Source organism: Streptomyces sp. NBC_00683 (assembly GCF_036226745.1).
Classification (GTDB): Bacteria; Actinomycetota; Actinomycetes; order Streptomycetales; family Streptomycetaceae; genus Streptomyces.
This window is the reverse complement of record NZ_CP109013.1, coordinates 5,268,552-5,326,222: the sequence shown is the minus strand read 5'-3', so window position 1 is coordinate 5,326,222 and position 57,671 is coordinate 5,268,552. Positions and strand designations below refer to the sequence as shown.

The 57,671-nt window shown below is 71.0% G+C and carries 43 protein-coding genes and 1 other RNA gene (2 of these 44 cut by a window edge); 9 read left to right on the top strand and 35 right to left on the bottom strand.

Annotated features, from left to right (window positions below; genetic code table 11):
- The 7 genes from OG257_RS23750 to OG257_RS23720 all read right to left on the bottom strand — a co-directional run.
- A protein-coding gene (locus OG257_RS23750; RefSeq protein WP_329210503.1) for an FAD binding domain-containing protein crosses the window boundary here: on the bottom strand, positions 1-523 show its 5' portion. It extends 374 nt beyond the left edge of the window; 523 of the gene's 897 nt are visible here — the first part of the coding sequence; it begins with the start codon at positions 521-523; its stop codon lies beyond the left edge, outside the window.
- 248 nt (positions 524-771) lie between these two features.
- Positions 772-2,403 carry a beta-N-acetylhexosaminidase gene (locus tag OG257_RS23745; RefSeq protein WP_329210501.1) on the bottom strand — a complete coding sequence of 544 codons (1,632 nt, stop codon included), beginning with the start codon at positions 2,401-2,403 and terminating at the stop codon, positions 772-774.
- 1 nt (position 2,404) lies between these two features.
- On the bottom strand, positions 2,405-3,247 hold the full coding sequence (locus tag OG257_RS23740) for a carbohydrate ABC transporter permease (RefSeq protein ID WP_329210499.1): 843 nt from the start codon (positions 3,245-3,247) through the stop codon (positions 2,405-2,407).
- Positions 3,248-3,255: 8 nt separating this feature from the next.
- On the bottom strand, positions 3,256-4,227 hold the full coding sequence (locus OG257_RS23735) for a carbohydrate ABC transporter permease (RefSeq protein WP_329210497.1): 972 nt from the start codon (positions 4,225-4,227) through the stop codon (positions 3,256-3,258).
- A 2-nt stretch (positions 4,228-4,229) separates the two neighbouring features.
- Entirely contained in the window at positions 4,230-5,534 is a 1,305-nt protein-coding gene (locus OG257_RS23730) for an extracellular solute-binding protein (RefSeq protein WP_329210495.1), read from the bottom strand.
- Between the two features lie 265 nt (positions 5,535-5,799).
- Complete coding sequence (locus OG257_RS23725) at positions 5,800-6,099, bottom strand: DUF3039 domain-containing protein (RefSeq protein WP_329210492.1); 300 nt, start codon at positions 6,097-6,099, stop codon at positions 5,800-5,802.
- Between the two features lie 30 nt (positions 6,100-6,129).
- Entirely contained in the window at positions 6,130-6,690 is a 561-nt protein-coding gene (locus OG257_RS23720) for a YqgE/AlgH family protein (protein ID WP_329210490.1), read from the bottom strand.
- A 297-nt stretch (positions 6,691-6,987) separates the two neighbouring features.
- Here OG257_RS23720 and murA point away from each other — a divergent pair, with 297 nt between their 5' ends.
- Positions 6,988-8,328: a UDP-N-acetylglucosamine 1-carboxyvinyltransferase gene (gene murA, locus OG257_RS23715; RefSeq protein WP_015608864.1), complete on the top strand. Its 1,341-nt coding sequence runs from the start codon at positions 6,988-6,990 to the stop codon at positions 8,326-8,328.
- Positions 8,329-8,690: 362 nt separating this feature from the next.
- Here the strand turns inward: murA and OG257_RS23710 are convergent, their stop codons facing one another.
- From OG257_RS23710 to OG257_RS23685, 6 genes are all read right to left on the bottom strand, one after another.
- Complete coding sequence (locus tag OG257_RS23710; protein WP_003968811.1) at positions 8,691-8,972, bottom strand: HU family DNA-binding protein; 282 nt, start codon at positions 8,970-8,972, stop codon at positions 8,691-8,693.
- Between the two features lie 440 nt (positions 8,973-9,412).
- Positions 9,413-10,846: an NAD-dependent malic enzyme gene (locus OG257_RS23705; RefSeq protein WP_329210488.1), complete on the bottom strand. Its 1,434-nt coding sequence runs from the start codon at positions 10,844-10,846 to the stop codon at positions 9,413-9,415.
- Positions 10,847-11,298: 452 nt separating this feature from the next.
- On the bottom strand, positions 11,299-13,674 hold the full coding sequence (locus OG257_RS23700; RefSeq protein WP_329210486.1) for a HelD family protein: 2,376 nt from the start codon (positions 13,672-13,674) through the stop codon (positions 11,299-11,301).
- 84 nt (positions 13,675-13,758) lie between these two features.
- Complete coding sequence (locus tag OG257_RS23695) at positions 13,759-14,634, bottom strand: anti-sigma factor family protein (protein WP_329210484.1); 876 nt, start codon at positions 14,632-14,634, stop codon at positions 13,759-13,761.
- Positions 14,631-15,218, bottom strand: a complete 588-nt coding sequence (locus OG257_RS23690) for a sigma-70 family RNA polymerase sigma factor (protein ID WP_329210482.1) — start codon at positions 15,216-15,218, stop codon at positions 14,631-14,633. The genes OG257_RS23695 and OG257_RS23690 overlap by 4 nt, the downstream gene beginning before the upstream one ends.
- A 103-nt stretch (positions 15,219-15,321) precedes the next feature.
- On the bottom strand, positions 15,322-15,912 hold the full coding sequence (locus OG257_RS23685) for a CGNR zinc finger domain-containing protein (RefSeq protein WP_329210480.1): 591 nt from the start codon (positions 15,910-15,912) through the stop codon (positions 15,322-15,324).
- Positions 15,913-16,021: 109 nt separating this feature from the next.
- Here OG257_RS23685 and OG257_RS23680 point away from each other — a divergent pair, with 109 nt between their 5' ends.
- The gene (locus OG257_RS23680) at positions 16,022-16,645 is read left to right on the top strand and encodes a GNAT family N-acetyltransferase (RefSeq protein WP_329210479.1); all 624 of its coding nucleotides are present in this window, start codon (positions 16,022-16,024) and stop codon (positions 16,643-16,645) included.
- On the opposite strand, the gene OG257_RS23675 is transcribed toward OG257_RS23680, so the two are convergent.
- From OG257_RS23675 to OG257_RS23645, 7 genes are all read right to left on the bottom strand, one after another.
- Entirely contained in the window at positions 16,578-17,141 is a 564-nt protein-coding gene (locus OG257_RS23675; protein ID WP_329210477.1) for a GNAT family N-acetyltransferase, read from the bottom strand. The genes OG257_RS23680 and OG257_RS23675 overlap by 68 nt on opposite strands.
- Positions 17,142-17,161: 20 nt before the next feature.
- A complete protein-coding gene (locus OG257_RS23670) occupies positions 17,162-18,304 on the bottom strand; it encodes a uroporphyrinogen-III synthase (protein ID WP_329210475.1) in 1,143 nt (380 codons plus the stop codon).
- A gap of 130 nt (positions 18,305-18,434) precedes the next feature.
- Positions 18,435-19,766 carry a nitrate/nitrite transporter gene (locus OG257_RS23665; protein WP_329210473.1) on the bottom strand — a complete coding sequence of 444 codons (1,332 nt, stop codon included), beginning with the start codon at positions 19,764-19,766 and terminating at the stop codon, positions 18,435-18,437.
- 153 nt (positions 19,767-19,919) lie between these two features.
- Positions 19,920-21,323 (bottom strand): acyltransferase family protein, encoded by a 1,404-nt coding sequence (locus OG257_RS23660; protein WP_329210471.1) that lies wholly within the window; start codon positions 21,321-21,323, stop codon positions 19,920-19,922.
- Positions 21,320-23,449, bottom strand: a complete 2,130-nt coding sequence (locus tag OG257_RS23655; RefSeq protein WP_443054571.1) for a bifunctional polysaccharide deacetylase/glycosyltransferase family 2 protein — start codon at positions 23,447-23,449, stop codon at positions 21,320-21,322. Before OG257_RS23655 ends, OG257_RS23660 begins: the two co-directional genes overlap by 4 nt.
- Positions 23,450-23,522: 73 nt before the next feature.
- Positions 23,523-24,182 carry a hypothetical protein gene (locus tag OG257_RS23650; protein WP_329210467.1) on the bottom strand — a complete coding sequence of 220 codons (660 nt, stop codon included), beginning with the start codon at positions 24,180-24,182 and terminating at the stop codon, positions 23,523-23,525.
- A gap of 165 nt (positions 24,183-24,347) precedes the next feature.
- A complete protein-coding gene (locus OG257_RS23645) occupies positions 24,348-25,328 on the bottom strand; it encodes a LysR family transcriptional regulator (protein ID WP_329210465.1) in 981 nt (326 codons plus the stop codon).
- Between the two features lie 84 nt (positions 25,329-25,412).
- Between OG257_RS23645 and OG257_RS23640 the strand changes: the two genes are divergently transcribed.
- A complete protein-coding gene (locus tag OG257_RS23640) occupies positions 25,413-26,594 on the top strand; it encodes an MFS transporter (RefSeq protein ID WP_329210463.1) in 1,182 nt (393 codons plus the stop codon).
- A gap of 65 nt (positions 26,595-26,659) precedes the next feature.
- Here the strand turns inward: OG257_RS23640 and ssrA are convergent.
- The 5 genes from ssrA to ftsE form a co-directional block, all read right to left on the bottom strand.
- Positions 26,660-27,048, bottom strand: a transfer-messenger RNA (tmRNA) gene (ssrA, locus tag OG257_RS23635).
- Positions 27,049-27,157: 109 nt separating this feature from the next.
- The gene (smpB, locus tag OG257_RS23630) at positions 27,158-27,646 is read right to left on the bottom strand and encodes an SsrA-binding protein SmpB (RefSeq protein ID WP_329210461.1); all 489 of its coding nucleotides are present in this window, start codon (positions 27,644-27,646) and stop codon (positions 27,158-27,160) included.
- 18 nt (positions 27,647-27,664) lie between these two features.
- Positions 27,665-28,852, bottom strand: coding sequence for a S41 family peptidase (locus OG257_RS23625; protein WP_329210459.1), 1,188 nt, complete (start codon positions 28,850-28,852; stop codon positions 27,665-27,667).
- A 68-nt stretch (positions 28,853-28,920) separates the two neighbouring features.
- Positions 28,921-29,838 (bottom strand): permease-like cell division protein FtsX, encoded by a 918-nt coding sequence (gene ftsX, locus OG257_RS23620; RefSeq protein WP_329210457.1) that lies wholly within the window; start codon positions 29,836-29,838, stop codon positions 28,921-28,923.
- Positions 29,839-29,873: 35 nt separating this feature from the next.
- Positions 29,874-30,563: a cell division ATP-binding protein FtsE gene (gene ftsE, locus OG257_RS23615; protein ID WP_014046319.1), complete on the bottom strand. Its 690-nt coding sequence runs from the start codon at positions 30,561-30,563 to the stop codon at positions 29,874-29,876.
- 258 nt (positions 30,564-30,821) lie between these two features.
- Between ftsE and OG257_RS23610 the strand changes: the two genes are divergently transcribed.
- Positions 30,822-31,013 (top strand): hypothetical protein, encoded by a 192-nt coding sequence (locus OG257_RS23610; protein ID WP_329210455.1) that lies wholly within the window; start codon positions 30,822-30,824, stop codon positions 31,011-31,013.
- Positions 31,014-31,261: 248 nt separating this feature from the next.
- On the opposite strand, the gene OG257_RS23605 is transcribed toward OG257_RS23610, so the two are convergent.
- The 4 genes from OG257_RS23605 to OG257_RS23590 form a co-directional block, all read right to left on the bottom strand.
- Positions 31,262-32,086 (bottom strand): hypothetical protein, encoded by an 825-nt coding sequence (locus OG257_RS23605; protein ID WP_329210453.1) that lies wholly within the window; start codon positions 32,084-32,086, stop codon positions 31,262-31,264.
- Positions 32,087-32,440: 354 nt separating this feature from the next.
- Positions 32,441-33,547, bottom strand: coding sequence for a peptide chain release factor 2 (gene prfB / locus OG257_RS23600; protein ID WP_329210451.1), 1,107 nt, complete (start codon positions 33,545-33,547; stop codon positions 32,441-32,443).
- Positions 33,548-33,617: 70 nt separating this feature from the next.
- Positions 33,618-34,856: a serine/threonine-protein kinase gene (locus OG257_RS23595; RefSeq protein WP_329210449.1), complete on the bottom strand. Its 1,239-nt coding sequence runs from the start codon at positions 34,854-34,856 to the stop codon at positions 33,618-33,620.
- Positions 34,857-35,003: 147 nt separating this feature from the next.
- Entirely contained in the window at positions 35,004-36,671 is a 1,668-nt protein-coding gene (locus tag OG257_RS23590) for a serine/threonine-protein kinase (protein ID WP_329210447.1), read from the bottom strand.
- Between the two features lie 419 nt (positions 36,672-37,090).
- Between OG257_RS23590 and OG257_RS23585 the strand changes: the two genes are divergently transcribed.
- The 5 genes from OG257_RS23585 to OG257_RS23565 all read left to right on the top strand — a co-directional run bounded on the left by OG257_RS23585 (position 37,091) and on the right by OG257_RS23565 (position 46,754).
- A complete protein-coding gene (locus OG257_RS23585) occupies positions 37,091-40,438 on the top strand; it encodes an FHA domain-containing protein (protein ID WP_329210445.1) in 3,348 nt (1,115 codons plus the stop codon).
- Positions 40,439-40,678: 240 nt separating this feature from the next.
- The gene (locus OG257_RS23580; RefSeq protein WP_329210443.1) at positions 40,679-42,037 is read left to right on the top strand and encodes an ABC transporter substrate-binding protein; all 1,359 of its coding nucleotides are present in this window, start codon (positions 40,679-40,681) and stop codon (positions 42,035-42,037) included.
- Positions 42,038-42,041: 4 nt separating this feature from the next.
- The gene (locus tag OG257_RS23575; RefSeq protein WP_329210441.1) at positions 42,042-43,418 is read left to right on the top strand and encodes a carbohydrate ABC transporter permease; all 1,377 of its coding nucleotides are present in this window, start codon (positions 42,042-42,044) and stop codon (positions 43,416-43,418) included.
- Positions 43,415-44,332 (top strand): carbohydrate ABC transporter permease, encoded by a 918-nt coding sequence (locus OG257_RS23570; protein WP_329210439.1) that lies wholly within the window; start codon positions 43,415-43,417, stop codon positions 44,330-44,332. The genes OG257_RS23575 and OG257_RS23570 overlap by 4 nt, the downstream gene beginning before the upstream one ends.
- A gap of 181 nt (positions 44,333-44,513) precedes the next feature.
- Positions 44,514-46,754: a bifunctional glycosyltransferase/CDP-glycerol:glycerophosphate glycerophosphotransferase gene (locus OG257_RS23565; RefSeq protein ID WP_329210437.1), complete on the top strand. Its 2,241-nt coding sequence runs from the start codon at positions 44,514-44,516 to the stop codon at positions 46,752-46,754.
- Positions 46,755-46,805: 51 nt separating this feature from the next.
- Here the strand turns inward: OG257_RS23565 and OG257_RS23560 are convergent, their stop codons facing one another.
- From OG257_RS23560 to OG257_RS23535, 6 genes are all read right to left on the bottom strand, one after another.
- Positions 46,806-47,954, bottom strand: coding sequence for a glycosyltransferase (locus OG257_RS23560; protein WP_329210435.1), 1,149 nt, complete (start codon positions 47,952-47,954; stop codon positions 46,806-46,808).
- A complete protein-coding gene (locus OG257_RS23555) occupies positions 47,951-50,797 on the bottom strand; it encodes a CDP-glycerol:glycerophosphate glycerophosphotransferase (RefSeq protein WP_329210433.1) in 2,847 nt (948 codons plus the stop codon). The genes OG257_RS23560 and OG257_RS23555 overlap by 4 nt, the downstream gene beginning before the upstream one ends.
- Positions 50,794-54,258 (bottom strand): bifunctional glycosyltransferase/CDP-glycerol:glycerophosphate glycerophosphotransferase, encoded by a 3,465-nt coding sequence (locus OG257_RS23550; RefSeq protein ID WP_329210431.1) that lies wholly within the window; start codon positions 54,256-54,258, stop codon positions 50,794-50,796. The genes OG257_RS23555 and OG257_RS23550 overlap by 4 nt, the downstream gene beginning before the upstream one ends.
- A gap of 147 nt (positions 54,259-54,405) precedes the next feature.
- Complete coding sequence (locus tag OG257_RS23545) at positions 54,406-55,317, bottom strand: TylF/MycF/NovP-related O-methyltransferase (protein WP_329210429.1); 912 nt, start codon at positions 55,315-55,317, stop codon at positions 54,406-54,408.
- Positions 55,318-55,328: 11 nt separating this feature from the next.
- Entirely contained in the window at positions 55,329-56,063 is a 735-nt protein-coding gene (locus tag OG257_RS23540; protein ID WP_329210427.1) for a methyltransferase domain-containing protein, read from the bottom strand.
- Between the two features lie 91 nt (positions 56,064-56,154).
- Positions 56,155-57,671, bottom strand: partial view of a bifunctional glycosyltransferase/CDP-glycerol:glycerophosphate glycerophosphotransferase gene (locus tag OG257_RS23535; RefSeq protein ID WP_329210425.1) — the 3' portion only. Its footprint extends 514 nt past the window's final position; only the last 1,517 of its 2,031 coding nucleotides appear in the window; the start codon falls outside the window, past its right edge — the gene reads right to left on this strand; its stop codon occupies positions 56,155-56,157.

The window sequence follows — 57,671 nt, the reverse complement described above, 5'->3', positions numbered from 1 at the left end:
GCGGTACGCGGACGAAGCCGATCAGCTCGGCGGGCCCGAGCATCTCGCGGCCGGCCAGCAGGTGCGACACGGGGATCTCGCGGCGCGAGCCGTCCGGCCCCGCGATGACCAGTTCGGCCTCCAGGGCCGCCAGCACCGGCAGGGCGTCGCCGGTCGGGGCCGCGGTGGCGATGTTGCCGCCGAGCGTGCCGGCGTTGCGGATCTGGGGCGGGCCCGCGGCACGGGCGGAGGCGGCCAGTGCGGGGATGAGGGCGGCGAAGTCGGGCCGCCCCATGCGTGCGTGGGTGAGACCGGCTCCGAGCAGGGCGTGGCCGTCCTGGTAGTGCCAGCCGCGCAGCTCGCTGATCCGGCCCAGGCCGACCAGTCCCGAGGGGCGCAGGAGCCCCTTGTTGACGGCCGACATCAGGTCCGTGCCACCGGCCACGGGAACGGCTGCAGGCATGGCGCCGAGAGCCGCCACGGCCTCGTCGAGCGAGGCCGGCAGCGTTACCGACTGCATCGCCTGCGGTGCGTGCGTGGTCAACCCAGCTGCCCCTTCCCGGTGTCCCGGCAGTCCCGCCTGTCCGCCGTACGGTACGTGCTCACGGCCGGGACGTGGCAACTCTGGCACATCTTCCGGGCGGACCGGCGCGAGGGTCCACGAAGGGTGTATCTGTCCCTGACCAGCGGAAAAATAACCTTTCGCACAACTTCTGCTCTGCGCGCGAATTGATACTCTTCAGCGAGTTCGTACGACTTGTTCGTTTCGCGCCGGACCGGCCTGGACAGGACTCACACGTTCGGGGGCGCTCCCTCGATCGGGCGACCCAGGACTCCGGGGCGCCGTTGCCACGGCAGCGGGCCGCTCGGCGGGCGGTAGTCGACGCCCAGGGCGTCGAGCCGCGCGTAGTGCGTGCCCATCCGGCGTTCGAAGTCGGCGAAGTCCCGCTCGCCTGGGGCCGGGAGCCGTGACCAGGCGACCTCGGCGAAGGCGGCGAGCCGCGGGAAGACCTGGTAGTCGACGCGGGCCCGGTTCTGCATGACCTCGGTCCAGACGTTGGCCTGGGTGCCGATGATGTGGCCGGCCGCTTCCTCGGAGAGCCCCGGGGGCACGGGTTCGAAGCGGTAGACGTCCTGCAGGGTGCGGATGAATCCGATGGGCATCGGTTCGTCGGGGCCGCCGTCCTGACGGTGGTCCAGGTACACCTGCTGCTCGGGGCACATGACGACGTCGTGCCCCGCCTCGGCGGCGGCGATGCCGCCCGCGTAACCCCGCCACGAGGACACCGCGGCACCCTCGGCGAGTCCGCCCTCCAGGATCTCGTCCCAGCCGATGAGGCGGCGTCCCCGGGCGGTGAGCCAGCTGTCGAAGTGCCGGATGAACCAGGACTGGAGCTCGTCCTCGTCCGTCAGGCCGAGTTCGGCCATCCGGGCCTGGGCGGCCGGTGACTCCTTCCACTGGTCCTTGAGGCATTCGTCGCCACCGATATGGATGAACGGCGATGTGGCGGCGGGAAAGAGGTCGAGCACCTCCTCGAAGACCCCTTCGAAGAAGCGCAGGGTGCTGTCGGTGGGAGCGAGTACGTTCGGGTTGATGCCCCAGGTGTCCCACACGGAAAGGGCGGACGTGTCGACGACGTCGGTGTTGCCCAGTTCCGGATACGCGCTGATGGCTGCCTGCGAGTGCCCCGGGATGTCGATCTCGGGGACGACCCGGATATGCCGCTCGGCGGCGTACGCGACGATTTCGCGGATGTCGTCCTGGGTGTAGAAACCGCCGTGCGGGGTCTCGTCCCACAACTCGGAGGCCCGGTGACCGTATTTCGTGCGTGTGCGCCAGGAAGCGGTCTCCGTGAGCCCGGGATAACGCTTGATCTCGATGCGCCAGCCCTGGTCGTCGGTGAGGTGGAAGTGGAAGACGTTGAGCTTGTGTGCGGCCAGGAGGTCCAGGTAGCGCAGGACGTCGTCCTTCGGCATGAAGTGCCGTGCCACGTCGAGCATCAGGCCCCGCCAGGGGAAACGGGGGCTGTCCTCGATCTGGGTGTACGGGATGCCCCGCTGCGTGCCGGGGCTGACGGGCGCGCGGCGGAAGGCCTCGGGACCCAGGAGCTGACGCAGGGTCTGCGCACCCCAGAACACTCCGGCGGCGCTGCCTCCGGTGATCCTTACGCCCCAGGTGGGCGTCACCTCCAGCCGGTAGCCCTCGCTCTCCAGGGAGGCGTCGACGCGCAGCTCGACCGTGTTCCCGCCGTCGCCCGCCCCCGGGGCGAGCGGCAGGCCGAACGCGGCGCCGAGAGTGGCCCGGAGCCAGCGCTCCGCCGTCCCGGTACCCGCCTGCGCGGTGATGGTGGTGGACGGGTCCAGGAGGAATCCGGACCCGCCCGGGTCGCCGATGTGTACGGGCGCCGGAATCAGGTTGTGCACGTCAGTCCTTAACCGCTCCGCCCAGTCCCGAGACCAGACGGCGCTGTACGAGTACGAAGAAGACCAGCACGGGAACGGTCATCACCGTCGAGGCGGCCATGATCCCTCCCCAGTCGTTCTCATCGGGTTTGAAGAAGACCAGCAGCGCCATGGGGAGCGTCGACTGGGAGGTGTCGCTGATGAGGAACGATTTCGCGAACAGGAAGTCGTTCCAGGTCGAGATGAACGAGAAGACGCTCGTCGCCACAAGTCCCGGGAAGACCAGCGGGAAGAGGATCTGCCACAGGAAGCGGGTGCGGCTCGCCCCGTCGATGTAGGCGGCCTCCTCCAGCGCGTCGGGAACGGCCTTGACGAAACCGCGCAGCATCCAGATCGCGAAAGGCAGCGAGAAGGCCAGATGCGGGAGGATCAGCGAGCCCAGGGTGTTCAGCTGTCCGAAGTCCCGCATGAGGAAGAACAGCGGAATGGTCAGCGCCTCGACGGGCACCATCTGCGCGACCAGGAACATGATCAGCAGGGTCGTGCGGAACTTGAAGCGGAATCTCGTCACCGCCGTCGCGGCGAGGAAGGCGATCAGCGCGGACGCGATGACGACCGTGCCGGCGACGAGCAGGCTGTTGAGGAAGTAGCGGCCGAAATCCTGCTGTTCGAAGACCCGGCGGAACGAGTCGAGGGACGGGGACAGCGTCCAGGGCCGCGCTTCGGTGGACTGGACCTCGCCCGCCGGCTTGAACGCGGAGAGCACCATCCAGTACAGGGGGAAGGCGACCACGACGGCGATGACGAGGGCGGCCGCCTCCGCCGCCAGCCTGCCGGGCCGCCGGATGCGCGGACGCGTGGTCATCGGCGTGCTCACAGTTCCTCCCCCTGGCGTCGCACCAGGCGCAGATAGACCAGGGTCACGGCCAGCAGGATCACCAGCATCACGACGCCGATCGCCGATCCGAGGCTGTACTGCGAGGACGCGAACGCCTTCTGGTACGCGTACACGTTGAGCACCAGGTTCTGCCCGGCGATGCCGCCGCCGTTGGTCATGACGTAGATCTGGGTGAAGACCTTGAAGTCCCAGATGATCGACTGGATGGTGACGACGATCAGGATCGGCCGCAGCATCGGCGCCATGACCGACCGCCAGATCCGCCACTGCGAGGCGCCGTCCAGCGAGGCCGCCTCCAGCACCTCCGTGGGGATCGCCCGGATGCCCGCGTACACGGTCACCATCACGAACGGGAACGAGCACCAGAGCACTTCGAGGAGCACCAGGGCGAAGGCGCTGTAGCGCCCGTACGTCCAGGAGAAGTCGCCCAGCCCCAGCACCTTGTTGACCGGGCCGAAGTCCGGGTCGAAGAGGAAGACCCAGACGGTCGAGCCCGTGATCGCCGGGGTCGCCCAGGCACCCAGTGCGGCCATCATGAGCGCGAGCCGGGGCAGGGCCCGGATCCGGGTCAGCAGGACGGCCAGGGCGCAGCCGACGAACAGCGTGGCGAGCACGCAGGCCGTGGCGAAGAGCACGGTCGCGAGGAGCACCTGCCAGAACTGGCTGTCGCGGAAGAGGGTCGCGTAGTTGCCGAAGCCTTGGAAGGTGGTCGGCTCGCCGCCGCTGACCTGGGCCTGGGTGTACTCCAGGAAGGAGATCAGGCCCAGTTGGTAGATCGGGTAGACCAGGAGCCCGCCGAGCAGGACCAGCGCGGGCAGCAGGTACAGCCAGGGGGTCCAGCCGGAGCGCCGCGCGGGAGATGCCGGGCGGCGCCGGGGCGGGCGGGCCGGCGTGCCGCCCGTCCCGGCCTTCTCGGGAGCTTTGTACGCCGTCGTGTTCGCGGTCATCGTCAGCCCGCGTCGGCGAACGCCGCGTCCATCTTCTTCGCCGCGTCGTCGGAGGCGGCCGCCACGTCCTTACGGCCGCTGACGATCTCCTGGAACATCGTCGGCAGGACCAGCGAGGCGTCGATCTGGCCCCAGGCCGGGGAGGCGGGGACGAACTTGGCTCCGGAGCCGAGCGTGGTGACGAACGGCGCGACGAAGGGCTCCTTCTCCGCGACCGAGGCGCGTACGTCCGTGTACGTCGGCAGCCAACCCATCGCGTCGAACATCTTCGCCTGGGTCTTCTTGCCGGTCAGCGACTTCATCAGGTCGACGGCGAGGGTTCGGTGCGAACTGCTCTTCAGCACACCGATGTTGTTGCCGCCGGCGAACGCCGGGGCGATCGAGCCCTCCGCCACGCCGGGCAGCGGCACGACGGCGTACTTGCCCTTCACGCTGCCCGCCTCGACGGCCGCGTGGCTGAAGTCGCCGCCGATCGCCATGGCCGCCTTGCCGGACGCGAAGGCGGTGACGGTCGCGTTGCCGCCCATGGAGGCGCACTTGGCGGCGGGGCAGTTGTCGTCACCGAACAGCGAGGTGTAGGCCTCGATGCCCTTGCGCGCCTTCTCGCTGTTGATGGCCGACGCGTAGGTCACCCCGGTCTCGTCGGCCAGTTCGCCGCCGTGCGCCCAGATGAAGGGCATCGCGCCGTAGGTGTACGCGCCGCCGACCGCGAGGCCGTACAGGTCCGGCTTCTCCTTGTGGACCTTCTTGGCCGTGGAGATCAGCTCGTCCTGGGACTTGGGGGGCTCGATGCCGAGGTCCTCGAAGATGTCGGTGCGGTAGTACAGCGCGCGTACGCCGACGAAGAGCGGCGCCCCGTACACCTGGCCGCCGACCGTGACGGACTGCTTGGCGGTCGGGTCGGTGTCCTTGGCGTCGCCCCAGGCCGCGAACTCCTTGCTCACATCGGCCAGCCCGCCGTCCTTCACGTAGCCGGCCGTGTCCGTGTTGCCGTACTCGATGAGGTCGGGGGCGCTCTTCGGGTCGTTGAAGGCGGCCTTGATGCGCTGGGCCCGGGTGTCGACGGGTATGTACTCGACTTCGACCTTCGCCCCCTCGTGGGACTTCTCGAAGTCGGCGACGGCCGCGTCGACGACCTTCTCCTTGGGCTTGTTGCCGACTTCCTGGAAGAGCCAGACGCGAAGCGTGCCGCTCTTCTTGTCCCCGTCGGCGCCGGTGTCGGAGGTCTGGGGCGCGCAGGCGGTGGCGGTGAGTCCCGCCAGCACAAGCGCGGCGGCCGGGGCGGCAATTCGGGCAGAAAGCTTCATCCGGAACCCTTACCGGTCAGTCGTTGCACCCTGTGCAACGCACGTTTCGTTCTGCACAACTTGCAGGAGAGTAAGGGCGCACCCGCACGCCGACAAGTGGTCTCAACCACTCTGTGACCACCCGGCGCAGCCCGTGCAACGCGCACCGCACTCGCATACCCGTCCCCCGCGCACACGAAAGGCACCGGGCATGGAGAAGACCCCCGGGGCGCGCATCGCTGCGCGCCCCGGGGGTCAGGGTCCCGGAGGGTGAAGAGGCCGCGGACTACTTCTTGCTGCTGTCCTTGCCGCCCTTGCCCTTGTCCTTGTCGCCGCCGGCGCCCATGGACTCGTAGATCTCCTTGCACATGGGACAGACCGGATACTTCTTGGGGTCGCGCCCCGGTACCCAGACCTTGCCGCACAGTGCCACCACGGGAGTGCCCTCGAGGGCACTCGCCATGATCTTGTCCTTCTGGACGTAATGGGCGTAGCGCTCGTGGTCGCCGTCGCCGTTCGACACCTGCGGCGTCGGCTCTACGAGGGTCCCCGTACCTGCCCCGCGCTCGGGCTCAAGAGTGCTCATAACTGCCAAGCGTACTGAAAGCCCGGGGCATCAGTTCAGCGAAGGGTCGTCCGCATACGTCGCGATCATGGCGAGCTCACTGCGCTGGCGCCGCAGAACGGCCCGCCAGAGGCTCTCCGGGCGCGGGGACGACACATCGCCCGGCTCCGACTCGACCACGTACCAGGCGCCGTCCGTCAGCTCCGTCTCGAGCTGCCCGGGCCCCCAGCCCGCGTACCCGGCGAAGATCCGCAGCGAACCGAGCGCCGCGGCCAGCAGCTCCGGCGGCGCCTCCAGGTCCACCAGGCCGATCGCCCCGTGCACCCGTCGCCAGCCCAGCGGGCCCTCGTCCCCGGGGATCACCGCCACACCCAGCGCCGAGTCGAGCGAGACCGGGCCGCCCTGGAAGACCACGTCCGGCTCACCGGTCAGGCCGGCCCAGGACGCGAGGATGTCACCGACGCCGACCGGGGTCGGGCGGTTCAGGACCACGCCGAGCGAACCCTCCTCGTCGTGGTCGAGGAGAAGTACCACCGCGCGGTCGAAATTCGGGTCCGCCAGGGCGGGTGCGGCCACGAGCAGCCGCCCTGTGAGCGAGGACACCTCGGTCATGGCAGAAATGATCCCGCATCTTCGCCCTCCGTGGGGACCAACCGGTCCGCCCGGCCGCCGCGGGCGGTCCCGTGCAGCTCAGGGCGCACAGCCACGGCACAGGCGCACGGGGAGCGCACGAATCCGACCGGATCGGACCGCTTCGCGGACGGTAACCCTCCGCAAGGCTTGTGGGGCAGAACGTGTTGTGGCGGATTCATGACGTTCGTACACCCCCCTGTGACTTACGGAAGGGGGGTGGGGGGCCATTACCCTTTTCGATGGCCCCCTGCCCGACCACTCCGGAACGCGAGATACATGACCGGCACAGACGATGTCCTGCTTGTCCACGGCGGCACCCCGCTGGAGGGCGAGATCCGCGTCCGAGGCGCCAAGAACCTGGTGCCGAAGGCAATGGTCGCCGCGCTGCTCGGCAGCGGGCCCAGCCGGCTCCGCAACGTTCCCGACATCCGCGATGTGCGGGTGGTCCGGGGACTGCTGCAGCTGCACGGTGTGACCGTCCGCCCCGGTGACGAGCCGGGCGAACTCATCCTCGACCCCTCGCACGTCGAGAGCGCGAACGTCGCCGACATCGACGCCCACGCCGGCTCGTCGCGCATCCCGATCCTCTTCTGCGGCCCGCTGCTGCACCGCCTGGGCCACGCGTTCATCCCGGGGCTCGGCGGCTGCGACATCGGCGGACGGCCGATCGACTTCCACTTCGAGGTGCTGCGCCAGTTCGGCGCGACCATCGAGAAGCGGGCGGACGGCCAGTACCTGGAGGCCCCGCAGCGACTGCGCGGCACGAAGATCCGGCTGCCGTACCCGTCGGTGGGCTCCACCGAGCAGGTCCTGCTGACCGCCGTCCTCGCCGAGGGCGTCACCGAGCTGTCCAACGCGGCCGTCGAGCCGGAGATCGAGGACCTCATCTGCGTACTGCAGAAGATGGGCGCGATCATCTCCATGGACACCGACCGGACCATCCGGATCACCGGTGTCGACAAGCTCGACGGATACACCCACCGGGCGATCCCGGACCGCCTGGAGGCGGCCTCCTGGGCGTCGGCGGCGCTGGCGACCGAGGGCAACATCTACGTGCGCGGCGCCCAGCAGCGCTCGATGATGACGTTCCTCAACACCTTCCGCCGGGTCGGCGGCGCCTTCGAGATCGACGACGAGGGCATCCGCTTCTGGCACCCCGGCGGCGCTCTCAACGCCATCGCGCTGGAGACGGACGTCCACCCCGGTTTCCAGACCGACTGGCAGCAGCCGCTCGTGGTCGCCCTGACGCAGGCCGCCGGCCTGTCGATCGTCCACGAGACGGTGTACGAGTCCCGGCTCGGCTTCACCTCGGCGCTCAATCAGATGGGTGCGCACATCCAGCTCTACCGCGAGTGCCTCGGGGGCTCCGACTGCCGGTTCGGCCAGCGGAACTTCCTGCACTCGGCGGTCGTGTCCGGGCCCACGAAGCTCCAGGGCGCGGATCTGGTCATCCCGGACCTGCGGGGCGGCTTCTCGTACCTGATCGCCGCTCTGGCGGCCCAGGGAACGTCCCGGGTGCACGGCATCGACCTGATCAACCGCGGCTACGAGAACTTCATGGACAAGCTCGAGAAGCTCGGCGCGAAGGTCGAACTGCCGGGCGGTTCACTCGTCTGACACCGCGCCGGACGCGCTCCGGCGTACGCACAGTGCTGCCGCACACAACACTGCGCACCCCGCGCACCACAGTCCGCCGCCCCGGCCCCGCACAAGGGTCCGGGGCGGCGGTCCGTTCGCCGCCGCGCACGGCCGGACCCCGGACGCACTGCCCCACAGACGCCCCAGGACGCCCGTACAGGCCCGTACGGGCCACAACCGCCCAACTCCGTACACCTGAGGCTCACAGCGGCCGTACGGGCCCTGTGCGGGCGCCGCAGATGTCATCGCTCTCCCGCCGCGGGTGCCGCCGCTCTCCCGCGGACATGCCGAAGGGCGGCCGTCCCGGTCGGGACGGCCGCCCTTCTTGATGCCTACGGGGCTTACTTGCCCTTGGCGGCTTCCTTGAGCTTCGAGCCCGCGGAGACCTTCACGCTGTAGCCGGCCGGGATGTTGATCGGGTCGCCGGTCTGCGGGTTACGAGCGGTGCGAGCGGCACGGTGGGTGCGCTCGAAGGTCAGGAAGCCGGGGATGGTGACCTTCTCGTCGCCCTTGGCGACGATCTCGCCGACGGTCTCGGCGAGGGCGGCCAGAACGGCGTCGGCGTCCTTGCGGGTCACCTCGGCACGGTCGGCCAGGGCGGCCACCAGCTCACTGCGGTTCATGTTGTTACTCCCGTGTTCTTCTTGCCTGTGAGGCGTGAGATCGAAGCCGATGCTGCCAGGGCCCTCTGACAGTCCCCGGACCCGGGTCTGATGTCAGACCCTCGCGCCCGAATACGCATCCTGCCCCCACCTGCGGCGGTAACGCCAATCCGGAACCCCTCGACGTCACACGAAAAGCGCCACTGATTGCCCGTGGTGACGTTCCGTCGACTTCTTGAAGCGGTCCGCAGCGGATGCCGGGCCTGTGGGGCTCGCTGCCCGCCCACCCTAAAGGGGCGTTTGGGACGTCGCGACCCGCGACGCGCCGTACGGGGCGCGCGGACGTGAGGTACGGCACCGTCCACAGGAGCCGTGGCCGACCCCCGCGGACGGCGTGTGTCAGGGTCTTCCGTTCGGATCAGGCCGACCCCGCGAGCCCGGCCTGATCCGAACGAGAGGCCCTAGGCGGGATCCGGCGTCGCCGTGGCGGCGCCGGCCGCCTTCGCGGCGTCGCGGACCGCGCCCGCGACCGCGCCCGCGACCTTGTCGTTGAAGACCGACGGGATGATGTAGTTCGCGTTCACCTCGTCCTCCGCGACGACACCCGCGAGGGCGCGCGCGGCGGCGAGCATCATCTCCGTGTTGACGGTGCGGGACTGAGCGTCCAGCAGACCGCGGAAGACACCCGGGAAGACCAGGACGTTGTTGATCTGGTTCGGGAAGTCGGAGCGGCCCGTGGCCACAACTGCCGCCGTCTCGCGGGCGATTGTGGGGTCGACCTCGGGGTCCGGGTTGGCGAGGGCGAACACGATCGCACCGTCGGCCATCGCGGCGACGTCGTCCCCGTCGAGGACGTTGGGGGCGGAGACGCCGATGAAGACGTCGGCGTCGACGACGGCCTGCTTGAGGGTGCCGGTGACACCCTCGGGGTTGGTGTTGTCGGCGATCCAGCGCAGCGGCGAGTCGGGGTCGGCGGAGACGAGGTCCTCGCGGTCCGCGTGCACCACTCCGTGGATGTCGGCGACGACCGCGTGCTTGACGCCCGCGGCGATGAGGAGCTTCAGGATGGCCGTACCGGCGGCGCCCGCGCCCGACATGACGACCCGTACGTCACCGATCGCCTTGCCGACCACGCGCAGGGCGTTGGTCAGTGCCGCGAGGACGACGATCGCCGTGCCGTGCTGGTCGTCGTGGAAGACGGGGATGTCCAGTGCCTCGCGCAGCCGCGCCTCGATCTCGAAGCAGCGGGGGGCGGAGATGTCCTCGAGGTTGATGCCCGCGAAGCCCGGGGCGATCGCCTTGACGATCTCGACGATGGCGTCGGTGTCCTGGGTGTCCAGGCAGATCGGCCAGGCGTCGATGCCCGCGAAGCGCTTGAACAGGGCCGCCTTGCCCTCCATCACGGGGAGCGCCGCCATCGGGCCGATGTTGCCGAGGCCCAGCACCGCGGAGCCGTCCGTGACCACGGCGACGGAGTTGCGCTTGATGGTCAGGCGACGGGCGTCCTCGGGATTCTCGGCGATCGCCATGCAGACCCGGGCGACACCCGGGGTGTAGATCATCGAGAGGTCGTCACGGTTGCGGATGGGGTGCTTGGACGCCATCTCGATCTTGCCGCCGAGGTGCATCAGGAACGTACGGTCGGAGACCTTGCCGAGGATGACGCCCTCGATGTCGCGCAGACCTTCGACGATCTCGTCCGCGTGCGAGGTCGAGGATGCCGCGATGGTGACGTCGATCCGCAGCTTCTCGTGGCCGGAAGCGGTCACATCGAGGCCGGTGACCGAACCGCCGGAGGACTCCACGGCCGTGGTGAGCTGGGAGACCGCTGTGCCGCTCGCGGGCACCTCCAGCCTGACCGTCATCGAGTACGAGACGCTGGGCGCCGTTGCCATGGCCGAGTCCTTCGCTTTCCTGAGCTTCATTGCTGTCGCACGCACATGGGATCCACCCCGTACGCGCGTTCCGATCGTCGCACCTACCGGCCGGTAGCCGGTAATGACTGCCGCCTTTCGGAAACTTTCTTCCACCATACGAGAAGTTACTCGTTCGAGGGAACCCCTCGCAGGTCCCGCGCCCTCCCGCTGACCCCTGCGGAAACGAAAACAGACCCGCGCCACCATCAGGTGACGCGGGTCTGTCTTCTTCACTCAGGTGGCACCGACCCGCCATGCTCGCCTCGCGGCAAGTGGTCGCTCGAAGCGACGAAGGTTGGGCCCGGGGGCTTGGATCGAGCCGGTGCCAACACCAGGCTAACAAACACCCTGGAGAAGTGATTCCTGCGCGACGGGTTGACTCGGAAAAGTACCGCCGCCTGCAGCAGCCGGCTTCCTCGCGGCCCCTCGGCTCAGTCCCTCAACAGGTCGGGAACACCGTCCTCGTCCGGCAGATCACGCTCCCCCGAGACCACGGTCAGCTGCTGCGTCGCCCGGGTGAGAGCCACGTACAGCACCCGCAGGCCGGCCGGGGACTCGTCCGCGATCTCCGCGGGCGAGACGACGACGGTGGCGTCGTACTCCAGGCCCTTCGCCTCCAGGCTGCCCAGCGCCACCACCCGTTCGCCGAGCTCCGCCAGCCAGGCACGGGCCTCCGCGCGCCGGTCCATCGCCACGACCACACCCACGGTGCCGTCCACCTCGCCGAGGAGTCTTCGCGCCTCCTCGCGGACGGTCCCGGCGAGATCACCGTCCCGTACGGTCTCGAAGCGCGGCTTCACCCCCGTCGAGCGGACCGCGGCCGGGGATTCCATTCCCGGCATGGCGAGCGCCAGGACCTTTGCCGCGAGCTCGGCGATCTCCGCCGGGTTGCGGTAGTTGACCGTGAGGGTGAACCGGCGCCGCGGCCGGTTGCCGAGCGCCTCGTCACGGGCCGCCGACGCCTCGTCCGGATCGGACCAGGAGGACTGCGCCGCGTCGCCGACGATCGTCCAGGTGGCGTGCCGGCCGCGGCGGCCGACCATGCGCCACTGCATGGGCGTCAGGTCCTGCGCCTCGTCGACGATGACGTGCGCGTACTCGGTGCGCTCCGCCGCCAGCCGCTCGGCCCGCTCGCGCTGGGTCTCCTCGCGCTGCGGCATCAGCTCCTCCAGACCCGTGAGCTGGTCCAGCGGGTCGAGCTCACGCTTCCGCTTCGGCCGGTGCGGGGTCCCCAGCAGCGTCTGCAGCTCGTCCAGGAGCGCCACGTCGTGGACGGAGAGCGGGCCCTTGCCGTCCTCGTCCAGCCGCTTCAGCGAACGGGCGAGGCGGCGCACCTCGCCCTGGTTGAGGATCCTGCGCGCCCAGCGGCTCAGCCGACGCTCGTCGGCCATCGCGGCCAGCACCCCGCGAGGGGTGAGTTCCGGCCACCAGGCGTTCAGGAACGTGAGGAACGGGGTCTCCGTCGACACGTCCTCGTCGAAGGACGAACGGAGCTCCGCGGCGAGCTCGGGGTCGGTGTAGCGGCCCCGGCCCGACGACTTGTTCCACAGGGCGTCCAGGAGCAGTTTGCGGGCGCGCGGGCGCAGCAGGTTGACGGGCGCGGTGCCGCCGAGCACGTTGTGCCGGATGCGCCGGAGCTCGTCCCCGTTCAGCTCGACGCGGGCGCCGAAGGCCACCACCCTCAGCTGGGTGGGGGTGACGGCCGCGTCCGGGGCCTCCGCCTCCCCGAACGCCAGCTGCCCCTCCTGGGCGGCGGGCCGGGGCGCGGGCTGCTCCAGCGCCCCGCGGGCCACCTTGCGCAGCACGTGGAGCATCCGGGAGGAACCCTTGATCCGGGCCACGGCCGGCTCGTCGTACGTGGTGGCGCCCTCGATGCCGGCCGCCTCGTCGGACAGCGAGCCGACGGCACGGATCGCGACCTGGCCCTCCTCCCCGAGCGAGGGCAGCACCCCTTCGGTGTACGCGACCAGGAGCGGCGTCGGCGAGACGACGAGGATGCCGCCCGCGTACCGGCGCCGGTCCTGGTAGAGCAGGTACGCCGCCCGGTGCAGGGCGACCGCCGTCTTGCCGGTCCCGGGCCCTCCGGAGACCTCCGTGACGGAGGCGGCGGGGGCGCGGATCACCATGTCCTGCTCGGCCTGGATGGACGAGACGATGTCCCGCATGGTGTGGCTGCGGGCCTGGCCCAGCGCGGCCATCAGGGCACCGTCGCCGATGACGGGCAGCTTGTCGCCGCCCAGGTACGCGGTCAGCTCCGGACGCATCAGGTCGTCCTCGACCCCGAGGACCCTGCGGCCCTTGGAGCGGATGACCCGTCGGCGTACGACCCTGCCCGGGTCCTTGGGCGTCGACCGGTAGAACGGCGCGGCGGCCGGGGCACGCCAGTCGATCACCAGGGGCGCGTAGTCGGAGTCGAGTACTCCTATGCGGCCGATGTGCAGCGTCTCGGCGACATCGGCGGTGCTGTCCTCCCGTACGGCGTCGTCGGCGGGCTCGACGGAGGTGAAGGCGCCGTCCGGGCCGCGTTCGCCGTCCTTGCCGTGGAGGAGGTCGATCCGCCCGAAGAGGAAGTCCTCGAACTCACTGTTCAGCCGGTTGAGGTGGACCCCGGCACGGAAGACCTGGGCGTCCCGCTCCGCGAGCGCGCCCGGCGTGCCGACCTGCCCCCGTTTGCCGGCGTCGTGCATGAGAAATTCCGCCTCGTCGATCTTCTCTTCGAGACGGTGGTAGACCCGGTCCAGATGTACTTGTTCGACACCGATTTCCCGGTCCCGCAACGAATCGACAGCGGCATCCTGCGCGGCCACCGAGGCCCCCTTCTGACGTGCATTGGGCAGCCGTCAACCGTACGCGAAAAGGGGCCCCCGGCGCACCTGCCGCCCGTATTGCGTTTACGCGTCGATCTCCACCAGCCGCTCGCCGTCGAAGGTGCGCACCTCGAAGTGGTCGATGTCGTTGCGCGCCATCGCCGCGCCGCCGTGCACGTACAGCGGGTACTTCGCAGTCGCGTGGGTGGAATTCTCGATCCCGTACCCCCACTTAGGAACGGACCAGGAGGTGACGACCTCCTCCTCGCCGGTCTTGGACACGGCGATCAGGCTGCATTTCTGCGGGCCCTTGACGTTCTTCAGTTGCAGGACCGTGTGCGTCCCCCAGGCCTTGGGCTCCATTCCGACCGTGGCGTCGACCCGGGTGGTGGGATCCGTCGCCTGCAGCTTCTCCGTCATGTGGTGGAAGAAGGCGTCCTCGGCGGGGCTCGTCGGATGGGGATCGGCCGCCTGGACCGACTTCCCGGAGGTGTCGTCGCCCGTGGCCGTGACCGCGACCACGGGGCCGCCGATCACGAGAACCGCTGCCGCCGCGATCAGATATCTGCTGCGCCGCCGCCGCTGCGCCCGCTTCTGCGCAACCTCGTCGACCAGGCTGTCCAGCAGCCGCGGCGCCGGCCGCTCGGGGACGTGCGGCACGGGGCGGGCACCGGGGAGGGCCGCGGGGGCCTCCGCGAGCATCGCCAGCATGGGTTCCATCCCGGCGAACTCGTCGAGGTGGGCGGCGCACAGCGCACAGCCGGCCAGATGCGCCTCGAAGGCGCTCGCCTCGGCGTCGTCCAGGATGCCCAGGACGTAGGCACCCGCGGCGTCGTGCTCCGGGCCTTCCACGGGGAACTCGAAGGGGCCCGCGGACGGGCGTGGGGGGCCTGACGGCCCCGAGGGGCCGCGGGGACCCGTCGGCCGGGGCCCGAACGGCAGCCACTCGTGGTCGCTCATGCCGTGATCCCCCTCTCTTCGAGTGCGAGCTTCATCGAACGAAGTGCGTAGAAAACCCGGGATCGCACAGTCCCGCTGGGGATGCCGAGTACCTCGGCGGCCTCGTTGACCGTACGGCCCTTGAAGTAGGTCTCGACCAATGCTTCCCGGTGAGCCGGGGTCAAATCGTCGAGCGCGTCCGAGAGCGTCATCAGCCACAACGCCTTGTCAATCTCGTCCTCCGCGGGAATGACCTCCAGCGGCGACGGATCGACCTCGCGCGGCCGGGCCTGCCGGCTGCGGTGGCCGTCGATGACGATGCGCCGGGCGACCGTCACCAGCCAGGGGCGGACTGAGCCGGTGGCCCGGTTGAGCGAACCGGCGTTCTTCCAGGCACGGATGAGCGTTTCCTGCACAACGTCCTCGGCCCGCTGGCGGTCACCCGCGACAAGGCGGAGTACGTAGGCGAGCAGGGGACCGGCGTGTTCGCGGTAGAGCGCCCGCATCAGCTCCTCGTCGGGGACGTCGGAGGGTGATCGGGGCGGTTCACTGCGATGTCGAGCCCTGTGCGGACGGTCATCGGCCACGGCCGCATCCTTGCGCACACGATCCTCCTGGTCGAGACCCTGTCGAGCTCTGTGACCATCGATACGCACGCGCGTGCCGGTTCATTCAACGCACTCACAACTTTCTTTTTCGACTCGCGTTCTACTGAACGGCCTTGACCCGGCGGCGGTGCCGGGCCACCCGCTCCCGGTTGCCGCAGACCTCGCTGGAGCACCAGCGGCGCCGCCGCCCCCGCGACGTGTCCAGGTAGAGCCGCCGGCAGGCATCGCCCTCGCAGCGGCGCAGCCCCTCCCTGGCCACCGGATCCGTCAGCAGATCCACGGCGTCCCGGGCCACCGCCGCCAGCAGCCCGTCGCACGCGGGGCCCGCGCTCAGCGCCCGTACGAGCACGCCGCCCTTGCCCCGTACGGCCCGCAGGCCGGGGGTCGGCACGGCCGCGAGTGCGTTGATCCGGTCCAGGGCACCGTCGTCGCCGCGGCCGGCCAGCTCGGCGGTCACCAGCAGGTCGATGCCCGCCCGTAACTCCCAGAAGCGCGCGACCCAGGTGTCGTCCACAGCCGTCAGCGGCGTCCCCTTCGGGACCAGCCCGGACGCCACCAGCCAGTCGGCGAGCCGTGCGGGGCGGTCCAGTTGCTCGCAGGCTCCGGAGCTCCCCACCCCCGTCGCCACCAGGTCCAGACAGATACGGCCCGCGTCGAAACGCCAGCCGTACGAGCTCGTGCCCGCCGCCATGCGCCTGTCACCGCCCTGGGGTCACCGTGGGAGTCACCTCCAGAGTGCCCGTCCCCGGCCCTGCCCGGAACCCCTCCTGCCGCCCCGGCCACCGCCGTACCGTGTCCCCATGAACGACGAGACGGTCACGCTGACGGCCGGGCAGCTGCTGCTGCGCCCCTGGCGTCCGGACGACATCCCGGCGCTCCTCACGGCGTACGACGACCCGGCGATGCGCCAGTGGGTGCGGGTCCCGGTGTCCGACGTCGCGGACGCGGAACGGTGGCTGGCGGTCCAGCGGGACGGCTGGGCGTCCGGCAGCCGCTTCAGCTTCGCCGTGACCGATACGGCGCGGGGCGGCGAACTCGTCGGCAACCTCGCCCTGAAACGCCCGGTACCGGGTGCGGAGAGCGCCGAGGCGGGCTACTGGACCACGGCGGCGGCACGCGGCCGCGGCGTGGCCTCACGAGCCCTCCAGGCGCTCACCGACTGGGCGTTCACGACGCTCGCCGCGGAGGGCCTGCGGCGGCTGGAGCTGCTCCACCAGGTGGACAACGAGGCGTCCTGCCGGGTCGCGGAGAAGGCCGGCTACCCGCTGGCCGAGGTCATCTCCGCGCTGCCGCCGCAGTATCCGCTCGACGGCCACCGGCACGTCCGGCACGCACCGCCCGCACCCCGGCAACCGCTCAGCGCTGCGGCGGTCCGTCGTGCAGGATCCGCTGGAACATCCGGTGGTCCTGCCACGCACCGTTGATGTGGAGATAGCGCGGCGCCGTACCGATGAGCTCGAACCCGGCCTTCGCCAGCACCCGTTGCGAGGCCGTGTTGTCCACGACCGTCCCTGCCTCGATCCGGTGCAGCCCGAGCCCGTCACGCGCCATCTCGCAGACCTGGCCGACGGCGGCGGTCGCCAGCCCCTGGCCCGCCCGGTCGACGTCGACCCAGTAGCCGAGCCTGGCGTTGCGGAACGGGCCGCGCTCGATCGACGCGAGCGTCATCGCGCCCACCACCCGGTCCTCCTCGTCGGCCAGTACCCAGGGCATGGCACGCCCCGCATCCCGGTCCGCCAGCAGCCCGGACAGGCGCTGGGCCTGGCCCTGCGGGGTGTAGAAGGCCTCGGGCCGTACGGGCTCCCAGCGGCGCATGTAGGCGCGGCTGCGGGTCAGGGTCTCGGCGAAGGACTCGGCGTCACCGGGCGTCGCGGGCCTCAGCCGGACGCCCGCGACCAGGGGATGGGTGTCGTTGATCATCCCCGCACGGTACCGACCCGTCAGGAGTCCGCGTACTTGGTGTCCGCGGACGGGTCCAGCGCCAGCCGGTAGCCGCGCTTGACGACCGTCTGGATCAGCCTGGCCACGCCCAGCGCGGTGCGGAGCCGGGCCATCGCCGTCTCCACGGCGTGCTCGTCCGTGCCGCTGCCGGGCAGCGCCCGCAGCAGATCGGCGCGCGACACCACCCAGCCCGGCCTGCGGGCCAGCGTGTGCAGGAGGGCCATGCCCGCCGGCGGCACCGGGCGCAGGGCGCCGTCGACCAGCGCGGCCTGCCCGCGGATCTCGAGGATGTGCCCGGCGACCGGGAGCGTACGGGCACGGGCGGGCAGTTGGGTGCAGAGCACCTGGACGAGCGGGCCGAGCCGGAAGCGTTCCGGCTGGACGGTGTCGATGCCCCGGGCCTGCAGGGGCAGCGCGGTGACCGGCCCCACGCAGGCCGTGACGACGTCGTGCTGCAGGGCGGACAGGACCTCCGGGAGCATTCCGCGTGCCTCCGCCCGGTTCAGGTACGAGGCGGCGGCGGGGGCGCTGGTGAAGGTGAGGGCGTCCAGACCGCGGGCGACCGTGACGTCGAGCATCCGGTCGAGCGGGGCGATGTCCTCCGGGGGCATCCACCGGTAGACGGGTACGCCGACGACCTCGGCGCCCGCCGCCCGGAGCGACTCGACGAAGCCCGGCAGCGGTTCGCCGTGCAGCTGGAGGGCGACCCGGCGTCCGTCGACGCCCTCGCCGAGCAGCCGGTCCAGCACCTCGGCCATCGACTCGGACCCGGGCGACCAGGCCTCGGTGAGTCCGGCGGCCCGGATGGAGCCCTTGACCTTGGGTCCGCGGGCGAGCAGTTCGACGCCGCGCAGCAGGTCCAGGAGCTGGTCCCCGATGCCCCAGCCGTCGGCGGCCTCCACCCAGCCCCGGAAGCCGATCGCCGTGGTGGCGATCACGACATCGGGTGCGTCGTCGATCAGTTCCTTGGTGGCGGCCAGGAGTTCGCTGTCGTCGGCGAGCGGCACGATCCGCAGGGCGGGGGCGTGCAGGACCGATGCGCCCCTCCGCTGGAGGAGCGTTCCGAGCTCCTCGGCGCGACGGGCGGCGGTCACCCCGACCGTGAAGCCCGCGAGGGGCCCGTGTTGTGCGTCGTCGTGCATGGCGTGATACCCGGCTCTCGTCCCGCTGCTGCTCGATGGTGCGGAGGACCGAGACTGCCAACCCTGCGTGACAGTCTCGGTTCACATATATTTCCCGCCCGTTACGTCGCCTGACGCCTTGTGGTCATCCTCACACCTCGGCATAGCTGAGCTGGGGCTTCGCGGGCACGGGCGCGGTCCGGCGAAGGTATACCGCCCACGTGAGGGTGAAACAGACGGCGTAGAAGAGCAGGAAGGACCAGAAGGCGGCCGTCCCGGCGCCCGAGGTCGCGAAGGACTGGCGGAAGGCGAGGTTGATCGCGAGCCCGCCCAGGGCCCCGACCGCCCCGATGAGCCCCATGGCCGCACCGGACAGCCGCCGTCCGTACGCCGAGGCCTCCTCGCCGCGCAGGCCCTTGCTGATCCCCTTGGCGTGGAAGATGCCCGGGATCATCTTGAACGTCGAACCGTTGCCGAGTCCCGTCAGCACGAACAGGGCGATGAATCCGATGAGGAAGACGGAGAGCGACTCGATCCCGGAGGCGTAGACGACGACTCCGGTCGCCGCGGCCATCCCCGCGAAGTTCCACAGCGTGATCCGGGCGCCGCCGTAGCGGTCGGCGAGCCAGCCGCCCGCGGGCCTGATCAGGGAACCGAGCAGCGGTCCGATGAAGGTGAGCGAGGCGGCCTGCAGCGGGGTCCGACCGAACTGCGTCTGCAGGACGAGGCCGAAGGCGAAGCTGTAGCCGATGAACGAGCCGAAGGTGCCGATGTAGAGCACCGACATGATCCAGGTGTGCGGCTCACGTACGGCCTGGAGAGCGGCCCCGGTGTCGTTCTGGACGGGCCGGAGGTTGTCCATCCGGAACGCGGCGCAGAGTGCGGCGACGATGATCAGCGGTACGTAGATCCCGAGCACGATCCGCGGGTGCGCGGCACCGGCCGTGCCGATCACCAGCAGGCCGACGAGCTGGACGACGGGGACGCCGATGTTGCCGCCGCCCGCGTTGAGCCCGAGGGCCCAGCCCTTCTTGCGGAGCGGGAAGAAGGCGTTGATGTTCGTCATCGACGAGGCGAAGTTGCCGCCGCCGATACCGGTGAGCGCCGCGACGACGAGGAAGGTGGTGTACGAGGTCCCGGGTTCCATCACCATGAAGGCGGCGACGGTCGGCACCAGGAGCGTCAGCGCGCTGAAGATGGTCCAGTTGCGCCCGCCGAACATCGCGACCGCGAAGGTGTACGGCACCCGGACGACGGCACCGACCAGGGTGGCCGTGGAGATCAGGAAGAACTTCCCGGCCGGGTCGATCCCGTACTCGGGTCCCATGAACAGGACCATGACGGACCACAGGGACCAGATCGAGAATCCGATGTGCTCCGAGAGCACGGAGAACCACAGGTTCCGCCGTGCCACACGCTCACCGGACTCGCGCCAGAAGGTCTCGTCCTCCGGCTCCCACTGTTCGATCCAACGACCGGCCATCACGCGCCTCCACAGGGGTCGGGGTGTTGTCCTGCCGACGGTATGGAAGCCGCGTTTCGGTGCGGTGCCGTGAGGTGACCGGTGCGCAACCTTGCTCTCACTCGGCCGTCGGGGGTGCGGTGAGCCCGGCCCGCCGCACCCCCGTCACCGGCCTCAGGCCCGGCGCTTGTCCGCCCCGTTGGGCCACAGGCGGGGCCGGCGCTTCGCGGCGACGTCCTCGACCCAGCCGAACGCCAGGATCGCCAGCCCTATCAGCGGCCAGATCACGATCAGGACCAGCACTTCGTACGACTGCTCTATGTACGTCCCGAACGTGTCGCCGAACCACGGGACGGACCAGAGTTCGTCGACGAGTTGCACGGCGGCCATCAGCAGCAGGTTGTGCCACAGGTAGATCGTCACGGCCCTGTTGTTGGCCAGCGTGACCAGGCTGTCCCACCCGGCGAGCTTTCCGGGGAGCTTCTGCCAGGACGGCGCGTACACGAGCAGGATCGCGCAGAAGCCGAGGGACCAGGTGGCCTGGGCCAGCGGGATCTCGTCCAGGTTCCAGCCCTCCTCGGTGAGGTGGCCGGACGCCCACCACAGGCCGAAGCCCATGACGATCGCGGCGGACGACACCGCCAGGTAGCGCGGGATCTTCTTCAGCAGCCCGTCGTTGTGGGCGAAGCCCAGGATCCAGCAGGAGCCGAACACGGCGAAGTCGGCGAGACCCTCACCGAACGTGCCGGGGACCGTCACCAGGCCGGTACCGATCACGGCCGTGAGGCCGATCGGGGCGAGCAGCGTCACCCACGGCAGCCTGCGGAACGCCTTCAGCAGCAGGGGCGAGGCGAGCACGAACCAGAGGTAGGCGCGCAGGTACCAGAGCGGGCCCGCCGCCTGGTCGGCCCAGGTCAGCTCCAGCCAGCCGCCGGTCGAGCCGTTCTCCTCCGGGTACGGCGGGGTGCCCACCGGGAAGATGTAGTAGGCGATCTTGACGAACCACCACAGCCCCTCCTCGCGGACGGGCTTCCAGCTCAGCGCGAACATCACCGGCACGACGACGAGCGAGAACGCCCACATCGGCGGGAGCAGCCTGCGCAGCCTGCTGCGGATCACGCTTCCCGCGGGGCGGGCCAGCGAGCGGGCCATCAGCGAACCGGCCAGGGCGAACATCACGCCCATGGACGGGAAGAGGACGGTCAGCCAGGCCCAGCCGAAGAGGTGGAAGAAGACGACGCGGACGAGGGCCACGGCCCTCAGGACGTCGAGATAGCGGTCCCGTCCCGGCTTGGCGGCCGGGGCGGCCCCGGCGCCGGCCGCCGGGCCGGGCACGGGGGGTGGGGCGGTGGGCGGGGCGGCGTGGCGAGCCGTCCGGGTCGGGTCCGGGAACGCACCGACGTGCTCCGGACGGGCTCCGGGGACCGTCTGCGGGTGGGCGACGGGCTCGGCGGCGAAGGGGCTGCCGGCGGGCGGGTACTGGACGTACTCGCCGTGCCTGCTGTCCGCGCCGTACCGGCCGTACTCGCCGTCCGGCGGGTACGGGCCGTCCTGCCGGGGCTGGTTCGGGTAGGTCATGCGACCGGCCTCCGGTCCCTGCCCGCGTCGTTGCGCCGGTTCTGCGTCGCACCGGGCGCTTCCACCACTCCCGTACGGCGCAGCTTCTGCCAGCGCAGCCGGCCGCCGGTGAGAGCGGTGATCCAGGACTGGAGCAGCACGACGTACATGAGCTGCCGGTAGAGGATCTGCTGGAGCGGCAGGGAGATCAGGTGGACCATCCGCTCCCGGTCGAGCCGGAACGCGTACGCGGCGCAGACGGCCTGCACCAGCAGGACGCCGAACCAGGCGGCGACCGTCTTCCCCGTCGGGCCGAAGACCAGTCCGTACAGCAGGAAGACGTCGATGAGGGGCGCCAGCAGCGGGGCGACGACCATGAACAGGGAGACGAACGGCAGTCCGACCCGTCCGAAGCGGCCCGAGGGGCCCCGTTCGATGAAGGCGCGGCGGTGCTTCCAGATGGCCTGCATCGTGCCGTACGACCACCGGTAGCGCTGCGACCACAGCTGCTGGACGGACTCCGGGGCCTCGGTCCAGGCCCGCGCGTTCTCCGCGTAGACGACGTCCCAGCCGTCGCGGTGCAGGGCCATGGTGACGTCGGTGTCCTCGGCGAGGGTGTCCTCGCTCATGCCGCCGATCCGGTCCAGCGCGTCCCGGCGGAACGCGCCGACCGCACCGGGGATGGTGGGCATGCAGCGCAGCATGTCGTACATGCGGCGGTCGAGGTTGAAGCCCATCACGTACTCGATGTGCTGCCAGGCGCCGATCAGCGAGTCACGGTTGCCGACCTTGGCGTTGCCCGCGACCGCTCCGACCCGGGGGTCGGCGAAGGGCTGTACGAGCTCGCGCACGGTGGAGGGTTCGAACACCGTGTCGCCGTCCATCATCACGACGATGTCGTAACGGGCGTTCGCGATGCCGTTGTTCAGCGCCGCGGGCTTTCCGGCGTTGCGCTGGCGGACGACGCGGACGTTCGGGATCCACATCTCGTCGACGAGGTCGGCCGTACCGTCCGTCGATCCGTCATCGATGACGATGACCTCGATCGGGTAGTCGCTCGCCACCAGCGAGCGCACGGTGGCGGCGATGCACGCGCGCTCGTTGTACGCGGGGACGAGGACCGTCACCGGGCGGGTGAAGGGCTCGCCCCAGCTGAAGTCCTTGCGGCGCACCCGCCTGGCGTGCAGGAAGGACAGCAGCAGCATGAGACCGAAGCGGGCGAGGACCAGCGCGCCGATCACCGCGAGGCCGACCACCAGCACGCTGGTGACCTGCTCGGAGATGTCCACGGCGGTGACGAACGCCTTGCCCTTCCAGAGCGCGAAGCCGGTGACCGGGGTGTGCGCGCTGGGGGCGCCGAGGGCGGCGGTGAGGTTGGTGAAGGCATAGCCGCGCTCCTGCATCTGCGGCAGGAACTTCCCGAGGGCGGCCACGGTCTGCGACCGGTCGCCACCGGAGTCGTGCATCAGGATGATGGCGCCCTCGCCGTTCTTGGGCGTGGCCCGCTCGATGATCGCGGGCACCCCCGGGCGCTTCCAGTCCTCGCTGTCGGTGTTGTTCACGACGGTGAGGTAGCCGCGGCTGCCGATGTACTGCGTCACCGGCCAGGACTTGTTGTCCATGGCGTCGGAGAACGAGGAGTACGGCGGCCGGAACAGCGACGTACGGATTCCGGCCGCGCCCGCCAGCACCAGCTGGTTCTGGGAGAGCTCCCGGTCTATGCGGCTGGTGGACTGGAACGACAGGTCGGGGTGGTTGAACGTGTGCAGCCCGACCTCGTGCCCCTCGTCGACCATGCGTTCCACGAGATCGGGGTAGCGCGAGGCCATGGTGCCGGTGACGAAGAAGACGCCGTGCGCGTGGTGCTTCTTGAGCTCGTCCAGGACCCGCGGGGTCCAGACCGGGTCCGGGCCGTCGTCGAAGGTCAGGACGATCTTGTGGTCGGGTATGCGAAGGGTCTTGGCGTTCCCGCCCTGAGCCCGGGCGTCGATGACCGGACCGCCTTCGAGGACGCTCTCCGGCACCTGGGTGGTCGGGGCCGGGGCCTGGATGCGGTGGTCGGCGAGGATCTCGCTGTGCACGTATCCGCGCAGCATCAGCATGGCGAGCAGGGCGACAAGGAGGAGCGACGGAAGCAGGTAGCGCATGGGAAGCCTGCGCCGGACGGTCCGCTTCTTCTTCCGGTTGTGCCTGCCCCGCGGGGCGGGGGTTGTCATTTTTTTACTGTGCGCCTTCTTGTTGGACCACCGGCGGGGCCGAGGTCTCTTCGGGCGGGGGCGGGCTCGACTCGGCCGGCCCGCCGGGGTCGGTCGACGGCGGGGGGCTGGCGGGCAGTGTCTCGGAGGCCGACGTCCCGGGAGCGGGCTGCGTGGCGACGTCGTTGCCCTTGGGCGGCGCGTTGCTCGCGGAGGCCGAGGAAGCCGTGCCGGGCGAGGGCGATCCGGCGGACGCGCCACCGGACGTGCTCGCACTCGTGCTGGGGCCAGGACCGGAGGCGGTGGAGCTGGGCGTGGGCCCGGGAGTCCCGTCCACCGACCCTGTGCGGTCGGTCGGGGCGGGCTGGACCTCCACCTCGCCCGACCGCTTCTCCTCCTGTCCGGAGAGAGGCAGCCAGGGAGCGCTGGAGTTGCCACCGATCACGGCGACGACCAGTGTCACGGCGTAGACGGCGCAGATCGTGGCGAGTACCCAGCCCAGGCGCCGGTACGTCTTGCTGCGGCGGCCGCTCTCGTCGACGAAGACCGGACCGTCGGTGTTGTCCGGCGGAAGCGGTTCAACAGGCAGTTCGGCAAGCTGCCGACCGAGTCCGTCCAGCTGGACGGTGACCTCGTTCGGCTCGTGCGTGTGCCCGGTACGGGTACCTTCGCGCCAATTTTCCACAGGTGTTCGCACTTCCCCCACTCAATGAGTCGGGTGCGTGCGATTGACTGGATTTCTGCCGTCGGACCGGGCCCCCACCCTGTCCGTACGCCCCCACGCGGTGCACCCGGAAACATTGAATGTAGCGCACGCCGGTGGCCGTCAGGCCCCCGTGTGAGGTGTTGTTCATGAACGGTGACGCATGAGTGACACATCGGCTTCGGGCAGCCATGAATCGGGTGGCCTGACCATCCATCCCTCTGTCGCAGCCAGTTCGGCCGCGCCGGCGCGCAGCGCGTCCAGTCCGGGGTGCCTGGCCCCGGCACGCCACACCAGCAGCAACGGAGACAGCGGGACGGGACGGACCAACGGGCGCACCACCGTCCCCGGCAGCGGCGGGAAGTCGACGACGGTCAGGACGGGATGCCTGGACTTGGCCATCACCCGTTGAAATTCAGCCACTCCGACGGCCAGTGGAGCCGGAGGGGCCAGCACGATGCCCCACTCGCCGAAGAGCCGGGCGGCGAGGTCGGTCCACTCCCGGGTGCGCGCATTGCCCGCCCCCGCGTAGACGGTCTCCCCGGACAGTTCGTCCAATGCGACGACCGGGCGCCCTGCGAGAGGATGATCGTGCGGCAGCAGGACGGCCATCGGCTCGTACCGCACCGGCTGTACGGAGAGCCGGGAGAGAACCGCGGGGTCGAGCCCGGCCGCCCGGCCGAAGGAGGCGTCGAGCCGCCCCGCGAGCACCTCGCCCGCCGCCCAGGTCAGGCCACTCTCGAAGCGGGCCATCAGCTCGCAGTCGGGTGCGAGCTCCCGCGCCCTGGCCAGGACCCGCGCCGCGGTCATCCCGTCGATGTTGAGGTCGACGAGCAGCGGGCGGGCAGCCGGGTCGCCGAAAGCGGCGGCAAGCTCGGCGTGCGCGTCGAGCACCCGCCGGGCGTACGGGAGGAGGCGTTCCCCGTCAGGAGTGAGCGACACCTGGCGGGTGGTGCGCTCGAAGAGTTCCGTGCCGAGCTCGCGCTCCAGTCGGCGGATGTCCCGGCTCAACGCCTGCTGCGCGACGTAGAGCCGGGCGGCGGCACGGGTGAAGTGCAGGTCCTCGGCCACGGCGACGAAGGCGCGCAGGAGCCTGGGGTCGGTATCGGAGGACAAGGAGGCGGACACACGTCGGAATTTACAACAGTGGTGCGTGAATCGGTGCGGAGCAGGTGTTGGACGGCACGGGCCACGCACGGTGAGGGTTGATCCGTGCTCCAGAAAACCGCTGCCTCCCCCGCAGGCAACCCGTACCTCCGCCTGCTCGCCACCCCCGGCGCACGCGCCTTCACCGCGGGCAACCTCCTCGCCCGGCTGCCCATGGGGATGTTCAGCGTCAGCGCCGTCATCATGATCGCCGGTGCGCACGGTTCGTACGCCCTCGCAGGCGCCGTCACCGCCACCGGCCTCGCCGCGACCGCCCTGGTCGCCCCCTGGACCGCGCGGCTCGTCGACCGGTACGGCCAGGCCAGGATCGCCGTGCCCGCCACCGCGACAGCCACGCTCGGCTCACTCGCCCTGGTGCTCTGCGTGCACTACGACGCCCCGGTCTGGACGCTCTTCGCCGCGTACGTCGCCACGGCCACCACGCCGAACACCGGAGGCATGTCCCGGGCCCGCTGGGCTCATCTGCACCAGGGCGACCCGGCGGCCCTGCACACCGCGAACTCCTTCGAACAGGCCGCCGACGAGCTGTGCTTCATGCTCGGCCCGGTCCTGGCCGCCACCCTGTGCGGTGCGCTCTTCCCCGAAGCGGGCACCCTCACCGGCGCGATCCTCCTGATGACCGGCGTACTGCTCTTCGCCGCACAACGGGGGACCGAGCCCCCGGTGGCACCCCGCACCCACGCGGCCACTCCCCTGCGGACGCCCGGCATGCCCGCCCTGCTCACCGCGTTCGTCGCGACGGGTGCGGTGTTCGGCGCCCTGGAGCTCGTGTCGATCGCCCACGCCGGGGGCGCGATCCTCGCTCTCCAGGCGGGCGGCTCCTGCGTGGCGGGGCTGTTGTACGGGTCGCTGCGCCCCGCCGCGGACATCAGGCGCCGGCTGCTGCTCTGCCTCACGGGGATGACCGTGCTCATGTCGCTCCCTCTGATCGCCGCGGCCACGACCGGTTCCCTGTTCGTCCTCGCGGGCTGCCTGCTGGTGGCAGGTGCGGCCACGGCGCCCACCATGGTCACCGCGATGACGCTGATACAGCGGCTCACCCCGCAGGCCCAGCTCAACGAGGGCATGACGCTCGCGGTCACCGCGCTGCTCGGCGGCGTGGCCGTGGGGTCGGCGGTCGGCGGCCGGCTGGTGGAGCACTCCGGGACGGTCACCGGCTATGCCGTACCGATGTGTGCGGCGGCCCTGGCGCTGGCGGTGGCGGCGGCCGGGATACGCAGAGTCTGAGGCCGGGCAGAGAAAAAACGAGGACCCCGCTGCCTGGGGCAACGGGGTCCTCGTTCACATGGGAATTGTGGAGATGGCGGGAATCGAACCCGCGTCCAACGGTGCAGAACCAGGGCTTCTCCGAGTGCAGTTCGCTACGCTTTTCTCGGCCCCGGAGATCTCGCGAACAAGTCTCCGACGGGCCCAGTCACTGTTTGATTTCCCACCGAGCCCCGTGACCGGACTCAGTGGTTTAGTCCCCTAGATTATGCCAGGATCCGGGTCGGGAACACCCCCGGGCTGACACCCATTAAGGGTCCCTCACTCACTGCTTATTAGGCAGCGAGGGCGAAGGACTGGGAATCGCTCTTGGAATTGGCGATTATTGGTTGCGACATATGGTTAACGAGATCATTGCCGCTTCCTCGACTCGCTTCCCCTGCTTCGACATCCGCTGTCGAAACCGATCATCCCCATGTTGATTTTTCAATACGCGCACCTTCTGTGAGGTGCACGGCCCATCGTACGTGACCGACGCACGCCGGTGCCACCGTATTTTCCGCAGCTCCGGGGCGAGCCCCGTCCTACGCGCTCCGCTGGCGCCGGCGGGCCGCCGAGATCGCGCGGTTCGTCTCCCGCGTGTCCTGCTTCTCGCGCAGCGTCTGGCGCTTGTCGAACTCCTTCTTGCCCTTGGCGAGCGCGATCTCGACCTTGACCCGGCCGTCCTTGAAGTACAGCGCGAGGGGCACGATGGTGTGGCCCGTCTCCTGCGACTTCGACTCCAGCTTGTCGATCTCGGCCCGGTGCATGAGCAGCTTGCGCTTCCGCTTGGCGGCGTGGTTGGTCCACGTGCCCTGCACGTACTCCGGGACGTGGATGTTGTGCAGCCACGCCTCGTGGTTGTCGATCTGGACGAAGCCGTCGACCAGCGACGCCCGGCCCATCCGCAGCGACTTGACCTCCGTACCCATGAGCACGAGGCCGCACTCGTAGGTGTCGAGGACGTGGTAGTCGTGCCGCGCCTTCTTGTTCTGCGCAATCATCTTGCGCCCGGTGTCTTTTTCCTTGGCCATAGTGCGGTCATTTTCGCACTACGACCCACCCCCGAGGCCAATCAATACTGTCTCGGCCCGCTGCTGGGCCTCCGGACCCGCCCCGACGTCCGGTGTGATGCCGTGCCCTTCGACGCTGCGGCCCGCCGGAGTGCGGTACTGCCCGACGGTCAGCTCGGCCACCGAGCCTCCCGGCAGCTTGCTGGGCATCTGTACGGAGCCCTTGCCGAAGGTGCGCGATCCGACGGTCACGGCCCTCCCCCGGTCCTGCAGGGCGCCGGTCAGCAGCTCGGCCGCGCTCATCGTGCCGCCGTCGACGAGGACGACCACGGGCCGGTCGGTGTCTCCGCCGGGCTCGGCGTAGAGGGCGCGCTGCTCGCCGTGCACGTCGTAGGTGGCGACGAGTCCGCCGTCCAGGAAGGCCGAGGAGGCCGTGACGGCCTCGGTGACCAGTCCGCCCGAGTTGGCCCGGAGGTCCAGGAGGATCCCCGCTTCCCCCGGGGCCGTGCGCACGGCGTCGCGGATCGCGGTGCCCGCGCCCTTGGTGAAGGCGGCGACCTTGATCAGCACGGCGGCGGAGGGCTCCCCGCCCAGCCGTCGCACGGTGACGGCCTGCGTGGCGAGCCGGGCCCGGTACAGGGTCTCGGTCCAGGAGTGCGCACCCCGTCGGAGCCCGAGGACCACGGAGGTGCCCTCGACCGCTCCCGTACGGTCGCCGCGCAGCAGGGCGACGACATCGGCGACGGGGCGCTTCTCGACCCGGCGGCCGTCGACCGTACGCAGCAGGTCACCCTTGCGGACACCGGCCAGATCCGCGGGTCCGCCCGGCTGGACGCCCGTCACGACGACGTCCCCGCGGGCCGAACGCTGCGCCGAGATGCCCACTCCGGTGTACGAGCCGTCCAGGGCCTGCTCGAAGTCCTCGTACTCGCGCTCGTCGTACACAGCGCCCCAGCGGTCCCCGCTGCGGCTGACGACCTCCGCCGCGGCGTCCGTCCCGGACTTCCCGTCGGCCTCGGCGTCGGCCGCGGCTTCCGCGATCTCCTCACGGTCCACGGAACCGACGGTGGAGGAGACGGAACGGGCCTTTATCTCCGCCGCGGTGTCTTCCTCCCGCGGCAGGGACCCGGTGGCGGCGGCGGTGGCGAGCACACTCGCGAACACCAATGTCAGGGCCGCCCCGCGGTAGATACCGCGGGGGTTCAATCGGTGCGTGAGGCCCGGCATGGCGCCGAGTCTAGGACAACGCCCCGGCGGCTCACGGCTCGTTGGCCGCATGCCGCACGGGGCGCTTGTCACACCTTGAGGTACTTGCGCAATGCGAAGAGAGCCGCAACGGCGGGCATCAGCAGGCCGATCGCGAGGACCAGCGGGAGCTTGGTGAGAACCGCTTCCCAGCCGATGAAGTCGATCAGATTCAGCTTCTCCTGGAGCGCGAGACCGCCGTCGATCAGGAAGTACCGGCCGGCGAGCAGCATCACGCAGGCGAGCAGGCCGCCGATCAGGCCGGCGAACGCCGCCTCCATGATGAACGGCATCTGGATGTAGAAGCCGGAGGCGCCGACGAGGCGCATGATGCCCGTCTCCCGTCTCCGGCTGAACGCCGAGACACGGACGGTGTTCACGATGAGCATCAGCGCAATGACCAGCATCAGCGCCATCACGAACAGCGCTGCCACGTTCATGCCGTTCATCAGCCCGAAGAGGTTGTCCAGGATGCTGCGCTGGTCCTGGACGGACTGCACCCCGTCACGGCCCGCGAAGGCCGTCGCGACGACCTTGTACTTCTGCGGGTCGTCGAGCTTGACGCGGAACGACTCCTGCATCTGGTCCGGCGTGATGTTGCCGGCCATCGGCGAATCGCCGAACTGCTCCTGGTAGTGCTTGTACGCCTCGTCGACCGTCTCGAAGCTGACCTTCTCGACGGCGTCCATCTTCTCGAGATCGGCTTCGATCTCCTTCTTCTGCTGCGCGGTGACAGCACCCTTGGCGCACTTGGGCACGTCCTTGGCGTCACTCTTGTTGCAGAGGAAGATCGAGACGTTGACCTTGTCGTACCAGTAGGTCTTCATCGAGCTGACCTGCTCGCGCATCAACAGCGCACCGCCGAACAGGGCGAGCGAGAGGGCGACGGAGACCACGACCGCGAAGGTCATCGTGAGGTTGCGACGAAGACCGACGCCGATCTCCGACAGGACGAACTGGGCGCGCATGGCGTCCTTTCAGTACTCGATGCTCGTGCAGGTGCTCAGTGCTGGTAGCCGTAGACGCCGCGCGCCTGGTCACGCACGAGGCGGCCCTGTTCGAGCTCGATGACGCGCTTGCGCATCTGGTCGACGATGTTCTGGTCGTGGGTCGCCATGATCACGGTGGTGCCGGTCCGGTTGATCCGGTCCAGCAGCTTCATGATGCCCACGGAGGTCTGCGGGTCGAGGTTTCCGGTCGGCTCGTCCGCGATCAGCAGCATGGGGCGGTTGACGAACGCCCGGGCGATCGCGACGCGTTGCTGCTCACCACCGGAGAGCTCACCGGGCATCCGGTCCTCCTTGCCCCCGAGACCGACGAGGTCGAGAACCTGCGGCACGGCCTTGCGGATCTCGCCGCGCGGCTTGCCGATGACCTCCTGCGCGAAGGCCACGTTCTCGGCGACGGTCTTGTTGGGGAGGAGCCGGAAGTCCTGGAAGACCGTGCCCAGCTGGCGGCGCATCTGCGGCACCTTCCAGTTGGACAGCCGCGCGAGGTCCTTGCCGAGCACATGGACCATGCCCTGGCTGGCGCGCTCCTCGCGGAGGATGAGCCTCATGAAGGTGGACTTGCCGGAGCCGGAGGAGCCCACCAGGAAGACGAACTCACCCTTCTCGATGTCGAGTGAGACGTCCCGGAGAGCTGGACGGCTCTGCTTCGGGTAGGTCTTGGAGACGTTGTCGAATCGGATCACGGATGCACCACGGTCGGCCGGGAGTAGGTGTGCGTGACCATACGCGAAGCGGGCTGACGCGTGCAGTCGGCGTCCAGCAATGGGCGATATGTAACGGAACGCGACCGAGTACGAATCGGGGCGTGCCGGGCCTTGTCCGGCGGGCCGCGCCGAAACCGGCGCGAGCTGGCACAGTGGTAGGGGGAACGGTTGCGTTTCCCGGAGCGTTGTGCGGAGAGAAAGCGTATGCGGCTCCGCCGCGCGGGAGGAGGAAAGCGCATGACCTATGACCGACTGGTGTGCGCAAACTGCGCGGCTCCCATCAGCGAGGGCCGCTGCCGCGTCTGCCGGGCGAGCCGGGAGCGCATGCAGGAGGAGGGCCCGTTCGCAGGGCTCAATCCGGCGATGCTGATCGCACTGATGGTGATCCTGGTGGCCGCCCTGGCGCTGCTCGCGCACCAGGCCGTGTAATCGCGCAGGCCCTGAGCCCGGCTGCTGCGCCCTCGCACTCCGACCGCCACTCCGGCGGTCGCGCACGATGCCCCCTGACGCTCCGCAGTCGCGCCCACGGAGCCGGAGACACCCCGCCGGGCCCCACGGGCGCAATTGCAGCGCGGCAGGCCTCCAGAGCCCGTATCGCGGCTTCTGACGCACAGAGGGACCCGGCCCGCGGGAAGCGGACCGGGTCCCTCTGTGCGTACCTGTACCGCTAGCGGTTACTAGGCGACCGTACGGCCGTTCACCAGGCGCGGCAGGATGCGGAAGCCGATACCACCGGCGATCATCGTCGCGGCACCGAGCAGCAGGAACGTGGTCTCGGCAGCACCGGTCTCGGCGAGCTCGTCCTTGCCCTTGCCCTGCTCGACCGGCTGGTTGCCGACACTGTCGGTGTCCGTGCCGGTGCCGTCGGTGTCACCGGTCGCGGAACCGGTGTTCCCGCCGTCGGCGCCACCATCGGCACCGCCGTCCACGCCACCATCGGCACCGCCGTCGACGCCACCATCGGCACCGCCGTCCACGCCACCATCGGCACCGCCGTCGACGCCACCATCGGCACCGCCGTCAGCACCGCCGTCCACGCCACCATCGGCACCGCCGTCGACGCCACCATCGGCACCGCCGTCAGCACCGCCGTCCACGCCACCGTCAGCACCGCCGTCGACGCCACCATCGGCACCGCCGTCAGCACCGCCGTCCACGCCACCGTCGGCACCGCCGTCGACGCCACCATCGGCACCGCCGTCAGCAGCTCCGCCGTCGGCGCCACCGTCAGCAGCGCCACCATCGGCACCGCCGTCGGCGCCACCATCAGCGGCACCGCCGTCAGCACCGCCGTCGGCGGCGCCACCGTCAGCACCCGCGTCGACTCCACCGAGGAGGCCGCCGATGAGCTCGGGCTCGTCCTGGGTCGCGTACTCGGTGTTCGAGTTCTCGTTGCCGTAGCCCACAGCCTGCGCGGCACCGGCAACGGTGAGCGAGGCTCCCGCGGCAATAACCGCGCCGGCGGCTATCCGCGCGACGCGGAGTCGCGTCTTCTTGGTCATCTGTTGCTACCCCCAGTAGCTGATCTTGTCGATGGAGCAGCCATATGCGGTCCACGGCCCTGCGGGGTCACACTCTGCAGGGCCACGCCGTACCGTGGTCATCCCGCCCGCCCCCGATCACACCTGTCCCAGACATACGCATGCTGCTCCAGCAGCCTGTCCAGAGTTAAGGACTACGTCAAGGCCGTTCCGGGGGCATACGCGCCGCTATGGGGGTTCTTGACGGCTATTCGGGACCACGACTGTGACGCATTCACCACACGGTCCCCTCAACTCGCCTTCACGCGACGGGAGAACGAGAACGGGCCCGGAGCAGGTTTCCCTGCTCCGGGCCCGACCGCCGTACGGGTACGGCTACTTCTCGCTCTGCTTGCGCCAGCGGATACCGGCCTCGACGAAGCCGTCGATCTCGCCGTTGAACACCGCTTCCGGGTTGCCCATCTCGAAGTCCGTACGCAGGTCCTTGACCATCTGGTACGGGTGCAGGACGTACGAACGCATCTGGTTGCCCCAGGAGTTGCCGCCGTCGCCCTTGAGCGCGTTCATCTTCGCCTGCTCCTCCTGGCGGCGGCGCTCGAGGAGCTTCGCCTGGAGGACGTTCATGGCGGACGCCTTGTTCTGGATCTGCGAACGCTCGTTCTGGCAGGAGACGACGATGCCGGTGGGCAGGTGGGTCAGGCGCACCGCGGAGTCCGTGGTGTTGACGCCCTGGCCGCCGGGGCCCGACGAGCGGTACACGTCGACGCGGAGCTCGGACTCGTCGATCTCGACGTGGTCCGTCTGCTCGACCACGGGCAGCACCTCGACACCCGCGAAGGACGTCTGGCGGCGACCCTGGTTGTCGAACGGGGAGATCCGGACGAGCCGGTGGGTGCCCTGCTCGACGGAGAGCGTGCCGTAGGCGTACGGCACCTCCACCGCGAAGGTGGTCGACTTGATGCCGGCCTCTTCGGCGTAGGCGGTCTCGTAGACCTCGGTCTTGTAGTTGTGCCGCTCAGCCCAGCGGAGGTACATGCGCTGGAGCTTCTCGGCGAAGTCCGCGGCGTCGACGCCACCGGCCTCGGCGCGGATGGTGACAAGGGCCTCGCGCGCGTCGTACTCACCGGAGAGGAGCGTGCGGACCTCCATCTCGTCCAGTGCCTTGCGGACCGACTCCAGCTCGGACTCGGCCTCGGCCAGCGCGTCGGCGTCGCCCTCGTCCTCGGCGAGCTCGAAGAGGATGGAGAGGTCGTCGATGCGGCCGCGCAGGGCCTCGGTCTTGCGGACCTCGGCCTGGAGGTGCGAAAGCTTGCTGGTGATCTTCTGGGCCGCCTCCGGGTCGTCCCAGAGGGACGGCGCCGCCGCCTGCTCCTCGAGCGCGGCGATATCGGCCCTCAGCGCATCCAGGTCCAGGACGGCCTCGATCGACCCCATGGTCGAGGAGAGGGACTTCAGCTCTTCGGAAATATCGACGACTGCCACGGGTCCAGCCTAACGGCTGGACGAGTGAACCTGTTCCTCCCCCGGGACCGGGCCGTCCCGGGGGTGGTCCTCAGGGCGCCGCCGGCGCCGAATTCTCGGTGTCCCGGGGGGTCGCGCCCGCGTCGTCACCACTCGTGGCGAGCCAGCCGCCCACTCCTATGGCCACGCACAGGGCGATCACGGCCGCACCGAGGGTGATGCGGCGCTTGCGGACGGCGGCGGACTTGTTGCGTGCCGATCCGGGCCTCGGACGCCCCGGGGCGCGCGGGGCGCGTGCCGTGCCCAGGGGGCCGCCGGCCAGCTCGTCGGGGGCGGGGACACGCATGCTCGTATGGGTGTCCCGGTTGGAGTCCGGGGAGGAGCCCGGGACCAGCGGGACGGCGCCGCGGCGGCGCGGCTCCTCCTGGGCGGGGGTGTACTGCTGCTCGTCGTACATCTGCGGCTCGGCCTCGGCGTCGGGCTCGTCCACGTCCAGCGGAGGTATCCCGGACAGCAGCGGAAGCAGCTCGCGCAGGCGGACCGCGAGCTCCGAGGCGCGCAGCCGGGACGCGGGGGCCTTGGCCAGGCACTGGACCAGCAGCTGCCAGAGCTCCTCGGGGATGCCCGGGAGGGGGACGACCGTCTCGGTGACGTGGCGGCGCAGCACCGCGCCGGGGTGGCCGCCGCCGAAGGGCGTGAAGCCCGCCAGGAGCTCGTACAGCACCGTCGCGAGGGCGTAGATGTCCACGGCGGCGCGCGGCGGGAGGCCCTCGACGATCTCGGGGGCCAGGTAGTCCGGCGTCCCGATGATCTTGGTGGCCTTGGTGCGGCGCGGGGTGTCGATCAGCTTGGCTACGCCGAAGTCGGTGAGCAGTGCCGGGTGCGAGCCCCCTGGGCCCAGGGGGCCCTCCATGTCGAGCAGGATGTTCTCCGGCTTGACGTCGCGGTGGACCACTCCGGCACGGTGCGCGGCCGCGAGCCCGTCGGCCACGTCCGCGATGATCGCCGCGGCGGCCTCGGGCGCGAGGCGGCGCTCCCGGTCGAGCCGGGTGCGCAGATCGGTGCCCCGCACGAGGTCCATGACCAGCGCCAGGTCGTTGCCGTCCACGACGAGGTCGCGCACGGCGACCACGTGCGGATGATCGAGCCCGAGCAGGGCTGTGCGCTCCTGCACGAAGCGGCCCACGAGCTCCTGGTCGGACGCGAGGTCCTCACGGAGCAGCTTGATGGCGACGGGGCCCTCGGGCCCCTCGCCGAGCCACACCGTGCCGGCGCTGCCGCGCCCCAGAATCTGGTGGGCGGTGTACCGGCTGCCGATATTCCGTGCCAAGACTGCTCCCTCAGCGGCTGGCGTTGACCCCCCGGTCGACAAAGTTACGCGGCTATCGGGGTGTTGCGTGCCCTGGATGGCGCCAACCTTCACTTCTGCGGGCGAAATAGCCCCGCAGAAGTCGACAAAGGCACAGAGTGAGTGACGTTACTGGCCGCTGGGCGGCACGTCGCCGCTGCTGCCGCCGAGTTCCTCGAACCAGCCGGAGACCTTGTCGATCCCGTCCCCGATGGCCTCCCAGTACCCCTTGCCCTGGGCCACCCAGTCCTGCAGGGGCGTCAGTTCCCAGATCAGCCAGCTGGCGACGACCAGCAGCACCAGGGTGAACAGACACCCCTTGAGGCAGCCGAGTCCGGGGATCCGCATCGGGTTGGAGCTGCGCTGCCGGGGCTGGCGCGGGGTCGGCTGCTGGGGTGCCGGCTGCTGCGGGGGCGCGTACTGCTGGCGCTGGGGCTGGCGTTGCGGCTGGTGCTGCTGCTGCGGCTGGTAGCGCTGCGGCTGCTGCTGCGGGTACTGCTGCTGGCGCTGGGGCTGCGGGCGCTGATCCTGCGGAGGCTGCCGGCGCTGCTGAGGCTGCTGGTGCTGCGGGGCCTGCTGCTGCTGACGCTGGGGGCGGCGGCGCAGCGGGTCCTGGCTCGGGTCGAGGTACTGGACCTGCGTCTGCTCGTTGCGGTCGCGGGCCGCCCTGAGCTGGGACTGCCAGGGGTGCGGCTCGTCGGCGGGCGGAGCACCGGCGGGACGCGGCGGCACGGGAGGCATGACCGCGGTCGGGTCGGCGTGGCCGCCGCCTCCCGGGGTCTGCTGCATCACGCTGGTCGCGGCCGCCGGGTCGTAGGACCCCGCGTTGCTCGGCAGCACCTGCGTCGGGTCGGCCGCGCCCGGGGTCTCCGGTACGGCTGCGGGCGCCGGATCGGGTGCGAGCAGGGCGCCGACGCCCTCGGCCGCGGCGATCTGCGCGGAGTTCGCGTGCACCCCGACCCCCGCGCCGACGGTGCGCAGCGCGCGGGCCAGGCTCACGGCGCTGGGCCGCTGGTCCGGGTCCTTGCGCAGGCAGCGCTCTATGACCGTCCACAGCGGCTCGGGAACGTTCCCCGGCCTCCTGGGCTCCTCGCTGAGGTGCCGGTGCAGCACCTCCAGGGCGGTGCCCCCGGCGAACGGCGGACGTCCGGTGACCAGCTCGTACAGCAGGATGCCCGCGCCGTAGATGTCCACGGCGGAGGTCTGCGGACGGCCCTCGGCCGACTCGGGCGCCACATAGGCGGGCGTGCCGACGAACTCGTGGGTCCGGGTCAGGCCCGGGGAGTCCGCGAGGCGCGCGATGCCGAAGTCGGTGAGCATCGGGTGCATCGCGCCGTCCCGCTCGTCGAGCAGCACGTTGGCGGGCTTCAGGTCGCGGTGGACGACGCCGTCGGCGTGGCTGGCGGCGAGCGCGTCCGCGATCTGGGCGGTGAGCAGGGAGGCGGCGACCGGGGTGAGCGGGCCGTTCTCGCGCAGGTAGCGGTGCAGGTCAGGGCCGTCGATCAGATCCATCACGAGGGCGAGGAGATCGCCCTCGACGACGAGGTCCCGGGTCCGCACGATGTTCGGGTGGGTGAGCCGCAGAAGCACGGAGCGCTCACGGAGGAACCGCATCACGACATCCGCGTCGTTGGCGAGCTCCTCCTTGAGGACCTTGATCGCAACGGTCTCGCCGGGCTGCCCGGCGACAGCCGCCTCGGCACCCGCGGTCTCCCGCTGGCGGGCTCGCCAGACGGTGCCCGTGGCGCCGCGTCCGAGCGGCTCCTCGAGCAGGTACTTGCTGCCTACCGGCCGCACGTCATGCGCTCCCTGCTGATCGTTGTGCTTGCGGTCCCCCGGGTCCGCCCGGATACTCCTGCCCACTCTAGTGCCGCAGTACCGGGCACCGGCGGGTCGTCCTCAGGTCGTGCCGGTGCTGTGTCCGGGGAAGACGCACAGGCGCGACAGTTGGTTGCCGAACGAGTGTGCAGCACTCCCCGGGCAGGACCAAGCAGGCACTTTTGCACCCACAGCCGACCATTCAAGATCACTAAGCGGTCACCCCCGGGCGTGTTGTCAGTGGCAGGTGCGAGGATGCCTCAAGCACGGAACTGTGGGGCTGGGACCTTCGCGCTCCGTGACGACCTGTACCGGACGACGCGTCCGTGCCGGGTGGGGGGAATCACAGGGCACCACCCCCTGCCGGGCACCCCGCGCAGAAGGGACCGCTGACGGCGATGCAGATCCGGCTGACCGTCCTCGCGCCGCGCAGCGGCCAGACCCCCACGCGCGCCTGCGACGTGCTCGTCACCGCTCCTGCGGGGACGGCTCTCGCGGCTGTCGCCTCCAGCCTGGCCGCGGCCGTGTCGGGACCCGAGGGCTCCCTGGGCGGCGGCGCCGTCGTGCTGTACGCCGGGCGGGAGCGGCTCGACTCGCAGCGCTGCGCCCTGGGTGAGCCGCCCCTGGTCGACGGCGCGGTGCTCTCCCTCCAGATGCCCGGTGAGGACGAGACGGCGGACGACGCCGTCCCCGCACAACTGCACGTGATCGCGGGGCCCGACGCGGGCGGGGTCCACCTGCTGCACGGCGGGCAGATCCGGATCGGGCGCTCCGCCGACGCCGACGTACCGCTCGACGACCCGGACGTGTCCCGGCTGCACTGCGCGGTGACGGTCTCCGAGGACGGCCGGGTGTCGGTCGCCGACCTCCGCTCCACCAACGGCACCGCCCTGGACGGTACGGAGGTCGGCGAGCGCCCGGTCCCCCTGACCCCGGGCGCACTGCTGCGCCTCGGCGAGTCGACGCTCCGGCTCACTGCAGGCACCCGTACGCCGGCGCTGGCGACGGCACCCGACGGCGAGGGCCATCTGAGGGTCGCCCGCGCGGACCCCAGGGACACGACGGGAGCCGGTGCGAGCGTCCATGGGGACGGGGAGCGGGAGGAGCCCGGCGGCTGCGGAGGGCACAGTCATGCCTACAGCCCCTCCCCGGCGGACCATGCAGGCCACGGCGCGGACGAGGCATACGGCGACACCCCCGCAGGACACGGCGAACACCGGAGCGGGGCCGCTGCCCGGCCGCAGCTCACCCACGGCCGCGGCGGCGCCCTCACGGAGGGCGAAGCTCCGCGGCGCGGCATAGGGGCCTGGGCGCGGCGCCTGGCCGGCGGCAAGGGCGACCCCGGCAGCGGGGCGGCCGGCGGGCCGCTCCCGGCCGCCGGCGCCGAGCAGGCCCGGCTCTCCCCCTCCGCGGGCTCCCCCGCTCCCTCGGCCCCGGCAGGCACCTGGCCCGACCCCGCGACCGTGCTCCTCACCGCGCTCGGCCCCGGCCCGCGCCTGTGGGAGCGCGATGCGAGCCACCCGGAGGCCCTGGTCGTACGGCTGGGGACGACGGAGCGGGCCGACCTGCCGGCCGTGCCGGTGACCGTGGGGCTGCGGGAGGCCGGTTCGCTCGGTCTCGCAGGTCCCAGGGCACGGCTGTCCGGACTCGTCCGCTCGACGGTCGCGCAGCTCGCCGCGCTGCACTCCCCGTTCGACCTGGAGATCGTGCTGATCAGCACGGACCGGACCCGCAGCACCGACGAACGGCGGCGGGAGTGGTCCTGGCTCGGCTGGCTGCCGCATCTGCGCCCCATGCACGGCCAGGACTGCAGGCTGCTCCTCGCCTACAACAGGGAACAGGCCGAAGCGCGTACGGCCGAGCTGGTGCGCCGCCTGTACGAAGGGCCCCTCGGCCCCGGCTGGGCGAGCGCGGACCGGGCCGCGGTGGCCGAGGCCGCCCGCCACCACTCGGGGCCGTACACGGTGGTCGTCGTGGACGGCGACCCCGGTTCGGCGGCGCTGCGCGAGAGCACGGCCGGGCTGGCCGGTGCGGGGGCGGCGGCCGGAATCCATTTGATCTGCCTGGCCGAGACGCCGGCGGCCTCACCCACCTCTCCGGTCGCCGCGACCTACGACACCGCGTGCCGGGCCTCGATCGCCTTCCGCGAGTGCGGGGCGGTCGCCATGCTGAGCGGCGATGTGGCGACCGCGTTGCGGCTGCTGCGTACGGCGGGCGGCCAGGCCGCCGGGCACGGCACCGTCGCCGCGGTGGACGCGGTGTCGGCGGCCTGGGCGGAGCGGTTCGGGCGCGCCCTTGCCCCGCTGCGCGACGAGGGCTCGGCCGCGCTGCCGGGCAGGCCCATGGCGGCGGCCGCACTGCCCCCGTCCGCCCGGCTGCTGGACGAACTGGGCCTCGCCAGGGCCACCCCGGCCTCCCTGATGGCCCGATGGGCGTCCACGGCGGAGGACCAGCCGGGGGCGACGGTCCGCACGACCGGCACCGCGGACCTGGACACGACGGGTTCCGGCCGCACCCTGAGCACCGGCCCCCGGGTGGGGCAGCAGCGCGCGGCCTCCGACCCGGGGCACACGCCGTTCCGGGGCAGCGGCCCCACCAGCTCCGGGTCGGGCCGTTCCGCGTACTCCCCGGCGGCCGGCGTGCCCGAGCAGCGGCGCGAGGCGCAGGCGCCCGCCGCGGCCGTGTCCTCCGGCTTTGCCGGGCGGCCCGTGATCGTGCTCGGCGCCGGACCCCGCGGGCCCCTCTCCATCGATCTGGCCGACGAGGGCCCGCACCTGCTGGTCGAGGGACCGGCCGGCAGCGGACGTACGGAGCTGCTGCGGGCCGTCGCCGCGTCGCTGGCGTCCGCCGCCCGGCCCGACCGGCTCGGCATCCTGCTGATCGACGGGGCGGGCGGTGAGCACGGGGAGCGCGGCGAGGGTCTGCGTCCCTGTACGGAACTGCCGCACGTGTTCACGCACCTGGTCGCCTCCGACCCCGTACGGATGAGGGAGTTCGCCCAGGCGCTCGGCGGCGAGCTGAAGCGCCGGGCCGAGCTGCTCGGCAACCTCGACTTCACCGCGTGGCACGCGCGGTACGAGGAGTCGCAGGCGCTCGTCGGCCGCCGTCCCGCCGGCATCGCCGAACAGCGCGGTGATCTCGAATCACCCGCCAGCGGCACCCTGCGGCTGCGGACCACCGCCCGGTCCACGGATCCCGGTCCCTCTCCGCTGCCCCGGCTCGTCGTCCTGGCCGACGACTTCGACGCCCTGGTCGCCCCGGCGCTCGGCAGCCCCGGCCGCCCGGCCGCCGGGTCCGTCGTACGGGCGCTGGAGGCCGTGGCCAGGGACGGCGGACGCCTCGGTGTCCATCTGGTGGCGACCTCCGCCCGCCCGGACCGCACCGAGGACACGGAGCTGGCCCGCGGGGCCCGGCTGCGCATCGTGCTCGACCCGCCCGTCGTACCGCCGTCACCCGACGAAGCGGCCCCGGGCCGTGGCCGGCTGGGGCATCCGGACGGCCGGGTCACCCCGTTCCAGGGCGGCCGGGTCACGGGCCGTATCCCACGCACGGCGACCCTGCGTCCCACCGTCGTCCCGCTGGAGTGGGAGCGGATGGGCGATCCGCCGGCCCGGCGCCCGGTCCGTGAGCTGGGAAACGGGCCGACCGACCTGGCCCTGCTGGCCAGCGCCCTCGAGCGGGCGGCCCGTTCGGTGAACGCCGAGCGGCTGCCCCCGCTGATCCCGTTCCCCGCGTCACCGTCCTGAGCGCATTCCCGCGTCTTCGTCCTGAACTCCGTTCCTCCTACGGTGTGTTGATCTCACGTCACGAGCCCATCACGATCAACCGGTTGAGGCCGAGGTTGGTATTGCGGCGCCCGTGCACCCGGCGTAGGACTGTGCGCACGGACGATGTGAACCGCACGATGTGAGACGTGACCGGCACCCACAGGTCCCACCGTTGGTGCCGGTCCGCAACACATGCGCGCAGGAGAGACGGGGCAGGGAATGCGCACAACCCTTCGAATGCGTAGGGCCGCACTGGTGTTCACCGCGATCGGGGCACTGGCCCTCACGGGATGCGGTGACGACGGCGGCGCCAAGGACAAGGCGGGCGAGGGCTCGGGCAAGGAAAGTCCGTCGAGCGTCGAACTGCCGAAACTGGACGGCGAGAAGGTCTCGGTCGCCGCGGTCTGGACGGGGCCGGAGCAGGCCAACTTCACCAAGGTGCTCGACGAGTTCGAGAAGCGCACGGGCGCCACGGTGACCTTCGTTCCGGCGCAGGACCCGATCGTCAACTTCCTTGGTACGAAGATTGCGGGCGGCCAGCCCCCGGACGTGGCGATGATCCCGCAGGTCGGCGCCATCCAGCAGGCCGTCGCCAAGAAGTGGGCGAAGCCGGTGGGGGCCGAGGCGAAGGCCCAGCTGAGCAAGAACTACGCGAAGGTCTGGCAGGACCTCGGCACGGTGGACGGCACCCAGTACGGCGTCTACTTCAAGGCCGCCAACAAGTCCCTCATCTGGTACAACGCCGCGGCGTTCGAGAACGCGGGCGCGAGTGAGCCGAAGACCTGGAAGGACTTCCTGGCCACCGCCGAGACGGTCTCCGCCTCCGGTGTCACCCCCGTCTCCGTCGGCGGCGCGGACGGCTGGACGCTCACCGACTGGTTCGAGAACATCTACCTCTCGCAGGCCGGCCCGGAGAAGTACGACCAGCTGGCCAAGCACGAGATCAAGTGGACGGACCCGTCCGTCAAGGACGCGCTGACCACGCTCGCCGAGCTCTTCGGCAAGCCGAGCCTGATCGCGGGCGGCGCCGACGGGGCGCTGCAGACCGAGTTCCCGGCGTCCGTCACCCAGACCTTCACCGGCGGGGACCAGCCCAAGGGCGCGATGGTGTTCGAGGGCGACTTCGTCTCCATCAACATCGCGCAGACCAAGGCGAAGATCGGTACGGACGCCAAGGTGTTCCCGTTCCCGGCGGTCGGCGCGGACTCCCCCGTGGTGACGGGCGGCGACGCCGCCGTGGCGCTCAAGGACAGCAAGGGCGCCCAGGCGCTGCTGACCTGGCTGGCCTCGACGGACGCGGCGAAGATCTGGGCCGAGGCGGGCGGGTTCATCTCGCCCAACAAGGGCCTGGACGTGGCCGCGTACCCGAACGACGTGCAGCGCAAGATGGCCGAGGCACTGATCGCGGCCGGCGACGACGTCCGGTTCGACATGTCCGACCAGGCGCCCCAGTCGTTCGGCGGGACCCCCGGGAAGGGTGAGTGGAAGACGCTCCAGGACTTCCTGAAGAACCCGAAGGACATCGCGGGGACTCAGGCGAAACTGGAGTCCGACGCGGCCGAGGCGTACAAGAGCTGACGGGATGACCACAGCGACCGCGGGGGGCACCGGAGCGGTGCCCCCCGCCGACAAGCGTCCTGACGGCGAGCCGAAGCCCGTACGCACGCGCAGGAGCGTGACCGGCACCCGCAGGGTGTTCGCGGCGGCGTTCCTGCTGCCTGCCCTGGTGCTGCTCGGCGCACTCGTCGTCTATCCGATCGTGTACTCCGTCTACCGGTCCTTCCTCGACCAGTCGGGCACGGGCTTCGCGGGCATCGACAACTACACGTCGCTGTTCACCGACGACACCATCCGTACCGCGGTCAAGAACAACCTGATCTGGGTCGTCCTCGCACCGACGGTCTCCACCGTGCTCGGGCTGATCTTCGCGGTGCTGACCGAGCGCATCCGGTGGGGCACGGCGTTCAAGCTGATCGTCTTCATGCCGATGGCGATCTCGATGCTGGCCGCGGGCATCATCTTCCGCCTGGTGTACGACCAGGCGCCGGAGCGCGGCGTCGCCAACGCCGTGGCGGTGGGCGTCCACGACACCTTCTCGGCGTCCTCGGGCTTCCCCAAGGCGCATCCGCTGCCCGTCCATCCGCTGAAGGCGGGCGGCGGCGGTTCCTTCGTCACGAAGGAACCGGTGCGGGCCGGCTCCCCGGTCCAGCTGCCTCTCGTCGGTGTGGCGCCCGCGAAGATGCCGGGCGACGCGGAGCCGGCGAAGGCCGCCACCGCGGTGGACGGGAAGATCACCGGTACCGCGTGGCTCGACTTCACCAAGGGGGGCGGCGGCAGACCCAACGTCGTGGACCCGAAGGAATTCGGCCTGAAGGGCATCACGGTCGAGGCGGTCAAGGACGGCAAGGTCGTCGCCTCCGCGACCGCGGGCGCGGACGGGGTGTTCACCCTGCCCGCGTCGGCCGACGGCGCGGAGCTGCGGCTGCCGGCGACGAACTTCCGGGAGCCGTACAACGGGGTCGACTGGCTCGGCCCGTCCCTCGTGACACCGGGGATCATCGGCAGCTACGTCTGGATGTGGGCGGGCTTCGCGATGGTCCTGATCGCGGCGGGACTGGCTGGCCTGCCGCGCGAACTCCTCGAAGCGGCCCGGGTGGACGGCGCCAACGAGTGGCAGGTGTTCCGCCGGATCACCGTCCCGTTGCTCGCGCCCGTCCTCGCGGTGGTGCTGGTCACCCTGATGATCAACGTCCTGAAGATCTTCGACCTGGTCTTCATCATCGCGCCCGGCTCCACCCAGGACGACGCGAACGTCCTGGCGCTCCAGCTGTACCGGTCCTCGTTCGGCACGGACGCGGACCTCGGGGTCGGCAGCGCCATCGCCGTGCTCCTGCTGCTGCTGGTGATTCCGGTGATGCTCTTCAATGTCCGCCGGATACGTAAGGAGGGGCGCCGATGACCACGACCGAGCCGGTAAGGGCCACAGGGGTCCTCGCTGCCACGGCCGAGCCGGTGAAGGCCAAGCCGTCCCTCGCCTCGCGGGCGGCCGCCCGCGCCGGCGGCGGCGTCATGCGGGTCTTCCTCGTCCTGGTGGGCCTGTTCTGGCTGATGCCGACCATCGGGCTGCTGCTGTCCTCGCTGCGCGGGGCCGAGGACATCGCGGCGAGTGGCTGGTGGAAGATCTTCACCGCCCCGTCGGAGCTCACGTTCGACAACTACCAGCGCCTGCTCGACAATTCGGTCATCACCGATTCGCTGCTCAGCACCGTGCTGATCACCGTCCCCACCACGTTCCTGGTCGTGGTGATCGGCTCGCTCGCCGGATACGCCTTCGCCTGGATGGAGTTTCCCGGCCGCGACTGGTGGTTCCTGGTGGTCGTCGGCCTGCTGGTGGTCCCCGTACAGGTCGCGCTGATCCCGGTCTCCGAGCTCTTCGGCACCATCGGGATCTTCGAGACGACCTTCGGCGTGATCATGTTCCACACGGCGTTCGGCCTGCCGTTCGCCATCTTCCTCCTGCGGAACTTCTTCGCGGAGATCCCCCGCGAACTCCTGGAGGCCGCACGGCTCGACGGTGCGGGCGAGATCCGGCTCTTCACCCGGGTCGTGATGCCGCTCGGCGGGCCGGCGATCGCCTCACTGGGGATCTTCCAGTTCCTCTGGGTGTGGAACGACATGCTGGTCGCGCTGATCTTCGCGGACTCGGAGTCCCCGCCGATCACCGTGGCCCTGCAGCAGCAGGTCCGCCAGTTCGGCAACAACATCGACGTCCTGGCGCCCGGCGCCTTCGTGTCGATGGTGATCCCGCTGGCGGTGTTCTTCGCCTTCCAGCGGCAGTTCGTCTCCGGTGTGATGGCCGGCGCCGTCAAGTAGCGGCATCCCGGCTCGACACCGAAGGCGTACATACGTTCGTCAACAGTGCGGCGGCCCGGTCACTCCCGACCGGGCCGCCCTACCTCGGACTTCCCCCGAATGCCACATCCGGCGTAACCAAGTCACTCCATCGGCCGTTTGCGGGCCACCTGCCCGCCCGCGAGCGACCCCTGGATGTGTTGTGCCCCGGTTCAGTGTCATCGTGCCCGCGTACCGGGTCCAGGCGTATCTGCACGCGTGTCTCGACTCCGTGCTGAACCAGTCCTTCAAGGACTACGAAATCATCGTGGTCGACGACTGTTCACCGGACGCCTGCGGCCCGATCGCCGACGAGTACGCCGCCCGCGACCCCCGGGTCAGCGCCGTCCACCTCCCGCACAACTCCGGTCTCGGACCGGCCCGCAACGCCGGGGTGGCCAGGGCGAACGGTGACTACCTGCTCTTCCTCGACGGCGACGACACCTTCGCCCCCGAGGCGCTGCAGACGATCGCCGACCGGCTCAACGCGACCGGCGGTCCCGATGTCCTGGTCTACGACTACGCCCGCACGTACTGGTCGGGCGAGAGCGTACGCAACACCTTCGCCCGGCACCTCGCCGAGACCGGGCCCGCCTCCTTCCGGCTCGCGGAACGCCCCGAACTGCTCAAGGTCCTGATGGTCGTCTGGAACAAGGCCTACCGCCGCGAGTTCATCGAGGCCGAGGGCTTCACCTTCCCGCCCGGCTACTACGAGGACACCCCCTGGACCTACCCGGTCCTGATGGCCGCCGGATCGATCGCCGTCCTGGACGCGGTCTGCGTCGGATACCGCCAGCGGCGCCGGGGAAACATCCTCTCCACCACCACCCGCAGGCACTTCGACGTCTTCGACCAGTACGACCGGGTCTTCGCCTTCATCGACGCCCGGCCCGAACTCGCCGTCTGGCGTCCGGTGATGTTCCGCCGGATGCTCGACCACTTCTCGACGCTGTTCACCTCCCGCGGCCGGCTCCCGCGCGGCACACGGGGCCAGTTCTTCCGCCTCGCCCGCGCCCACTGCCGCCGCTACCGCACCCCGGGCGCCCCCGTACCGCGCCGCGCCCGGCTGCGCCACGGGCTGTTCCGGCTGGGCGCCCACCGTACGTACCGCGCCCTGTGGGCCGCACAGCAGCTGCGCGGCCGGCTGCGCCGCGGTACGGCGGCGCTGCGCCGGGTGGTGCGCGGGGCCGTCCTCCAGCTGCACTACCGCGTCCAGCTCCGGCTCCCGGTGCGGCCCTCGGAGGCGGTGTTCGCCGCCTACTGGAACCGCGGCTACACCTGCAGCCCCGCAGCCGTCGAGGAGACGGCCCGCGCGCTGGTCCCCGGACTGCGTACCTCCTGGATCTGCCGCCCCGAGGACGCGCACACCGTGCCGGCGGCAACCCGGGTGCTGAACCCGGGGACGTTCGCCTACTGGACGGCTCTGGCCCGCTCCAAATACCTCGTGAACAACGTCAACTTCGACCGGCGGCTGGTGAAGCGGCGCGGCCAGGTGCTGCTGCAGACCCACCACGGGACGCCCCTGAAGACGATGGGCACCGACCTCGTGCACCGCCCCGCCGCGGCCGGCTCCATGGACTTCGAGACGCTGCTGCGCAACGTCGACAAGTGGGACTTCTCGCTCTCCGCCAACCAGCACTCCACCCTCGTGTGGGAGCGGACCTACCCCTCCGGCTACACCACGCTGGAGTACGGCAATCCGCGCAACGACGTCTTCCGCCGCACCGGCCCCGCCCGGATCGCGCAGCTGCGCGAGAGCCTGGCCGTCCCGGCGGGCAGCACCGCCGTCCTGTACGCCCCGACGCACCGCGACTACCGGCGCGCCCAGCACCACACCCTGGACCTGGACCAGCTGGTCCGCGTCCTGGGCCCGCACTTCGTGATCCTGGCACGCTCCCACTACCTGGACACCGGCTCCGCGGCCCGCACCGTCGCCGGACGCCCCCCGCACCCACAGATCATCGACGTCAGCGCCCATCCCTCCGTCGAGGAGCTCTGTCTCGCCTCGGACGCACTGATCACGGACTACTCGTCGCTGATGTTCGACTACGTCAACCTGGACCGGCCGGTCGTCCTGCACCTCGAGGACAGACAGGCCTACGAGGCGGCGCGCGGAACGTACTTCGACCTGGAGGGGTTCCCGCCGGGGGCAGTGGCGCGCAGCCAGGACGAGCTGCACGAGATCTTCGCCACGGACCACTGGCGCGGCCCGCGCTCGGCGCAGCGGCGGGCCGCGTTCCGGGCCCGGTTCTGCCCGTACGACGACGGGCACGCGGCGGAGCGGGTGGTGCGCCGGGTCTTCCTGGGCGACACCTCGGGGCTGCCGCTGCCCCTGCCGACCGGCGGCCGTGGCCCCACGGGGGTGCCTCGGCAGGTGACGGTGCGGGAGTACACCAACGGGTGAGCCGTCGGGGCGGACCGGCCCTTCCGCCCCGTACACCTCACCGTGGAACGCTCAGCGCTCCAGGAACGTGAACAGCTCCTCCCAGCGGCGCATGACCTCCACCTCGGAGAACCGCTGGACGTTGGCCCGCGCCCGGTCCCCCATCGCGTCCCGCATCCGGGGGTTCCCGGTGAGCCGCAGGAGCCGGTCGGCGAGCTCACCGATGTCACCCGCGGGTGCGAGCAGCCCGTCCTCGCCGTGGCGCACGATCTCCCGCACTCCCGGTGCGCAGTCGAACGCCGCACACGGGACAGCGCTCGCCATGGCCTCCATCAACGCCAGCGGGAAACCCTCGCCGCGCGAGGACTGCACGAAGACGGAGGAGGCCGCGAGTGCGCCGGGAACATCGTCCGTGCGGCCCCGCCACGCGACCGAACCGTCCAGACCCAGGTCCGCGCACTGTGCCCGCAGGCCCGCCTCGTCCTCGCCCGCCCCGTACACGTCCAGACGCCAGTCGGGGCGCTTCGGGGCCACCAGCGCCCAGGTGTCCAGGAGCATGTCGATGCCCTTCTGGTCCGTGAGCCTGCCGATGCTCGTCACCGCCTTCACCCGCCGCGGGGAGGGCACTTCGGGCAGCGCGGCCAGGGCGTTGGGCATGAATCCGACGTTGTTCATCCCGTCGCCCGCCCAGATGTCGGCGTCCTCCTCTGTGAGGACGAGCCAGTGGTCGAGCCCCGCGTAGTGGTTCTTGATCCAGCGGTAGCGGTGGCTCGCACGGGAGTAGTCGTAGGACTCGTGGCTCATCCCGATGACCCGCAGTCCGGTGGTGTCCGCCTCGCCGACCCATTCCATCGCCCAGACCTGACTCACGATCACCACACCGCCGGGCCGGGCGGCGCGGAAGATCTCCGAGAGCCGGTCCACGGCCTGCCGTTTGCGGGCCGTGCGGGCCGCCTCGTCGCGCCGGGCCGTGAACCGGAAGCGGTCCCGTACACCCTGAGGGGTCCAGGGGGTCGGCGGATGGGACGGGTACAGCGGTGTGACGGGGTAGCCGGGCGGTTCGGGCAGGGCCATCCTCAGCTCGGCGGCGTGGATGCCGATGGTGTGGACCCGGTGGCCCTGCTCCTGGAACAGCTGGGCCGTCCGGTGCGTCCACGCGGTGACACCCCCGAGTTCGTCCGTGCTGTTCGAGACGATGAAGACATCACGGCTGCGGCTCATCGGCCCGCCTTCCCGGTACGCGCGTCGGACACATGGCGGGCGAACACGGTGTCCACGACGGCACGTGCCGCGTCTCCCCGGTCGTAGCAGCCGAACTCCTCGGCGAAGGCCCTGCGTTCCGTCTCGAAGCCGGTGTCCGCGGCCTTCAGGCGGGCCAGCACGCGGAACAGTTCGTCCTCGGTCGCCACCACCGGCCCCGGCGCCTTGGCCCGCAGGTCGAAGTAGCTGCCCCGCTCGGCGGCGTACGCGTCGAGATCCGGCGCGAAGAGAACGACCGGCCGGTCCAGGAGCGCGTAGTCGAACATGATCGACGAGTAGTCGGTGACCAGCACGTCGGCGAGCGCCAGCAGTTCGCTGACGTCGTGGTGGCCCGAGACGTCCACGACCGTCCCCGGCGGGCACACGGGCAGACTCGCCGCCTCCAGGTAGTGCGCACGGACCAGCAGCGTGTACTCGTCCCCGAAGCGTTCCGCGAAGCGTGCGGCATCCAGCAGCAGCCGTCGGCGTTTGCGCTTCCCCGGCCCGCCCCGGAACGTCGGCGCGTACAGGACCACCTTCCGGTGGTCGGGCAGGCCGAGTTCCCCGGCGAGCGCCGGACGCGGCAGCCGCCCCTCCGTCTCGTCCCTGGCACGTGCGGCCACCAGGACGTCGTTGCGCGGATAGCCGGTGCGCAGCAGCGCCTTCTCCGGAAGCCGGTACGCGCGGGCGAGGGTGCGCACATCGTGCTCGGAGCGGACGAGGAAGTGGTCGAAGCGGTGCACCGCCTCCTGGAGCCGCTCACGCTGCGGGGCGTTCTGCAGGCGCACCCGGGTCTCGTCGAAGCCCATGCGCTTGTACGCCGATCCGTGCCAGGTCTGCAGGTAGGTGGTGCGGGAGGGCTTGCTCAGGGACTGCGGGAAGCCCTGGTTGTCGACCCAGTACTCAGCCCGGGCGAGCTCCCACAGATAGCGCCACGACCAGCGGCGCACGAGCCGTGCGCCGTCCGGGAAGCCGTCCGGGGAGCTCTCGTACGACCAGACGCAGCGCAGCGGAAGCCCTCTGCCGCGGACCTCCTCGTGGATGGCCCGGGGGCTGTCCCCGTAACACGTGCCCATGTGGCTCTCGAAGACCACGGACCCCTTGCGTACGGGCAGCCGGAGCAACCAGGAGTGGTAGACGGAGACCTTCAGCCCCCGGGCGTGCAGCCGGTCGCGGCGCCTGCCCAGGGCCCGCATCAGCAGCCTCGCCCTGCGTGCGGGGCGGAAGTGGGTCGCGTAGTGGACCAGTCGCCGGACCGTGCGGGCGGGGCGGCGGCGGGCTTCGAGCCGGAGCGCCAGATGGTCCCTGAGCGTGACGTAGGGCTGCCAGGTGTCCCCGGCGGCCCGGCCGAGGCGGGGCAGGGCGGGAGAGCGGTCCGCCGGACCCACCAGGTCGTGGGCGGCGAAGAGGTCGCTGACCGAGCGCACCGGGCCGTCCTCCAGCACCATCCGGGCGTCCCACACGGTGTCGCGGGCGCCGAGGGGACGCAGGACCCGGGTGAGGTCGGCGCGGGTCCGCCAGCTGATTCCGGAGGCGTCGCGCCGGAGTTCGTCGACCGGCAGGACGAAGGTGCGGGAGCCGTCCCGTACCCGGAACTCGAGCCGGGCGCTCGGGGAGTCCCCCGGGCCCGTGTGCGCGGGCAGGACGAGGCGGCCCTCGAGCAGGACCCGGCCGCCCCCGGTCTCGTACCGGGTGAGCCTGTTCATCAGTTTCAGCTCACCGAACGTACGGTGCTGGTGGCCGAGTTCGGTGACGTCGAGTGCGGGATCCTGCTCCTCGCCCTGCCAGTACACCCGCCCCCCTTCCCCGATGGTGAGCGGTGCGGCCACCGTGCCCCGCCTGCGCAGCGCGTACGCCGCCGCGAGCACCCCGTCCGTGTCACCGCGCTCCAGCATCCGGACGCCCACGCGTTCGACGGGGGCCAGGGTGAGCAGCGCGGGTTCGGGGACGCACTCCGGCAGCACCCGGACGGCCCGCCGGGCGATCCGGTCGCGCTCGGCGGCGGGCAGCTCCGGAAACGAGCGCACCAGCGGCACGAGATGGTCGGTCAGGAAGGCCCGCTCGCGCTGCTCGCACAGGTCGGTGAGCCCCTGGGCCACCAGGACGTGGCACACCCGCCGGTGGGCCTCGACGAGCCCTGCGAGGCCCGGGCCGCGGTCGGGTACGACCTGCCCGGAGACGATCCGGCGGCGTACCAGCGCGATCCTGCCGACCACCGCCGCCGCCAGGGGGCCGAACATGGTCTCGCTGTGGGTGAGGTCCTCGTCGTAGCGCAGTCCGTGCCGCTCCAGGGCATCGCGCCGCAGGCAGAAGCCCGTCACGAGGGCGTCGTGCACGGAGAGTTCGGGGGCGTCGGTGAAACGGGCGAGGGTCCGCGAGCGGCCGAACAGCGTGTTCTGCCAGGCCGGTTCCTGTTCCTTCGTCCCGTCCCCGGTGAGCCGGCTCCAGCACCCGGCGACCAGGTCGGCGCGGGTGCGGGTGCCGGCCTCCCAGAGGTTGCGGCAGGCGTGCCGCTGAAGGCGTTCGCCGCCGCCGAGCACGAGGACGTACGTGCCCCGGGCCGCGTCCAGGCCGGTGTTGCGCAGAGCGGCGGTGGAGCGGGCCGGCGGCTCGGCGACGAGGAGTCGGACCCGGTCGGGGGAGAGCCCGGCGAGGGATTCGGCCGCCGCGCGGACGGCGTCGTCGCCGTCCGCGGGCAGGACGACGAGGGCCTCGACGGCGCGCAGGCTCTGGTCGAGCACGGACTCCACGGACGCACGCAGGGCCGCGGCGTCCGTGGAGTCCGCGGCAGCGGTGACCACACAGCTGAAGTCAGGGGCGTTCACGCCTGCGCCCCCTTCAGCATCAGGTCCACGACCTGCGCCGCCGCCGTACCGTCGTCCAGATCGCAGAACGACTCACGGAAGCGGGCGTACGCGTCGCGGTGGCCGGCGCTCGCGTACTCCGGGTCGCGCAGGGCATCGACGACACCGGCCGAGGTGGGGATCAGCGGGCCGGGCGCCCGGCCCTCGAAGTCGAAGCAGAAACCGCGCAGGGTGTCGCGGTAGTGCTCCAGGTCGTAGGTGTGGAAGAGCACCGGCCGGCCGGTCTGCGCGAAGTCGAACATCAGGGACGAGTAGTCCGTGACCAGCACATCGCTGATCAGCATCAGCTCGGCGACGTCCGGGTAGCGCGACACGTCGCGGACGAAGTCGCTCTCCGGGACGCTCCCGCCGACCAGGTAGTGGCGGCGCACCAGCAGGACGTGGTCGTCACCGAGCGCCTTCTGCGCCTGTTCCAGGTCCAGTTGGAGATCGAGGCCGTACCGGCCGCTCCGCCTGGGCCCGTCCTCGCGCCAGGTGGGGGCGTACAGCACGACGCGGCGGCCTTCGGGGACCCCGAGCGACTCCCGTACGGCGGCGGCGACCTTCGACCGGTCGGGGGCGTACAGCAGGTCGTTGCGCGGGTAGCCGCACTCCAGGACCTCCCCGGTGTGGCCGAAGGCGCGGCGCAGGACCGGGGTGGAGAAGCTGTTCGGCGACACGAGCACGCTCCACTGGGCGGCGCGCCGCGGCAGGGACTCCATGTACGCGGTGTCCGCGCAGGAGGTGCCTGCCAGGTCCCGGCCGATGCGCTTGAGGGGGGTGCCGTGCCAGGTCTGCACGACGAACTGCCCCTCGGCCCGTTCGAACCACTCGGGCAGCTGTGTGTTGGTGACGATCCAGCGGCTGCGGGCCAGCGCCTCGTGCCACTCGGCGCTGTGCAGGGCCACCGCGCGGACCCCGGCGGGAACGGCGGCCTGCTGGTCGCGCACCACCCAGAGGTGCTCGGCACCGGTGTCGCGTCGCACGAGTTCCTCGTGCACGGCACGGGGTGAGTCCGAGTACTGGCGCCCGTCGAAGCTGGAGTACAGCACGGCCGGACGCAAATCCCCGCCGCGCACGGCGGCGTAGCGCTCGCGCAGCAGGCGCTGCCCGTAGGCGCCCCGGTCCCGCACCTCCAGGGCGCTCCCGGACCGCAGGGCGAGCCGGTCGTGGGAGAGGCGCTCCAGGGTGAACCCGCGCCCCCCGGACTCCCGGTGCAGCGGCAGACCGGCGTGGAGCTGGGGCGCCACACGCAGCGGCAGGTAGTTCTCAGGATCCCTCTCGCCCCGCTCGCGGAGGAAGGGGTACCAACGGCCCTCGGCGAGCGGGAGGGTGCCCCCGATCCCCTCGACGGCCTCTGGAGAGAGCACCGCGCGGAATCCTTCGTCCACGTGCTCCACGTGCTCCACGGCGAAGGCTGCCTCCTCCTGGTGACCGCTGTGGCGCAGGCACAGTTCGGCCCCGCGGCCCACGGCCTCCGGGAGGTTCCCCTCGATGACGAGTCCGCCGCCGTCCGGCCACGACAGGCGTACGGCGACGGCCTGCACGGTCCGGTCGGTGAGGACCAGGTCGCCGGAGGGGTTGGCCGCCGCGTACAGCTCGCGGCCCCCGGCCAGCGGATACCGCCCGGCTTCGGTCTCCGGGCGGGCGGCCACCGTCAGCCGGCCTCCCCCTCCGACCAGTTGGACACCCCAGTCGCCGTCGGAGCCCCTGAAGGCGTCGAGCGGCACCTCGGCGAAGACGGTGTCCGGCCCCGCACCCTCCTCGCTGAGCACCAGGGGGAACTCCCGGGTCTCCTTCGTACGCCACTCCTGGATCCGCAGGGCGGTCGGCGCCCCGCCTCCGAGGAGCCGTACCGCGATCCGGACGCCGTCCCCGGCAGCCGTCGCCCGGTGGCCGGCGAGGACGGCGCCGATCCGCTCGGCCCGCAGCTCCAGCTTGTTCCCGGAGAGCACGGGGACGATACGGGTGCGCTCGTCGACGTACCGCACGGCCGGTGCCGCCGGATTGCCGAGCAGCCGCATCGGCCCCCGGCGCGGCCGTCCCCCGCCGACGACGACGGACTCCAGCTTCCAGACCGTCCGGGTACCCCTGCCCGTCCCTCTGGCGGCGAGCCGGCGCGGGTCGACGACGGTCTCGAAGCCGGACCGTTCGTAGTGGTGCAGCGACCGCCCCGACCCCGCCGCCGCCTCGTCCGTCACCGTCGTACGCATCCGGAGCGGGACCAGCCGCCGTCCCGACCTGAGCCAGCCGGCCCCGGCCGACTTCCCCGGCGCGTTGCGGACGTACGCGTACCCCTTGAGGTGCAGCATCCCGTCCCGCCAGACGGCCTCGGTGAGATGCGCGTGCACGGGGAGGTCCGCGCCGGCGAGCGCGGTGACGCGGCGCGGGAGGGAGCCGCCGACGCCCGGGTACTGGGCCCTCGGGCGCAGCAGACCACGGACGTGGAAGGTGTCCCGGTCCCGTGACTCATGGGTGAGGAGCGCGAGCAGCTCCGTCATCCTGCGTTCCCGGATCAGCTGCCACTTGACCCGCAGGTGCAGGGGCAGCGCGTCGAGGACGGCCTGTTCGACGGTGTCGGCGAAGGCGTTCGCATGCGTGAGGAAGGCCTCCCGGAACGCGGCGTCGCCGTCCGGGAGCGCCTCGATGAACAGCCACAGATCGCCGGAGAGCACGTGCTCGTGGTAGCGGCGCCGGGCTTCCGCCATGCCGCGGTCGGCGAGGAACCGGCTCACGGTGGAGACCGCCGTGACCCGGTCGCGGATGCCCTTGGCCACCGCCCGCCGGGTGGTGATCGAACCGTCGCGGTCCCGCCAGTGGTAGACGGGCTCCTCGACGACATCCACGGAGCGGGCCAGGAAGTACGCGGGGAGGACCACGGCGATGTCCTCGTACAGGACCCCGGCCGGGAAGGCGAAGGAGTGCAGGTCCCAGAACGACCTGCGGAACACCTTGTTGCAGGCGATGCGGTCACCGAGCAGGATCCAGTCCCGGGTGACGTGGGTGGCCCTGCGGGGCCTCTCCATCGGCCTGCGGAACATCGGGGACTGTTCGAGCGCGCCGTTCGCACGCAGCCTGAGCACGTTCCCGGTGACGAAGTCCGATCCCGAACCGTCGAGTTCACCGAGCATCCGCGCATAGGCGCCGGGCGGGACGATGTCGTCGCTGTCGACGAACGCCAGGAACTCCCCGTCCGGATGGGCCTGTCCGGCCCCCGCGTTGCGCGCGGCACCGAGCCCGGCGTTCTCCTGCCGGATCAGCCGGAAACGCGAGTCCCTCCTGGCGAACTCCAGTGCCACATCAGCACTGTTGTCGGTCGAACCGTCGTCGACCATGACCACTTCGAGATCGGTCATGGTCTGTTCGGCCAGTGAGTCCAGGCAGGCTCCGAGGTACTCCTCGACGTTGTAGAGCGGGACGACGACGGTGAGACGGGGTGCCATGCGCTGCGCACGATCCTTCCGGGCGGACAACCTCAACTGGTCTTCTGCAACTGTTCTTCTGCAACGGCTCTTCTGCAACAGCCCTTCTGCTTAACGAACGAGCCCCGTGCCGGGGAGGCACGGGGCTCGCGGGTACCGGCGGACCGCTCACGGCTTGACGGCGATCCGACCCTCGTCCATGCGCAGCAGCAGCAGCTGCGCGCCGGTCTCCTCCAGGAACTCGTCGACGGCCTGGCGCGATCCCTGCCAGTACCCGTAGTCGTCGATCAGAAGCACCCCGCCGCTCACCAGACGCGAGTAGAGGTGCTCCAGCTCGTGCTTGGTCGAGGCGTACCAGTCGGTGTCCAGCCGGAGGATCGAGATCTGCCCGGGTGCCTGCTCCGGAACGGTGTCCTCGACCTTGCCCTGCACGTAGTGGATCCGGTCCTTCGGATACGGCACGTTCTCGAACCCTGCCTGGACGTCCTCCAGCGAGGCCACCGCCCAGATCGGCCGGTCCCTGCCCTGGGCGTCCAGGAGTTCCTGGGCCGGCCGGCCGTCGCGCCGCAGGTCCTCCGCGGTGGGCGGGGTCATGCCCTCGTACGTGTCGAAGAGGTACAGGTCGCGGCCGGTCTCGCCGAGCGACAGCAGCGTCTTGGCGCAGGCCTGCATGGAACCGCCGCGCCAGACACCGCACTCGACGATGTCGCCGGGGATGCCGTGCTTGACGATGTGCCGGGTCGCGAGGACGAAGGCGTTGAGCCGCTCCGGCGAGGTCATCGTGTACGGCTTGACCGCACGGATGATGTCCTTCGCCTCGTCGTCGTAGTCCGCCGGGAACCGGGGCGCGGCCTTGGCTGCCGGCTTCTTCGCCGCCGCGGGCCGCTTCGCCGCAGACTGCTCCGCCGGGGCCGTCGCCACCGGCTGCCGGTCCGCCGTGCCCGTCGTCGGTGCCGGGGCGGAGCGGGGAGCGGGCACGGCCGCGCGCCTGAGCTGGTACCCGGTGAGTTGCTGAAGGACGCCGTTGACGGCGTTGCGCCAAGCCATGCCGCCGGAGAGTACGCGCGTTTTGCGGCTCATGTCATCTTTCGTCAACCTGCCGTTGATGTGATGGGCCGGCTCTCCGGGCGCCCGCACTGCTCACGCCCGTCCAGTGGGCGCGGCAGCGGCACCCGGTCCACTCCGCCGACCCGGTTGGCCCACCACACCGCCGTCTCCCGCACGGCGAACGTCGCCAGCCGGCTCCTCAGCCGCGCCACCGGCCGGGGATGGCGCCGCGGCCTGCGGAAGACGCCGACGGAGTCGCCCCAGTAGGCGGCCTTCGTGTCGATGGACCCGTAGTCGTGCCAGATGCCCTTCGTGGGCGGGAAGTCCGTGTACGCCTCGCAGAGTTCGAGGCGGGAGTGCGCCGCCATCGCACGGAAGCCGTCGGGGTAGTAGCGCCAGCAGTCCTGCGCGTCGTGGGCGTGCCCGCGCGAGGGAGCGGTGATGAAGGCGTAGCCGCCGGGCTTCAGCACCCGGGCGATCTCCATCATCGACACCCAGAAGAACGGGATGTGCTCGAACGCCTGGCCGGACAGGACGACATCGGCACTGCGCGACTTGGCGGGGATCCGGTAGGGCCGCCTCATCACCGCGTCGACGTTGGGCCCGTCGAGCACGTCGACACCGAAGTAGTCGATGTCGTGGCCCGCCAGCAGCCCCCGGTGCGTACGGGTCTGCTTGCCGGAGATCCGCGAACCGAGGTCGACGACGCGGTGTCTGCGGGACTTGGGCAGATACTCCTGGATGCAGAGTTCCATCTGCTCGTAGGCGGACCTGTGCATGGCCTTCTCCCAACGTTGCGGTGTGCGCGCGCTGTTGAACACAACGACGAAGGGGTACGGAGGGGTCGCCCCGTACGGGTGATGCGGGGCTTCAGTCCGCGACGGCGGGGAAAACCCGCCGCACCACGCGTTCCGCCGCGTGCCCGTCGTCGTACGGGCAGAACCGGCTGCGGAACGCGGTGCGCAGCACGGCCGTCTCCGGCGACCGCCACGCCCCGCTGAGCAGCAGCTCCCGCAGCTCGTCCTCCGTGGTGGCGACGGCCCCGGGGGCGTCGCCGGGGCGGCCGGAGAGCAGATCGACGTAGGTGCCGCGCGCGGCGCGGTAGGCCGCCCAGTCCGGGGCGTAGGTGATGATCGGGCGGTCCAGGCAGGCGTAGTCGAACATCAGGGACGAGTAGTCGGTGATCAGCCCGTCGGCGGCCAGGAAGAGTTCCTCGACCCGCGGGTGTCCGGTGACGTCGACGACCCGCTCCCCCGCGCCGAGTCCGGCCGCGCGCCCGTAGAAGTAGTGGGCCCGCACCAGCACGACGTACTCCGGCCCCAGAGCGCGGGCGAAACTCTCCAGGTCGAGACGGGGGACGAAGCCCTTCCGGTAGTCGCGATGGGTCGGCGCGTACAGCAGGACGGTACGGCCGGGGGCGATGCCGAGGCCGGCGCGGATCTCCTCGGCCTGCTCCCGGGTGGCGGTGAAGAGGATGTCGTTGCGCGGGTAGCCGAGCGGCAGGTGCTCGTACGAGGAGGGGTAGACGCGGTCCCAGACCTCGGTGGTGTGCGGGTTGGCCGACAGGCTGAAGTCCCACTGATCGGTGTGGGCGACGATCCGTTCGAAGCTGACACCGCCCGTGAGGGCGGGATACGGGCGCTGGTCCAGGCCCATGGTCTTCAGCGGGGTCCCGTGGTGGGTCTGCAGGTAGATCTGGCCGGGGCGCTTGGTGAAGCCCCCGGGGAAACTGGAGTTGTTGACGAGGTAGGTGGCGGTGGCCATGGTCCGCCAGTAGGCGCGGGAGCCCTCGATCACGTACGGCACCCCGGGCGGCATCCGGTCGCGGTGGCGGGAGGAGACGACCCAGACCCCGCGGATGTGCGGGACGAGTTCCCGGGCCTTGGCGTAGATCGCGGCGGGGTTGCAGGCGACGCCCCGGTTCCAGTACGCCCCGTACACGGCGAGGCCGGGGTCCAGCGGCCGACGGAGGTCCAGGCGGTAGACGGCACGCATCACGCGGGCGCGCAGCGACTTCCTGCCCGCGCGCAGGGCGGCTCGTGCCCGCGCGCGCCGGGCGAGGACGGCTCCCCGGGCACGGTGTGCGGCGTACCGGCCGGAGAGCCCCGCGGCACGGAAGAAGTCCGCACGGTCTGCGGGGGCGATGCGGCCGGGGTCGTCGAGCACCGCCCTCAGGTGTGCGGTGCGGGCGGCCCGGATCCGGGGGTCGCCGCCGGTCTCGGTGACCAGCTGTCCGTACACGTCGATGACGGCGAAGTGCGCGCGGCCCGGTGTCGTGGCGAACGTGCCGGTGCGGCGCAGGTGGTGGCGCACACAGATCCGGTCGAGCGCGGCGAGGGTGCCCGCGTCGGAGGCGAGGAGGACCGCACGGTGGACGGGCACGACAT

Coding starts and splice junctions, on each gene's coding strand:
- OG257_RS23730 (WP_329210495.1), bottom strand. CDS start 5,534: ATGAAGCTTTCTGCCCGAATTGCCGCCCCGGCCGCCGCGCTTGTGCTG.
- OG257_RS23655 (WP_443054571.1), bottom strand. CDS start 23,449: ATGCGCTACCTGCTTCCGTCGCTCCTCCTTGTCGCCCTGCTCGCCATG.
- OG257_RS23675 (WP_329210477.1), bottom strand. CDS start 17,141: ATGATCAACGACACCCATCCCCTGGTCGCGGGCGTCCGGCTGAGGCCC.
- OG257_RS23670 (WP_329210475.1), bottom strand. CDS start 18,304: ATGCACGACGACGCACAACACGGGCCCCTCGCGGGCTTCACGGTCGGG.
- OG257_RS23695 (WP_329210484.1), bottom strand. CDS start 14,634: ATGAGCGACCACGAGTGGCTGCCGTTCGGGCCCCGGCCGACGGGTCCC.
- OG257_RS23680 (WP_329210479.1), top strand. CDS start 16,022: ATGAACGACGAGACGGTCACGCTGACGGCCGGGCAGCTGCTGCTGCGC.
- OG257_RS23685 (WP_329210480.1), bottom strand. CDS start 15,912: ATGGCGGCGGGCACGAGCTCGTACGGCTGGCGTTTCGACGCGGGCCGT.
- OG257_RS23660 (WP_329210471.1), bottom strand. CDS start 21,323: ATGACCTACCCGAACCAGCCCCGGCAGGACGGCCCGTACCCGCCGGAC.
- OG257_RS23585 (WP_329210445.1), top strand. CDS start 37,091: ATGCAGATCCGGCTGACCGTCCTCGCGCCGCGCAGCGGCCAGACCCCC.
- OG257_RS23545 (WP_329210429.1), bottom strand. CDS start 55,317: ATGAGCCGCAAAACGCGCGTACTCTCCGGCGGCATGGCTTGGCGCAAC.
- OG257_RS23540 (WP_329210427.1), bottom strand. CDS start 56,063: ATGCACAGGTCCGCCTACGAGCAGATGGAACTCTGCATCCAGGAGTAT.
- ftsX (WP_329210457.1), bottom strand. CDS start 29,838: ATGCGCGCCCAGTTCGTCCTGTCGGAGATCGGCGTCGGTCTTCGTCGC.
- OG257_RS23560 (WP_329210435.1), bottom strand. CDS start 47,954: ATGAGCCGCAGCCGTGATGTCTTCATCGTCTCGAACAGCACGGACGAA.
- OG257_RS23705 (WP_329210488.1), bottom strand. CDS start 10,846: ATGGCAACGGCGCCCAGCGTCTCGTACTCGATGACGGTCAGGCTGGAG.
- OG257_RS23610 (WP_329210455.1), top strand. CDS start 30,822: ATGACCTATGACCGACTGGTGTGCGCAAACTGCGCGGCTCCCATCAGC.
- OG257_RS23625 (WP_329210459.1), bottom strand. CDS start 28,852: ATGCCGGGCCTCACGCACCGATTGAACCCCCGCGGTATCTACCGCGGG.
- OG257_RS23580 (WP_329210443.1), top strand. CDS start 40,679: ATGCGCACAACCCTTCGAATGCGTAGGGCCGCACTGGTGTTCACCGCG.
- OG257_RS23570 (WP_329210439.1), top strand. CDS start 43,415: ATGACCACGACCGAGCCGGTAAGGGCCACAGGGGTCCTCGCTGCCACG.
- OG257_RS23740 (WP_329210499.1), bottom strand. CDS start 3,247: ATGACCACGCGTCCGCGCATCCGGCGGCCCGGCAGGCTGGCGGCGGAG.
- OG257_RS23550 (WP_329210431.1), bottom strand. CDS start 54,258: ATGGCACCCCGTCTCACCGTCGTCGTCCCGCTCTACAACGTCGAGGAG.
- OG257_RS23725 (WP_329210492.1), bottom strand. CDS start 6,099: ATGAGCACTCTTGAGCCCGAGCGCGGGGCAGGTACGGGGACCCTCGTA.
- murA (WP_015608864.1), top strand. CDS start 6,988: ATGACCGGCACAGACGATGTCCTGCTTGTCCACGGCGGCACCCCGCTG.
- OG257_RS23605 (WP_329210453.1), bottom strand. CDS start 32,086: ATGACCAAGAAGACGCGACTCCGCGTCGCGCGGATAGCCGCCGGCGCG.
- OG257_RS23575 (WP_329210441.1), top strand. CDS start 42,042: ATGACCACAGCGACCGCGGGGGGCACCGGAGCGGTGCCCCCCGCCGAC.
- OG257_RS23665 (WP_329210473.1), bottom strand. CDS start 19,766: ATGGCCGGTCGTTGGATCGAACAGTGGGAGCCGGAGGACGAGACCTTC.
- OG257_RS23710 (WP_003968811.1), bottom strand. CDS start 8,972: ATGAACCGCAGTGAGCTGGTGGCCGCCCTGGCCGACCGTGCCGAGGTG.
- OG257_RS23735 (WP_329210497.1), bottom strand. CDS start 4,227: ATGACCGCGAACACGACGGCGTACAAAGCTCCCGAGAAGGCCGGGACG.
- OG257_RS23720 (WP_329210490.1), bottom strand. CDS start 6,690: ATGACCGAGGTGTCCTCGCTCACAGGGCGGCTGCTCGTGGCCGCACCC.
- smpB (WP_329210461.1), bottom strand. CDS start 27,646: ATGGCCAAGGAAAAAGACACCGGGCGCAAGATGATTGCGCAGAACAAG.